The sequence below is a fragment of the Acetobacter sacchari genome, assembly GCF_017377715.1.
GTDB lineage: Bacteria > Pseudomonadota > Alphaproteobacteria > Acetobacterales > Acetobacteraceae > Acetobacter > Acetobacter sacchari.
In genome coordinates this window covers 1-45629 of the sequence record NZ_JAFVMF010000026.1, presented here as the reverse complement: position 1 = coordinate 45629, position 45629 = coordinate 1, and the positions used below count along the sequence as shown (strand labels likewise).

Here is a 45629-nt window from a genome sequence, read left to right as displayed (position 1 = left end):
CGCCAATCTCATGCGCAGAAATGCTCACCCGTGATTTTCCAAACAGGCTCTTAGAAAGCAAAGAAGATATCGTCTTATTGTGATCCGACTTACATCCGCGCCAATATTATCTGGCGCGTTTTTGACTCCCGCAAAAGCGCCTACCGCGACCTGAATCGATTGAAAAATTCGGCGGATATTTCTCTGTCCGACAATAGCGTGACATGCAATAAATATCTATCCGTCACGAGAGTGACCGAACGAACCACAGAATTTAATGTTATTTGCGCGACACTTGCTTCCCCGAAGCACACTATATCGATGTGCGGCGACTACACTCCTTCACCGAAGCTGAACTATCGTTCAAGAACTTTGAATATGATGTTTTTGCGCCGACGCGGTGGATGACGGGAGCAACGTCAGGTTACACTCACCATCCCGCAGACAACCCAACGAAAGTTGCCCAGCGTATACCCTTCCGAGAGCGCCCGCCCTGCCCGAAGTCTCAATTCTTTCTTTTTCAGCAAATACACACAGCGCAGAAAACCGAAATCAGCTTTCTCCACGATCGTCCAGTGACCACTCGTCATCGCCATTGATCTTTGATGCGTTGGTAATCGCGAAACAAAACCATAATAAATAAAACAATATTCAGATCGCAACATGGAAATATATAAATTACATGTCTTTCAAATTATATATTTTACATTAAAATTACAATTTTTATGTAGATAATACGAATTAAAATACAAAACAGTATCGTTTATATTTGTGATAATTATAAAATTTCGAATAAATTCGATACTTCAAAAATAAGACAAAAAAAATGTAATTAATTCAAATTTTAGACACATTTTCCAATCTATACCCTTTTTGACTTTGCGCACGAGGTTCATCGTATGTTCCAAATATTTATCAAATTTTGACACACGACTGCGGTTCATGTCGTTGAGTCTCAAAAATATGAATGTTACAATATCACAGCGTCCCGGGCCGCTATATCTTTGAGCGTGAATCCGTCCGCTATACGGTTTCTCCCGCAACGGGTAAGTCGCCTGCAGTTTCTTACGTTGTGCGCCACGATGGCGGCTGCCTGCCTTTCATGCATTGCCACGTCCGCCGTTACGAAGGGGGTATGTTTTGAGCTGTGACAAAGACCGTGCGATTTTTTTTACGACCGATCGTGGGTTTCTTGTCCCTACCCTCGTCGCAGCAACACAGATTCTCGATCAGCCAGATGTTCGTGCGATTGCCGACATTTTCGTGTTTCTGATTGGGTTTTCTGAGCTGGAAGCAGACAAAATACGGCGAGAGTTCCGTGACCGGCCGATAATCTTCCAGACAAGTTCCCCATCGCGTTACTCAATGCCGGACGACGCTGTGTTCCGCAAAACGCACGTACCGCCGAGCGCCCTTGCCCGCCTCACGGTAGGTCAAAATATCCCGGAACGTTACAAGCATCTGACCTATTTTGACGGCGATATCCAGATCGTCGGCCCGATCCTTGACCTTATAAGCTTCGACGTCCCCGAGGGCTTGATCCTCGGCGCAACGGACCGTCCCTATGTCAAAATTCCCGAAAACGACACCAGCGCCAGAACAACCCGCGAGTATCTCCAAAGCATCGGGATCAAGGATCCTCGAGACTATTTTAATTCAGGCGTGCTCTCCGCAACCAGAGACACCTGGATCTCAATGAGCGACAGGGCGCTGAGATATTTCCTGCAACATTCGGACCGCTGCCGCTTTCATGACCAGAGCGCACTGAACGCAATCTCAGTTGGCCACCGCCTCGCCCTCTCCCCCCGCTATAACTACGTTTCAACCTATGCCGAGTGCGAGGCCGAAGACATGATCTCGCCTGCGGTGATCCATTTCACGGGGGCGCAAAAACCATGGTTCGCGGACTCGCGCCCATGGCGGGGACGCTTCAAAGAATCTTACGCAGCCATATTACGAGCCCATCCCATGCTGAAAGATTTCCCCTTCATGCCGGACGCAGAGCATATGGAACGTACTGATCGGGATGGAGAGCGAGCGTGGAGGCTTCTGCGCCTCATCACACCTTGGCGCGTGCCGCTAAGGCGCAGACGAATCCGCCGCTATCTGCACGACACCCAATTCGCAGTCTGACGCAAAACTCCCAGAAGAGAATTCCGCCTTCAATCAGCCACCACCTACGCCTGTCGCCAACCGCTTAAGGCGCATCATCCTCACGCGCATATCGAACAGACGCCGCGCTTTGACGTAAAGCGCCCTGTCAACCGCCGTCAGCGCGTCCAGCCGCGCCATAAGCCCTGCGGTCACAGGTTCCTCCTCACGAACGACGAAACTTTCCCTATTAGTGACCAAGTCGGTCAAAACCTGTTTCGGCGCGACCCGAGGCATTTGCAGACCAAGCGCGTCGTTCAACACGTGGCGCGTATCCTCCATGCGCTCGACGAGCCCGAACGCAGCCATGCCTTTAAGCGTTTTCCAAGCTTTTTTCAGCGCCTGGCCGGGGTCCGTGCGAAGAATATGGCCCGCCCCGATCTCACCTTTCTCGCCTTCACGAATCAATTGCCCCACGATAGCGTCCCGTATGCCTGCACATCGATCAACCAGAGGGTCGTTGAAGAACTCCTCCGCAGACATTTTACGGGTCAGCGAAATCAGTGGATGAGAATCAACCTCGGGTGACGGCTTGTGTGCGCGCCAGAATCTGTAAACCGACAGCAATCTTTCACGCGGATCACGCAGCACAGTGATGAGCCGAACGGTTCCCGGAATCGAGCGACAATATGCCGCATCAAAATGACCAGAAAACAAGTCAAAACGCGATAATTCGTTAATCGTCCAGCTTCCCAGGCCATCAAATCGCTCCGGGCAGATACGGTTTGCAGGAAACTGAGTCGTCAACATTTCATGCAGCGTCGTGCCGCCGCATTTTTCTATATGCACGAACGCGAGTCTGTTTCCGCTTAGAACCGTGTCATAGACTTCGCCATTCAAAAAACGAAAATGCCTTACGCGAGCCAGCCCTTCCTCCGATAACGCCAGGCGCTGACACCTGGTCGTTACGCCTGCAGAGCCAAGCCTCAGTTCCGAAGCTATCTCGCTCTCCGAAGGTTGGCGTCCAAGCAAGTGCAGCCACGCTTCACGAATGGCGCTTTCCTCTGTCGTTCGACGAGAAGAAATTACGTCGCCGCCCAAGCTGTCGTTATCGAGACCTGAATCATTCATCATATTCACGCTAATGCACGCATTTTTCCGCCGCAACGTGGATGACGACGCTTAACCCGACAAAAAACGAGATAGCACCATCAGCAGCGATTTCCTTCGGGGCTAGTCTTGCTGCCTAGGCGGGCGATGACGGCTCCTGTCAAGTCCAAAAATTCCGGTCGAAAACGGCCGTCGAGCCTCTACGGAATGACCGCAGTCACTCTAACCACTGGAAGCAAAGCACGTAATCCACATAAAAAAAGCCGACCCCTGAGGGTCGGCTTTTCAACGTCATCGCACCTGTTGGATCAGGCCGACTTCGCCACGATCTCTTCCGCAACGTTACGCGGCACCGGATCATAGTGATGGAACTGCATCGTGAAGGATGCGCGGCCCTTCGTCATCGAACGCAGGTGCGAAATGTAGCCGAACATTTCCTTCAACGGCACCTGAGCACGGACCATAACGGTCGAACCGGCCGTTTCCTGATTCTGGATCATACCGCGACGACGGTTGAGGTCGCCCACCACGTCACCGACGTGATCATTCGGGGTCGTGATTTCGACGTCCATGATCGGCTCGAGGATCACCGGACCGGCGTTCTTCATGCCCTCGCGGAAGCAGGCCTTGGCGGCGATTTCGAAGGCCAGAGCCGACGAGTCGACGTCATGGTACTTGCCGTCAAGCAGTGTGAACTTGAAGTCCACGGTCGGGAAGCCGGCGAGAACGCCGCTGCTCGACTGCATGCGGATGCCTTTTTCGACCGCCGGGATGTATTCCTTCGGAACCGTTCCACCGACGACCTTGTTCTCGAAGGCGATGCCTTCGTTCCGGTCCTGCGGAGCGAACTCGATCTTCACTTCGGCGAACTGACCAGAACCACCCGACTGCTTCTTGTGCGTGTAGGTCTCGATATGCGGGCGCGAGATCGTCTCGCGATAGGCGACCTGCGGCGCGCCGACATTGGCGTCCACGCCGTATTCGCGACGCAGACGATCAATGATGATGTCGAGATGCAGCTCGCCCATGCCGGAAAGAATGGTCTGGCCGGTTTCCTGATCCGTCTTCAGACGTAGCGAAGGATCCTCGCCAGCCAGCTTCTGCAGGGCCAGTGTCATCTTCTCGACGCCGTCCTTCGTCTTCGGCTCGACGGAAAGGTCGATAACCGGGATCGGGAAGGACATACGCTCCAGAACCACCGGATCAGCAGCGTCAGCGAGCGTATCACCCGTCTGCGAGTCTTTCAGGCCGACGAAGGCCGCGATGTCGCCTGCGTGCACTTCAGAGAGCTCTTCGCGCTTGTCAGCATGCATCTGATAGATGCGGCCGATACGCTCCTTGTGGCCCTTCGTCGTGTTCAGAACGGTGTCGCCGGTCTTCAGCACGCCGCGATACACGCGGACGAACGTCAGTGTGCCGTATTTGTCGTTGATGATCTTGAACGCGAGGCCCGCAAACTTGCCGTTCGGGTCGACCGGAATGATCGGCAGCTTCTTTTCGTCGAGATCGTCGTCCGCGTCTTCCGGCGGCGCGCAGCGAATGCCTTCGACGTCGTCAGGCGCCGGCAGGTAATCGATAACCGCGTCGAGCAGGGGCTGAACGCCCTTGTTCTTGAACGCCGTGCCGCAGAGGACCGGGCGGAATTCACCGGAGATCGCACCCTTCTTGATGCACTTCTTCAGTGTTTCGACCGAGACTTCACCCTTTTCGAAGTACTCTTCCATCGCTTCGGTATCGACCGCCAGAGCGGTGTCGAGCAGGTTCTGCCGAGCCTCCTCAGCCTTCTCCTTCAGGTCGGCCGGGATTTCTTCGTCATGGAATTTCGCGCCGAGCTCGCCGCCTTCCCAGATGATCGCCTTCATCTCGACCAGATCGACGACGCCGAGGAAGTTCTCTTCCGCGCCGATCGGCAGCTGAAGCGGGATAGCAACGATGTCCAGCTTCTCTTTCAACGTGTCGAACGCGCGGTAGAAGTCAGCGCCTGTGCGGTCGAGCTTGTTGATGAAGATGATGCGGGGGACGTTATAGCGATCAGCCAGACGCCAGTTGGTCTCGGACTGCGGCTGAACGCCGGCGACGCCTTCAATGATGAAGATCGCGCCGTCGAGCACGCGCAGCGAGCGATTCACTTCGATGTTGAAGTCAATGTGGCCCGGGGTGTCGATGATGTTGATGCGGTGATCTTTCCACTCGCACGTCACGGCGGCGGACGTGATCGTGATGCCGCGCTCACGCTCCTGCGCCATGTAGTCGGTGGTGGTGTTGCCCTCGTGGACCTCACCGATCTTGTGCGAGACGCCCGTGTAATACAGGATTCGTTCGGTCGTGGTGGTCTTGCCCGCGTCGATGTGCGCGGTGATCCCGATGTTGCGGATCTTCGAGAGTTCGGACTTGGCGGACAAGGCACTTCTCCGGGAAACGGGCTGAGCCGATAGACTGGGCCGATAATACAGATGGGGCGCGACAGGAGACCTGCTCCGCGCGCCCCCGCCCGCCGCCTCCGCATCCCCGCAGCGTTAGCCGTCATGGAGAAGCGGCCTCAGTCGGGCCACAAGAGTAAGACGTCCCGTCAATGCAGGACGTTCAAGCAGGTCTGGCGCGACCGAAGTCGCGCCTCCTGCCTCAGGCGCTGGCCTGCTTCTTGATCTGCGCGCGCTGAATGCGGCGCTTGATCACCTGCGCTTCCGTGGTCAGGTCACGATTCGGCGTGCCGAGCAGGAAGGCGTCGAGGCCGCCATTGTGCTCGATGGTGCGCAGGCCGCGCGTGGTCACGCGCATCGAAACCGGCGCGCCGAGCACGTCGGACAGGACGGACACGTCCTGCAGGTTCGGCAGGAAGCGGCGACGGCTTTTGTTGTTGGCGTGGCTGACATTGTTGCCGGTCAGCACGCCCTTGCCGGTAATCTCACAACGGCGGGACATAGAAATCATCCTCGGTCAAGAATTCAGGCCGAGGCGACGCCCGGCTTATCGTCATCAGGATCAGGCGCGGCTTATGACGGAGGTACCCCGCACAGTCAAGCGAAGTGTGGCCTTCAACGTCCGCAGCGTGACGAAAATCACCCGTGTGGCGACACTGGACCACACGAGTGAACTCAAACTCAGGAGTCGTGGCCTCGACGGGCGTGCTCGGCGTCCTGCAATTCGCCCGACCGGACGCTCTGCACCGCGCTGTCGAGAATCTTCAGGATCGTGTCCTTGTCCATCGTACGGGCGAGCAGGCCGAGCGAGCCGCCAAGCAGCGCCGACGCGACGGCCAGCGGCGCATGATTTTCTTCCAGCAGATGCTCGATCGCATGTTCGATCACCATCGCGCACTTGGTCAGTTCTTCCGAAACCTCGACCTGCTGCGCGCCGCCTTCGGGCGCCTGAGCGTTGTCCGTCATATCGTCTCCTGTCGCCCGGCCGGGCTTACTCCGCCGGGAGTTACACTGTCAGGCCCCGTCAGGACAACACGACCGAGGGTTCGCCCGGCATGACGCTGCCGCCCGCCGCATCCGCCTCGTCCTGCGTTTCTTCCTGAGCGCCGTCCTGCGCCGCCCACATAGCGGCGTAGAGGCCATTATGGCTCATCAGTTCCGCGTGACGGCCCCTCTCCTGCACCCGACCGTCGCCAAGAACCAGAATTTCGTCCGCATCGACGATTGTGGATAGACGGTGAGCGATCACAACCGTCGTGCGCTCGGCCGCGACTGCGCGCAGGGCCGCCTGGATTTCGCGTTCCGTATGAGTATCCAGCGCGCTGGTCGCTTCATCGAGAATCAGCAGACGCGGATCCTTAAGAATCGTGCGTGCGATAGCCACGCGCTGCTTCTCGCCGCCGGACAGCTTCAACCCGCGCTCTCCGACACGCGTCTCGTAGCCATCGGGAAGCGAAACAATGAAATCATGAATCTGCGCCAGACGGGCCGCATGTTCGATCTCATCGCTGGTGGCGCCAAGACGCCCGTAAGCGATGTTGTAGCCAATTGTGTCGTTGAACAGGACCGTATCCTGCGGCACGACGCCAATGGCCGCGCGTAGATCGCTCTGGTTATAGTCCCGCACGTCCCGCCCATCGACGCGCACGTGCCCCGACGACACGTCGTAAAAACGGAACAGCAGGCGGCTGATGGTCGATTTCCCCGCCCCCGTCGGCCCTACAATAGCGATGAATGATCCCGGCGGGGCCGAAAAGCTGACGCCATGCAGGATTTCCCGATCAGGCCGATATCCGAACCGCACGTCCTCGAACGTCACGGAGGCCGGCGGAGCATCCCGCAGGCGCGCCGCGATCGGGGACGGATTCGGCGGATCGTCAACCTCCACCGTCTCTTCCAGAAGACCGAACATATGTTCCAGATCCACGAGCGACGTACGGATCGAAGAATAGATCGAGCCCAGAAAATTCAGCGGTGCATAGAGCTGAAGCAGATACGTGTTGACCAGCACGAACTGCCCCACAGTGATGCGCCCCTGCGAGACGTCCGCCCCGGCCAGCAGCATCGCGAGGGTCATGGCGACGCCGATGATCGCCGCCTGTCCGAAATTGAGCATTCCAAGAGAATACTGGGTGTGCAGCGCCGCGCGCGCGTAGCGGGTCTGGGCGTCGCCGTAACGCGTCGCCTCGTGCGTTTCGTTGCCGAAATACTTCACGGTCTCGTAGTTCAGCAGACTGTCCAGCGCCTTGCCCGTGGCCTCGCTGTTGATGTCGTTCATCCGTCGGCGAATGCCGATGCGCCAGCCGGTGAAGCCGAAGGTGAACGCCACGTAGGCGACGACGGCGAGAAAGATCAGCGCCGCGTAGCGCCAGTCGAACATCCCCCAGATCAGCCCGATCACCATCAACGCCTCAAGAAGCGTCGGAGCGATCACCAGCGCCGTCCGCAAAAGCGTCTCTACGGCCTCCGTCCCGCGTTCGATGGCGCGGGTGACGCCGCCGGTTCGCCGATCCAGATGGAAGCGCAACGAAAGCCGGTGCATGTGCTCGAAGCTCCGCAACGCCGCATCACGCGCGACGCGAAAGCGCACTGGCGCGAACAGGGCGTCACGCAGTTCGTTGAACGCCGACGACGCCAGACGAACGAGGCCATAGCCGACGATCACGGCTATCGGCGTCGCCGCGACCGACCCGGGATGCGACAGCCGGTCGACGACGGCGCTGTATACGTACGGAACGAAAACGGCCGCCACCTTGGCCAGAACGAGAAGCGCCAGCACGCCGACCACGCGCAGCTTCAACGAAGGGTCGTTACGCGGCCAGAGATAGGGGAGAAGGCGGGCGAGGGTTACGCCGGTGGGGCTCACGGGGCGGGCGGGCGTCGGGGCGGCAGGCGCCGCCGACATGCGTAAAGAGGGGCTCATCGGGTCTGGATGTGGCCCGTTCCTCCTGTTTTACAAGGCCCGGCGCCCCAGGAATCGGCACGCAATCGTATCATCTCGCACCGGCTTGACTGACACGCGCCGCCGGGTTGTATCGGAGCGTAAAGGCCTGAGCATCGGTCATGCGCGGATCAGGATACAGCGCATGACCGATGCTCAGGGCCGCCATGGAAGGCTGACGCCGCCGCCTCCCATCTCTCCGTAAACGCCCGGCGCAGGCGCGGAACAGTCCTCATGACGCCCTTTCCCCTCACCTCCCCCTTAAGTGACGCTACAGCCGACCCGGACGATGGCTTCATGCGCCATATTCGCGCGTGCAACGCGCGGCGACCTGACGTCGAGAGGCATCCTTTTCGTCTCGGAGGACACGTGGCGGGGTGGGTTGAGCCGACGGTCGCCGCAGCGTTGCGTAAAGAGGGGCTGAACACCGGCGACGGATTCGCCCTCCCCGACGCCTCCGGGCTTGAGGCGCTCGGGCGACGCCTCGCTGCACTGGAGTTGTACCGGCCACATGATGAACTGTTCGACGTGCGGGCGACGCCCGGCGGCCCGGCGCTGGGGCGAATCGATCGGGGCGCCCTCCCCCTGTTCGGGTTCTTTGCGACCGGCGTGCATATGAACGGCCTCGTGCAGCGTTCGGACGGCTTGCACCTCTGGGTGGGACGGCGCGCCCGCGACAAGCGCCTCGACCCCGCAAAGCTCGACCACCTCGTGGCCGGTGGCGTGCCCGCCGGATACACGCCGGACGAGGCGCTTCTCAAGGAGGCCGAGGAAGAGGCGAGCCTGCCGCCGGATGTGACGCGGCAGGCCCGGGGCGTGGGCGTGATCCGCTACGCGATGGATCGTCCCGAGGGGCTGCGGCGCGACGCGCTGCATTGTTACGATCTTCTTTTGCCGGAGACGTTCGTGCCGCGCCCGGCCGACGGAGAGGTCGAGGAATTTCTCCTTCTGCCTCTTTCGGAGGTATTCGTGCTTGTCCGCGATACGGACGAGTTCAAGTTCAACGTCAATCTGGTGCTGATCGATCTGTTTTTGCGCTTCGGGATGATCGACCCTGAATCGACGGAAGGACGGGTCCTGCGCGCCGGGTTGAACGGCCCTGTGTTCGACGACGAAGGCGCCGCAACATGATCGCCCCGCACCGGATCGCTGTCATAACCGTGCTTTTGGCGTTCGCAGGGTGCAAAAACGCTCCACCACAAGGCGCCCAGCCCCCGGCGACAGATATCACGACGCCAACCCCGGCGACGGCGACGTCCAACGTCGACGCACAGGCGTCTCTTTCCGGCGTCTGCGCACGACTTGGCGCCGAACCGGGTCTGCAGATCACGCTCATGTTCGGCATGACCCGCCCGCGGGGCGGCGTCATCACGGACGCGCAATGGCGCGACTTTCTCGCAGCCGAAATCACGCCGCGCTTCCCGGACGGGCTGACCGTTCAGAGCGGCTACGGGCAGTGGCGCGATCGCGAAACCAACCACATCGGCTCCGAACCGTCTCGACTTGTCTGGATCGTTTCTCCAGACGCACCGGACCTACGCGCACGGCTGGACGCGATCCGGACTCGTTACCGGGCGCTATTTCAGCAGCAATCCGTCGGCATGACCGTGGTCAGGAACTGCTCGTCGTTCTGACGCGCAGGTCCCGTCTTGGATCTCCCGTCCGGCGTTAGCGCGCCGGGTAGTGGAGAACTATGAAACGCCCGATCCGGTAGCGCGTCTCGGGCTGACCAAAGCTGCGCACCACATCCGCTTCGTCATATGTCTCGGCGGGAAGCGGAACGAGCACGAAGAACGCCTCCCCGCGCAGCGCGTCGAATGAAAACGTCCGATGAATATGCTGAAAAGGCTGGATTCGCCCTTCAGGATCCCGAATTCCCGGCAACACGACGACACGTCCCAGAGACGCGACCTCCAGATTGAGGGACGACCACCAAGTGCCGACGCCCAGCGGCGGTTCACGTCGCAGCAGCGTCGCCAGCAATGCGTTGTCCTCGCTGGACAGGACGCCCGTCGAACGCCGCGATAGCGCGCCAATGTCGGATGCCGCCGTCGCCACGAAGGCCAGCGCGGCCAAAAGAACCGGCAGTCTGGCGCGGGCGCACAGCAGGGCCGCCACCACGCTCATGTTCAGCCAGAGAGGAAAGAGATACCGGACGGCGGCTATGGAGCGTTGTTCGACCGCCAGCCGGTCGCTGAAGACCAGACTCAAAAGATCCAGCGCGCTGGCGAGCAGGAGCAGTGGCAGGAAAGGCCCCGCGGCTTCGGACTCGTCCGTCCGACCAGAAACGACGCTGGCGGCGCCACGACCGATTGGTTCGACCCGAAGACGGCCCACGCACACCCACCACACGCATCCGGCCAGCAGCAGTAATCTGGTCAATTCCGGAGCCACGTTCGTAACCACCCGCCCGAACGGATCAGCCCCGAAAGCGAGAAGCACGCAGTGCGCGGTTACGCCTATATTGGCTGCAATGTCGTTCCAGTCTGCGAAACGAGGCGCCAGGCGATCCGCCATGAAGCCGCCGGTCTCGGCATTGAGCGCGAGGATCGCCGGGGCCAACACCGCCGCCGTAACAGTCACGACCGCGACGCGCGTCCTGCTCTTTTGTGACCCGGCTCCGAGCCAGGACCAGAGCAAAGCGGGCGCGACCCCCACGACCTGCATCAGCGGATCGCCAAGGACACCCAGAAAGAGCAGTCCCCCGATCGCCGCGAGACGCTTGCCTGACGGGCGCGCCATGAAGACGTCGATGCAGTGAAACGCCCATATCGCGTAGAGAATTGTGCCGATATGGATAGCGGAAAGCGTGATAAAGTAAGCCGTTTCGCTCCGCATCAGCGGCACGGCCAGCAACGCTGCGAGCAGCAGCCCACCGCCGAATCGCGCCCGCCCCTGCGGTAGGCGGCGGAGAGCGAGCCACAACGCCGAAGCGACCACAGCCGTCCACAGTATGGCGGGCTGCAACATCAGGAGCAGAGGGCTTGCGGCAGGGCGCCCGACGCAACGCCAGATACCCGATAGAACTGCCGTCAGGGCGATGTCCGACGTCCAGAAATCAGGCGCTGTCAGACGCCACCCGTGCAGACGCCAATCGCCAGAAGCGGCCTCGACGCCCGCAAGAAAATAGCCAGTCTGATCCGAGGTCTTGGGCCACAGCGACGACGCGTGAAGAGCGATCGCAGCATAAACGAGAGCTGCTGCAGCCCAGAGCGCTGGCGTGAAACAGCGGCGGACGATGGAGCGTTCGGCCGTCACCACGCGCATTGAGACGTGGTTCCGCCGACGCTCATCCCTATCAGGGAACCAGAACGGTGGCGCTCGCGGCGCAGGCGATGCCTTCCTCGCGGCCTGTGAAGCCAAGGCGTTCGGACGTGGTCGCTTTCACGGAAATCCGGTCGATATCGACCTGCAACAGCGAGGCCAGACGCTCGCGCATCGCAGTGGCGTGCGGGCCGATCTTCGGGCGTTCGCAGATCAGCGTGACGTCCGCGTTGATCAGCATGCCGCCCTTTTTACGAATCAGTTCGCCCGCATGGACGAGGAAGCGCGCGCTGTCAGCGTCCTTCCATTCGTTGTCGCTCGGCGGAAAGTGCCGCCCGATATCGCCTTCAGCCAGTGCCCCGTAAATGGCGTCGCACAAAGCGTGGATGCCGACATCGGCGTCAGAGTGCCCGGCGAGGCCGCGCGTATGCGGCACGTCAATGCCACAGATGATCAGGGGACGGTTCTCCGCGAATGCGTGAACGTCGTAGCCGAAGCCGGTGCGCGGCAGCAGGGCCGGGCCGATCAGGCGTTCCAGGCGCACCAGATCCTCCTCATAAGTCAGCTTGATATTGTCTTCGGAACCGGGCGTCAGCGCCACGCTGAACCCCGCGCCCTCCAGCAGCAGCGCGTCGTCCGTCGCCGTCGCCGCCTGCGCCGAACGGTGCAGGTCGCGCAGCAGGGGAAAACGGAATCCCTGCGGCGTCTGGGCGCGGAACAGATTATCGCGCGACACGGTGGCGTCGATAACGCCACCTTTCCCACGCTTCAGCGTATCGGCGACGGGCACCGCCGGAATGGCGCCGGGGTGTTCGCCGAGGGCCGCGATGACCGCCTCGACAAGCCGCGCCGGGACGTAGGGACGCGCGCCGTCGTGCACCAGCACGAGGTCCGGGCGTTCGCCTTCGGGCAAAGCGTCCAGCGCCTCCAATCCTGCACGGACACTGTCCTGACGCTCCTGCCCGCCGACGACGGGCGGCAACGCGTCCAACCCTTTCAGCGCTTCCGCCAGCATGAGCGGATCGCCTACCGGCTGAAGCAACGACACATGGGGCGCCAGCGCCTCTGCGGCATGGCGAATGACAGGGCGACCGGCAAGCGTCACAAACTGCTTGGCGGTGGTGGATCCTGTGGCCGCCGCATAGCGGCTTCCGGACCCGGCGGCGAGGAGTATGGCGGCGACACGCATGATGGCGGAGCAATGCGGCGGGATGAGCTTTCCGTCAAGCATTGCGCGATCCGGGCGGGCGTTCCCACAGTATAATAGGGTTCGCGGTTGTTCCGGCGAGAACGAGAGCGACCAAGCTGATCGCGGAAGTTCGAGCATACGGCCATCACCGCCGCATGGACGTCAGGTTTGTCTACGCCAGGCTGAGAAATCGGCAATTGAGGCGACCAACCGATCCGTCGAGATTAAAGTTCAGGCGTAGTTTTCGCGGGGCGACGCCTCGCTCCGAAATAACCTCACCCAACCGGAGTGTCCTAAGCACCTCACCTTCTTCGTCACCAGCGCCTTGCCCAACACCGTAGCGACGGTCCGACCGGCAACCTGAGCGATCGTTTACTACCGCACTGACGCTGCGAGCGCACTCTCACGGCACGCCTTCCATTCTCGCTAAATCATTCGAACTTCGTTCGCGACGATAATTAATTAAACATATAGATTATTGCAGAATAAATATCATATAAAATAAACGCATTACTATAACACCGAGCGCGAAACAATTGAACTGACTGCATCCACTACATTTCGCAATCTCTTTAAATTCTTCAAATCCCTATGATAGCCAATCCACAATTTTTGATTTGGTATCAATATTCCATCAACATGCAGAAGATTCATTCTTTCGGCCACGATTTTTGGCAAAATGCACAAACCCAGTCCTCTACCGCATGCAAGCGCCTGCATTTCCGTTGTATCGAATCGCAGAGAAATAGGATTTTCCGGAAGAAATTCACGAGCCAAACCGAAACAAGTTGGAGCAGCGTGTTCAAAAGTCATGCCGATCACGGGCATGTCTCCAGACTCAAATATGGAGTTTTTGCCCTCGACTGCAAAACTCTGTGACGCATATACGCCGTATCGAACGGAAACCAATCCCTTCTGTAGAACATGGACCTCTTCGAATGGCTCATGCCTAATCAATATTGTCGTCTGGCAACTATCTATCTCACCTTGAGATATATCACTGGATAGTTCGAGGTCGTTAAATTCTTGCGGAGATTTTTTATTGAACAGCCGATCTATCACTACGTGAGAGATAAACCAGTCCGGCGCAACAATCCGGACGGAACCCACTACGGCCTGAGGCCCACAGCCATATGACTTCTCGAGTATACGCGCCTGTTTGGACATTTCGTCTACGTATCTCAGGACGTTCCTTCCATCCTCAGTCAACGCATAACCGCGGCCGACGCGCTGCACGAGCGGAACGCCCATTTTCTTTTGCAGGACCGCCAGTCGCCGACCCGCCGTCGGTTGACTGATGCCCAGACTGGCTGCCGCCGCGCCTAGCGTTCGGTCCTGGGCAATTGTGGAAAACAGCTTCAGGTCATCCCAACACAGGTCATGTACGCTCATCAAAATCCCCCTCAAACGGCCGGACAGACGCAGCCAATCCTAATTCCATTCCATGCACCAGTGAATGATTTGTATGCATTTCGCTACTGGATTGAAGACGACATCGTCGCGTAAGAATATTGCATACCGATAGCGTATCAACTCACACCACGCACAACACAAAGCAGAGGAGCAAACGCAGGAAAACATACAAATTATATTAAATTATATTATATTATATTATATTATATTATATTATAATATAATATACTTACACATCATCGCACGCATAGTGGTTTATTTGATTATTTGTATTTATGAATACAATCCACATCGGAACGCTGCGTGTGTGGGTTTTCACGCCTTTACTTTCCTTAACGCGAATATGTAGCGAATGAATGATTCCAGACTAAATGGGTTGTACGGTTAAAAATTCGTCGTTCACCTCTGCGTCGACAAAATTTCACCGTTGTTAAGAAGTCTCAGGACTAAAGACGTCAAAGTTAATGTTCACCGTTATCTTTATACATATACGCACTGACGCGGATCAACCAACTGCGAGAAAATCGTTTCATTGTGAACAATGGCTGCCCACGCGCCACACCCAATAATCAATAGCGAGCATATGTCGCCGCTGTAGTCAGGTCGAGTGGTTCAAAAGCATACTTAACCTCAACGTCTATAGTTTTTTCCGAAAGGATACCGTTATGAGTAAGATTCCAGCAATAGCGTTCGGACTTGCCTTCTCCCTGTCCGCCGCAGCATTCGCGTTCGACGCCAACGCCGACACCGTGCAAACAGGCAAGAGAGAGATTCTGCTCGAGGCTACAAAATCATGGAACGGGAAGCCTTACACGCATTTTACGGCGGGTCCTGCTGAACTGGTCACTATTCGCCTTACGATTGCGCCTCATACCGTCCTTCCCTGGCACAGCCACCCATTTCCTAACGCCGGATACGTGCTCTCTGGCACTTTGACCCTGCATGATCGCGCAAGCGGCGATTCGCATACATTTCATGCCGGAGAAGCCTTTGCCGAGTCAGTGGATGACGTGCATAGAGGCGAATCCGGGGATGAGCCAACTGTGCTGCTGATTACTTATGCAGCAACGCCGGGCACTCCCACATCCGTTTCGGCGAAAGGCGAAAAACCTGAATATTGAGCTAATTAGTTTATACATTCTGTAATAACATATTTAAAGTGACGTCCGGAAGAAAGGATGAATAGAGATGATCATACGCCGCCGAAGCATTGCTTCTCTATTCGGTCTATCTTTCCTTTTCCTCCTCCGGACTCCGTCCGCTTCATCGAAGGATCGTGAGCAATTGCCCAGATATTACAAAGTAGTGCAATATTTCGCCACAGCCGAGTCATTTAATCCATTTCTCGACGCTTGCCGAGAAAATGCGGACGCCTCAAGCAAGGAGCACGGCATTCTGGGATTTTCGTTCTTTGCCGCGCCTGCAACCCCCTTTTCGCTTACGGTCATAGAGACCTACAAGGATCAATTATCGAGCAAAGAGCATATGAATACAGAACATTTTAAAAAATTTATCGAAAATCTCAAACGACTTCAGATTAAACGAACCGTTATAGAAGGCAGTGATTTCCATCTGATTGATGATAAATCAACAAATTGAAAAATTCCTTAACATAAAACATGATTTGTTATTTGGTTATGGTTCCGCGCCTACTGCGCACACATGCAGGGGCATGGCTCCATTTGATATGCGTCGAATCACAGGATGATCTCTCCGACTCAGCCTGTTCGCATGATCAACAACGCGAGCGCCGATCGCGTCGGTCGTAGGCGCTTCACCAAAAGCGCTTCAACAGCGGCCACAACTTCACCCACGACGCCTTCATATCCCGACATAACAGGATCGGCGCTCCATCGTACGCGGGCAGGGCGTAACGCCCGTGAAGTCTCCCCAGAACTTCGACGGATCCGCATTCCCCCCGCGCCGCAAGCATTCCTCCAACATCAATTATCGCATCTAAGGAAGCCTCGCCCGGTCCCCATATCCAATAGGCGTTGTGCCCGCTGATGACGTCTGGAACAAAACCATCTGGACTCAAAACTAATATAGCGGAAGCCAGACCGTAATCGCTGGCGAACACTGCGGCCGTCACCGGAACAGAAGGTATCGTACGCCGAATATCCGCGATCTGTCCGGCCAGTTCCCGCCATCCATGCATATCCGCATACTCTGCGCCGAGCGGCGCCGCACGCCCTCTCTCCGCCTCCGAAAAGTGGACGCCGTGCGCCTGTAGCCACCCGCGATACGCCAGAAGCCGCGCTTCTGACAGCACCGGCGCAGTCAGCGGCAGCAAAACGAAACCGCTGACCAGAACACAAGCCAGCACCGCCGCCCGTAACGCCACATGACGGCGCAGCGCGCACTCGAACGCAACGCCTCCCGCCGCGAACATCGTCGCATCAATGGGAGCGAGATAATACGCCTTGCCGTGGAGCGCGATCATCGTCGCGAGAAGCAGCAGATAGGCGATGCCGATCCAGCGTTGCTCCCTGTTCAACAAACACCAGCATAAACCTGCGACCAGGATCGGCGCGGCGACAGGATTCGCCTGCTGCACCTGCTGCCCGATGAACGCCAATGGCGTGAGCAACACGTTCTTCGCCGCACGACCATTCCGAAGCAGTTCCAGCATCGGCCAATCGTGACGCCATTGCCACAACGCGTTTGGCAGGGCGATCAGGATCGCGAGCGCGACGCCGCCGAGAAACCATCGAGAGGCGAGCGCGCGGCCTCGTCCCGCAAGAATCAACGCGGCGGGCGCCGCGAGCGCCATGAACAGGGCGCTGTCCTTGGCCTCCATCGCCACGCCGAACGTCACCCCCGCCGCAAGCCAGTATCGAGGACGCCCGGCGAGCGCCCGCGATACAAGGAGAGTCGCCAGAGTCCACAACGCCATCTGGACGGTGTCAGGGCTAAGCGTCGTCCCAAACGCTGACAGCACGGGTGCCAGCGCCACACTTGCCGCCGCCATGGCTTGTCCCCACCGGCCGGCTCCCATCTCCCCGGACAAGACAATGGCGGCCCAGACCGTCACGGCGGCGAATACCGCCGGGATAGCGCGAAGCGCTACGAGCGAGACACCAAACGCCTGCGACGCCGCAGCGAGAAACGGGACCAGGACGGGCTGATCGACATAGCCGGCAGCGATTCGGCGGCCGCAGACGATGAAATACAACTCGTCTCGGAAGAAGCCATAATGAGGATTCACGATGAGACGCGTGATGAGCACGAGCACGGGCAGCCCGTAGACAATCCATCTGTCGTCGCGGCGGACTATCCCAGAGGCTGCTGCGGGAGCCTGCGTCACGAATCCAGCCGAGCCGGCAGACGCCAGGATGCGCGGACGCCTCTTTCGGAGCGTCCGCTCGTCGTCATGCGAGCGTAAGGCCGTAGCGTATCAGGCCGCCCGGCGCGCCGCTCAGGCGACGCAGGTCCGGTCGAGAAGACGCCAGCGCTTCGGCTGAAGTCGGCAAATCCACTGTGACGATTGTCGGCGCCGCAGGTTTGGCGAAACGCCAGACCGGGGCGGAAGGAGGATCGACGCGTTTCCTGTCCGCGACGAAGCGCAAGACCGCGTCGCGGTTGCCGTCAGGCGCATTGAGGACGATTTTTTTCTGCCCCGTGCCAGGGAAACTGCCGCCGCCGCCAGCGCGATAGTTATTTGTCACCACGACGAAAACGTCATCGGCCCTGACCGGCCGCCCTGCATAGCGGAGGTCGTTAATTCTGTGGCTCGTCGCGTTGATTACTTCCCCGGACTGATCATATCGGGGGGGGCGCGTGACATCGATCTCGTATGTCAGCCCGGCGATCACGTCGAAATTATATGTCTGCCGGTCCGCCGCCAACAGCGCTTGAGGCGCCTTTTCGCCAGCCGTTATCGTGTTGAACGCGATCGCCGAACGCTCCAGCCATTCACGCACCTCTGCGCCGGTGCAGCGCACGACGCTGATCGTGTTCGCAAAGACGTAGATACTGGCGATGTCCTTCATCGTCAGTGGCCCCGTCGGGATATCGACGAAGGCGCCGGAGCCCATGCCGCCCGCGCTGAAGGGGGCGGCGGCGGAGAGCAGCGGAAGCTTTGCCGCTTCGGTGCCTGCGAGGAGCGGGCGCGTGTACCAGAGTTGCGCCTCGTTCACGAGCGAGATGGACGGATCAGGCCCAACGAACGCGAAATAGGTGTCGATGGGGACTGCGGTCATTCCGACTGGCTTGGCCATCCACGCGATCGTAGCCTTGTGTTCCGGCTCGACGACTTCGCAGATCGCCATGTCGTCTTGTGTGAGCGGTATGACCTTCCCGTCGCGTCGTTGGGAGATCGGCCGCACCTCCGTGTGAAACGAATCGACGCGCCACCCATCGGCGCTGCGTTTCAGCACGAGATCGACAACGCCCAGGTGGCTCCCCCAGAAGCCGGGCATGATCGCCGGCTTCCCAGCCAGCGTCCCCGCCACGGCGTCAACGCCTTTCAGGCCGCTATAATCCGGCCCGGGAAAGACCCGATGAGCGTGACCAGTGAAAATAACGTCGACGCCGGGCACGCCCGCGACATACAGCGCTGCGTTCTCGTCCCCGCCGACACGCGGTTCGGCGGAAATTCCCGAGTGGCACAGAACCACCAGCAGGTCGCAACGCGCCCGCAACTCAGGGATGTAACGCCGTGCGGAGTCGACGATATCCTGCGCCCGAAGCTTCCCGTTCAGACGCAACGCGTCCCAGACCATGATCTGCGGAGGCGTAAAGCCTATGACGCCGATCTTCAGCGTATGCGCCACTCCGGCTTCGTCCGTGAACGTGCGGTCCAAAACCGTGAATCGCGGAATGAACGGCGAGCCATCCACATGTTCGACGTTCGCACAGACGAACGGGAACCGGGCGCCCTTTATTGACGCTTCGAGGAACGGCAGGCCGTAGTTGAATTCATGGTTGCCCAGAGTCGCGGCGTCATAGCCAAGGTGATTCATGGCCCGGAAGATTGGATGTCCCTGCGCCGGGTCGAGGTGGCCGGGTTGGGCGACATAATCGCCCAGCGGGTTGCCCTGAATGATGTCGCCATTGTCGAACAGCATCGCGTTGGCGACTTCCGCCCGAGCGGCCCGCGTCAGCGTCGCCACACGGGCAAGGCCGACATTGTCGTCGACGCGGCTGCGATAATAATCATAGGCGTCGATGTACATATGGAGATCCGAGGTCTCCAGCAGGCGCAGCTTGAGGACCGGCGACGCACCGTGCCCACCCGGATCCGATCCGGCGGCCTGTTGCGAATGCCCGGCCGCGAGCGCGGAGACGGGCATCATGGCCGCTGCGGCGCTCCCGGCGATAAGCGTCCGCCGCGGAACCGGGCGCGGCATCAGACCTCGCCTTCGAGAAGAATACGTGACACGTCGCCCGCCCACGGACCGGAATAGCGCTCCAGCCAATGCTCCGCCTGCGTCGGACCGCCAGCCGCCAGCGATTCGAGCGGCGCCAGATACACGCTCTCGTCGCGCCCCTGCTCGTCACGAAGACCGCGCGCGCGCAGACCGTCGGCGGCGATCGCCACCATGCGCGCAAGCACGTCTCGGGCCGTTCCTGTTCCGAGCGGCGCATGGAGCGCCTGCGCGGGAACCGCCGCCCGCAAGTCGCGATAGACCGTCCAGTCGTGTTCGCCCACCAGCGCTTCGGCAGCGGCGAGCGCGGCGTCATCATAAAGCAGCCCGACCCACAGGGCGGACTGGGCGAGCATCATCTCCGGCGAACCGGCGTCCGCGCCGCGCATTTCCAGGAAGCGCTTGAGACGCACGTCCGGGAAGACCGTTGTCAGATGATCCTCGAAGTCACCGATCGTCGGCGTCAGCCCGTCTACGCCGTCCTGACGCTCTCCGGCCAGCCACGCACGGAACGACCTGCCGGACACGTCGAGAATCGCGCCGTCGCGAACGATAAAATACATCGGTACATCCAGCGCCCACTGGACATAATCCTCGAACCCGAAATCCGGCGCGAAGCAGGCCTCCGGCATACCAGCGCGCGCATTGTCCGTGTCAGTCCAGATTCGGGCGCGATTCGAGAGGAACCCATTGGGGCGTCCCTCGAAAAACGGTGAGTTTGCAAAGGCCGCCGTGGCGACGGGCTGCAGCGCCAGCGAGACCTTCATCTTGCGCGCCATGTCGGTTTCGGACGCAAAATCAAGATTCACCTGCACCGTGCAGGTGCGCTGCATCATGTCCAGGCCAAGGGCCCCGACCTTGGGCATATAGCCTCGCATGATCGCATATCGGCTTTTGGGCATCCAAGGCAGCTCGTCGCGCGATGCCAACGGATGAAAACCCAGCGAAGCGAAACCCAGCCCCAGATCGCGAGCCGGCCCCCGTAGATTCGTGAAGTGGCGTTCGAATTCAGCCTTGGTCTCATGCAGATTGGCTAGCGGCGCCCCGGAAAGCTCGAATTGCCCGGCGGGCTCTAGCGAGATCGCGCCTCCCTTTTCTTTCCCTTCACCCTTGAGGCCGATTACGGCCCCTCGGTCGAGGATCGGCGACCAGCCGCCCTGGGCGTGAACAGCCTCCAGCAGCGCCTCAATCCCTGTCGGCGCATAGGGAGGCGCAGAAAAGGCCGCGCGGTCGGCAGTCGCCGCTTCCGGGCGAACAAAGCCGAATTTTTCGTGCTCAGTCCCGATGCGCCAGGCGTCTTTGGGTTTCGAGCCTGACGCCAGAACCTCCACGAGGTCCTCGATGGACGAAATGGCGCGGGCGTCCTGATCGGAGGGATTCGACATTGTTGGGCGCGAGCTTTCCGTGGAAAATGAAATCAGGACTAACGGCGCAGCGGACTCGCCACTCCGTTCATGCGTTTCCGAGACTGGCGTCGAACAGCGCTGCCGCCGCAGCCACCGCCGTATCGGCGCGCAGCACTCTCTCACCCAGTGTTAGAGCCGTAACAAAGGGGCGGGCAAGCACCACGTCAAGTTCCCCGTCGCTGAATCCGCCTTCTGGCCCTATGAGAACCCCGTCGCCCGACCTCGCTCCGGAGAACGGACGGGACGGCCGCGCACGCTCCAAGCTGGCGGAACCGGCCCGGGCGTCGAGCCTCTCCACCGCAGCGAACAAAGTTTTTTCGGCAGGCCAGGCGCCCAAAAAATCGGACAGACGTACCGGAGCGTCGATCACCGGGACCGTCAACCGTTCACATTGCTCTGCCGCTTCGATCGCGATGGCCGCGAGCCGCTCCTCGTTCACCCGCTGTCCGACGGTGCGCTCGGTGATCAGCGGCGCGAACCGCGCGACGCCCAGCTCGGCGCCCATGCGGATGGCCAGATCCGTGGCGTCGCGCTTGAGCAGGGCGAACGCCATCACGCAGCCCGGCTCTCCATCGAGCGGCGCAGGACGAAGCTGCTCCTGCAACACAAAGGAGCCACGTTCCTTACGCAGGCCGGAAATCGTTGCGCGCCATTCGCCGATCCGCGCGTTGAATATCCGCGCGACGTCGCCGTCGCCGCGCCGCATCACCGCCCCCAGATAACGAGCCTGCCCCGGCTCCATCGCGCAGGTCGCTCCGGCGGACGCGGCGTCCAGTTTATCCGACGCGACGTACAGGCGCGGAAGGGTGTGGGCGCTCGACATGACGCTCTATCCAATACGGTTCGCAGTTACGTACTTCGCGACGGCCATTGACCGTCGCCGCACGTGACCGCATCAATCGGCGCGATTTCAGCGGGATCGGCGCGCTGGTCAAGCTTCTCGACCTGTCGGGAAGGGCGATGCGCCTCTTGCTCCAAGGAGACGTCGTGGCGCCGGTCCAAACTCCCCCCCACACTGACATACGCCTGACAGGCTGGATCTCACGCCTGCCGGCCGCGGTTCGTCCATACGCGCTGCTGGCTCGGCTGGACCGGCCCATCGGCACATGGTTGTTGTTTCTCCCCGGCGTGTGGGGGATTCTGCTGCCCGCGACGGCTGACAACGGACCGATCCAGCCTCTCGAGCGCCTGCGCCTCCTGATCCTGTTCGGCGTCGGCAGCGTCGTAATGCGCTCGGCCGGGTGCGTCGTGAACGACATGTGGGACCGCGACATCGACCGGCAGGTCAGCCGGACGGCGGGGCGCCCCCTCGCCTCCGGCCTGCTGCGCATGCGTCACGCTGTCATGTTTCTGGCCGGTCTTTTGTTCATCGGTCTGATGATTCTCCTGCAATTGAACCCGCTCTCACAGGCTTTGGGGGCGGCGTCGCTGGTTCTTGTCGGCCTTTATCCGCTAGCCAAACGCTTCACCTGGTGGCCACAACTGGTCATGGGCTTCACCTTCGGATTCGGGGCGCCGTTAGGATACGCCGCCGCCGCCGACAAAATTGATTTTGCACAGGCGGCCCTCTATGCAGCGACCGTTTTCTGGCAACTTGGGTTCGACACGATCTACGGATTTCAAGATATGGAGGACGACGCACGGATTGGCGTGAAGTCGACGTCCCGCCTGATGGCCGGGCGGGCGCGCAGTTTTGTCGGGGCGTGTTATGGGCTTGCCGGACTGTCTCTGATTGTGTCTGGCAGCCTGGCGCATATCGGCTGGGGCTTCTTTCCAGCAATCATGATCTGCATCGGGGCGATGCTTTTGCAGGCGTCGCGCATCGACACAACGAATCCGTCTCTCTGCCTCGCGCAATTCAAGGCTAACCGCGCCATTGGCCTTGGAATCGCGGCAGCGTTTCTGGCTGGCCGCCTGCTCTGAGCACACGTCTCGCACCGACCTGACGCAGTTCCGGATACCAGATGGCATAACCTGAGTCATAATTTCGCCAGAAACGTGTGAATCGGCGTCAAAACGCCATTGTTGGTCCCAGCATGTGAGGCGCCAGAAAATCGCAGCGGCGTTCACGCTGCAGCCGTTTTACAGGCGCACTGGGCTGGCGGCCACGCGCCACAGATGTGCCGACGCGGAAGACGATTATATAACAGTGTATTAACAGGAATTTTAACGAAATACATACCAAAGAGCCGTGATAATCTGGCGTCATAAATTCTCCAATGCGACCGCAGTTTCCCCTCTGGACCGGCGCCGGCGGTAGTCAGACGTAGCACGCGAATCGCAATCAAACGTCACAAGCAAACACACTGTGGCAAAACAAACTTTCCATATAGAAAAACAAAAAAGATTTTTATTATACAAAAAAAATTATAATTCTAAAAAAGAAACTTAAGTTCATTATTTATATAAAATATAATAATATAGATGAATATTTTTTATAAAAATAAAATAAATTGATTTAAAGTATTTATATATATGTATAGTATTTTTTTATATACTCAGTATATTTTTTTCATCATTAATATCACCACAGATTCAATACCGTTAAAGAACCGTCAATTTGCCTCTTCGTTTTCTTCTGGGGCTAGGAATAATAGTGATTGTTCGCCCATCATTTAAATGAAGAGAGAGTATCCATGCCACGAGCCCTGACTTGGTCCGCGGAACTGGATGAAAAACTGAACCATCTAGTAAATAATAAAAAAATGACTATCATAAATGCCGCAAAATTTCTTGGAGTAAGCCGCAGTTTTATTCACAGACGATGTCAAATGCTACAACGGGAAACAAACTTCAGATCATGTAGCGTTGAGCGTGAACGTGCCGGCTTTGAGCCTCTCGCCACCGGACACCCGATCAGTTGGCTAGCCATCCAGATTCAAAGACCCGTCCACTTGCCACCAAACGAGAACAGCTATCACGCGCAAGCCGCCTAAAAGGCATCTGCTCGGATGGACGCATCCGAGCAGGCGACAGCGCCGCTGTTGCTCGCACTCGAACAACAGCCCTCCCCCGACCCGCGACCAATAGCCTCACCAGGGCGAACGCGCCTTCTCAGGCGCGTGGTTTGATTCCGCATGGACTCAGGTTGCTCTATAAGGAGGGTCTGATTCGCTTTTGGACGGGTTCATGCCTTCGCAGACTTCCACCTCCCCAACGAATGCGCCGTCGCCAGGAAAAAGCGATATGGCCACACTGGGTTTAGCCCCCCGTTTGACGGCCATGGCCCTTCAGGCGGGGCTAGACGCTCCTACGCCCATTCAATCCCGCGCTATACCGGTGATTTTGGATGGCGGTGACGCTGAGATTATCGCACCAACCGGGGCTGGAAAAACCGCCTGCTATCTCCTGCCGTTGATGCATCTCCTGTTGGCTAGGCGAGCCGCAAGAGTGCTTGTTGTCGCGCCGACACGCGAACTTGCGCGCCAGATCGCCGCGATGGGACGTCAGTTGGCGCCGACTCCCGAATTGCGTCCCTTCGCGGTCTATGGCGGCGCTCACGAAGAGGCCGAGGCGCCGGAAGGCGCACAGGACGACACTCCCGAGCGCGCGCGTATCATCGTCGGAACACCTGGACGCCTGCTCGACCTCACGCGGCGGGACCAGATCGACCTCGCCTCCTGCCGCCACGTCGTGCTCGATGAAGGCGACAGATTGATGTCGCCGGAATTTCGGGATGAGATGCACGACCTACTCCCTCTGTTGGCCCCACAGCGGCAAACGATTCTTGTTTCAGCCACCCTGCCGCCTGCGGCGCGGGAGGCCTCCCGGCGCTTCCTCTACAAACCTCAGACCATTGCCCCCGAAACAGGGAAAACGAGCATCCGGCAGGCGATCATGTTCGTTGAAGCTGCGCAGAAGCCTCTGGCCGCAGAAGCGGTTTTGCGTCGTCACCCGGACCGTAACGCCATCGTCTTCGTCGCCAGCCGGGATGAGGCTGGCGCTCTCGCCAAGCAATTGCGTAAGCGGGGCCTGAAAGCTGCGGTCCTGCACGGCGGCCTCACCCAGCCAGATCGTAATCGCGCCATGCAGGAATTTGCTTCCGGGCGCGCGTCGGTTCTTGTCGCGACGGATCTCGCAGCCCGCGGACTGGACATCGAGCAGGTTGGCCAGGTCATTAATATGACGCCCCCCGAACAGCCGGAGACTTACGTCCATCGCATTGGCCGCACAGGTCGGGCCGGGCGCGTGGGTTGGGCTATCACCTTATGCGCAATGAACGAACGCAGCGCGATGCGTAAAATTGAAACCGCTCTGTCCATAAAGCTGACAGTCTTACCTACGGAAATTTCCACGCCGGAAAGAGCCACACCGCGCGTTGAACCTACGACTTCTCTGGCAAGAAAACGGGGCCGTTCCGAGGGCGGGCGGAGTAAATCACCCAAAACGGCATAGCCTCGCCGAGAGCGAACTTTCCGTCGAACCCTCGTCCAGAGCCACATGAAGGTATGCGCCACTTGTCTGGAGCCTAGGCAATCGACCCTGCGTACCCACGGCGCAACCGATTCAGCCTGTCGACCCGCAGCCCCATCCGCGGAATTATAATATTTTTCTGATCGCCAGCGCAGAGATAGTGGCTCGCAACGAGTTAGCCGCACGAAGAGGTTTATACAAAACAAAAAATATATAGTAAAATAAAAGGAAAATATGAAATTAATGACGATGTATCGTTAAACTTGAAAGCAATGTGCAACCTCGTTCGATGAGACGATCATCGCCTCCTCTCCGGTTAATTTCACATTAATCCCGTGTCCCTGTGCAGGAAATTCAGTAACGAAAAATCGCTTCTTATATATGTGAACATTCATCTTTCATGTTCCCTGATAAGGAAATTTTACGACAAAAAAATCGTCTGAAGGCAACGCCACAGGCGGGGGGGGGTGAATTTTCACATCACATCAGAAGAAAAAATAGAAACATCAAGTGTAAAACTACCATCGTTCTCAATCTCCAGAATACGCGCCACGTCCTCCGGCGCAACCTCCTGAAGGGATCTGATCGCTGCGATCCTTTCCTGCGGCGTTTGTGTCCGCGCGACCCAACTCCCGAATTCCATGCGCAAACGATCCGTCGAAACTTCCTTGAGAACGAACCCGGCGTCACCGAGCAGCTTGCGCCACTCGGCGACGGAATAATTTCTTACGTGCGAGACGTCCCGCAGGAGTTCCAATGTCTGCAACCAACTGTCGGCCACCGCGACGGTCGGCGCCGTCACATCGATGAACATGGCCTCCCCATGCCGCGCCAGAACACGCCGCGCCTCGCGCAATCCCGCTGCAGCATCGTTCCAGTGGTGCATGGTGAATCGGCAAAAGACGGCGTCGAAGGCGCCATCCTCGAATGGAAGCCTTTCCGCCGGAGCCTGTATCGTCCTGATATTCGTCAAGCCACGGCAGATCGCCTCCGCGTCTACAGCGCGCAGCATCTGATCGGTGACGTCGCACGCTATTACTTCCGCCGCATGCGCGGCCAGGCGATAGGCGACATGCCCGCCACCGCATCCTAGATCCAGGACGCGACGCCATTGCTTCCCTTGCGCCGCCCGCTCGATCGCGTCGAGATCGCCACCCTGACTGTGCACCGTGCTGGCAACATAATCCTGAGCGCGAGCGCCGTAATGATGCGCCGCGTATGACTCCGTCATGGTCGAGTTCCTACTCTGTGCGTGTGTAATCACGGCGACACTGCCGCGCCTATAAAGCGAGTATAAGGTCCAATTTTATCATGGTATAAAAACTCCCATCATGACCGTTCGCTCCAGTACAGCTACAGCCATCGGCGCGTTTTTGCGGGCGCGTCGGGACGCGCTCTCCCCACTCGAAGTCGGTCTCCATCCAACGCCGGGACGCCGACGCGCAAGCGGATTACGGCGCGAAGAAGCCGCGCATATCTGCGGAATCAGCACCACATGGTACACTTGGCTGGAACAGGGGCGCGACGTCTCGTGCTCAGCCGCAACGCTGGGGCGCATCGCGAGCGCCTTGCAGCTCACGGCAGCCGAACGCGTCTATCTGTTCGAGCTGGCCCGACTGAAGGACCCGCAAACGCCACGAAGGCTCCATGACCGCATTCCAGCACCGGTATTGACCATGCCTGAGCAGGTGAAAGGCCCCTGCTACGTTTTGGACCGGCTCTGGAACATCTGCGCGGCGAACGCGACTGCCCGTCTTCTCTTTGGCGAGTGGCTGAGCGGTGATGATCCAAACTTACTACGGTACGTATTCCTGTCCTCTGAGGCGAAGAATTTTCTGAGTGACTGGGAACACAGCGCACGTCGCGTTCTCGCAGAATTTCGCGCGGACAGCATTCATGGTGAAAAAGAACAGGTCGAAAGCTTGATCGAGACGTTGCGTGCCGGAAGCTCCGAGTTCGACCGACTGTGGCATGATCAGGCTGTTCTCGCGCGTGAAGGTGGAGCACGGAGGTTTCGTCATACGACTGACGGCGTACTGAATTTTGAGCAGACTACATTGATTTTCGCGACATGGCCGCAATACAAGCTGGTGACGCTAACACCTGCCCCGCCAGCTTCCAGCACGTCGGATATTTGAGCGCCGATCCACATACCGTCACTTTACAGGCCAGAGCGGCAACAAACGCGACGCCTCAGCGACGGTCTCCGGCGTCGGCTGCTCGAACGGCGGAATTTCCGCAAGCACGGCCACATGCCCGTGACGTTCGATCGCAGCGCGATTGCCCGGCGACAACGGCCCGTTCATCACCACCCCTGCAATCGCGACGCCCCGCGCCCGCATCGCTTCGATGCTCAACAATGTGTGGTTGATGGTCCCCAGACCGCTTCTTGCGACCAGCACCACCGGCAAGCCGATGCGTTCGATCAGATCAAGAATCATCGCGCCCGCCTCGCCCGTCTCGGAGGATGGCGCGGTCAGCGGCACGAGAACTCCGCCTGCACCTTCCACGACCAACGGTCGGTCCGGTTGCGCCATCGGCGTAACCAGCAGATCCAGATCGACGCGCCGCCCCTCTGCAGCGGCGGCGTCTTCGGGCGATAACGGAGCCAGAAATCCCTCTGCGCCAGGCACGACCCTGTCGGGCGTCGCTGCGTCAAGAGACACGATTGTCGCTGCATCCCCATCTTCCTCCGCGAGACCGGTCTGCAGCGGCTTCCAGTAAAGGGCGTCCCACGCACGGGTCAGGCACGCCGAAACGAAGGTCTTGCCAATGCCCGTGTCGGTTCCTGTCACAAATACGCCCGCACGAGGCGGAGTGCGGAACAGGCCATAAGCGACCCGCCACGTTACCTCTCCACCCGCCGCGTCAAAACCCGCGACAACTCGGCGCATCGCTCCGGGCGACAGGCTGACCGTATCCGGAGCGGCCTCAGTCGCTCCAATGGCGCGCAAGCCGCGCATGAAAGCCAGGCCGCCTCCGGTCTGCTCCACCAGAGTCTCGACGTCCCATCGACCGCTGGCCTCCGGCATCCGCCACGGCGTCGCCGCGCGATGTGGCCAACCGTTCTGCAAGGCGAACTCGGCGGGATATTCGCGCATGCTGCACGCAAAGCCCTGCCCGGCGTGCGCGGAGCGCCATTCGGCGAAACTTCCTTCTGCGAGCGTCGTCGCAGCCAGAACTCCGCCAGGACGTAGCATACGCGCCAAGCCCGCGAGCGCCTCGTCTCGCGGCTCAATCCATTGCAGCGCCAGATTGCCGCACACGAGATCAAACTGCCCGGACAGGTCGTCCGGCAATTCGGGCTGGGCCGCGTCCATTGTCGCGAAATCCGCCTTAGGGCATCGGACGCGCGCACGCTCAACCATCGCCGCAGATATGTCAGTCGCCACGATCTGCGCATCCGGCCACATTTCTCGCAACAACCCGGTCAGAAATCCCGAACCACATCCAAACTCCAGCACGCGACCCGGCGCACGCCCAGCGAAAGCCGACCGCAGGCGCGCCGCCAGCCTCCGCGCAGTCGTACGTTGAACCGACGCCGCGGAATCATATGCTGCTGCGCTGTCGAAGCGCGCGGCGATACGCAGGCGTTCTTCACGCAAGACTTTCGCCGACCGATTGTCGAACGGGGTGGAGCGCATTGGCGTCATCCAATCTCTTTTTGCTGCGCGATAGTCTGGCGAATGAAATCCGCGCATAGATCCGGTCGCGTGAGCGGCAGGAGATGACCTCCGTTATCCGCCCACTGGATACGCTGCGCAGGAAACGACGCGCGGGTCATCGGTTCGGTGACGAGCACGTCGTCCCGACTGCCGAGCGCCGCCATGACCCGCCCTGCCCTTCCGCTGACGTCGCCGTCGCGTAAACGCATCAGATCCTGACGTAATCTGTTCGTGTCGAGCGTGCCAGAAACCTGAGCGAAGTCGCGGTCCTTTTCCGCCGAAAGTCCACACCGCTCATGGAATGCGTTGACAACGCCTTGCGCGTCATGATCAAGGCCTGCGAGCATACGGTCGATCAGTCGCTGTGGCACACCATCCGGGAAGTCCGCCGCACGACTGAAGCGCGTAAAGGCGTTGATTCCCAGAATCACGCTCTCTGCGTGCAATGAAGCCTGAGACAGCAACCAGAGCAGGCCGAAGGAATGTCCTACGGCGACGACAGGTTCATCCAGAAGGAAGCATAATTCGGAAGAACCGAAATACCCAAAGTCGAGAACATGAATTTCGTCGTCGACAACTCCCCCCCGCAACCTGTCGCGCACAGCGCCCCACACCCGCCCATCGAATCCCCACCCATGCGCAAGAACGATATGCATCACACAGGCCGGTGGAGACGTATTATGGCGTCAGCCAACCGCTCGACCATCTGCTCCGAATGCGCGGCGGACAACGCGACGCGCAGACGGCTCTGCCCATCGGGAACAGTAGGCGGACGAATCGCGACAGCCAGCAGACCCTCCGCCTCCAGCGTCTGCGCCACGCTCAAGGCGTCGGCGGCGGAGCCGATCATCACGGGCACGATCTGGGTCGATGACTCTCCGGTCGAAAAACCCGCCCTGATGAGCCTGTCCCGCAACAGCACACCATGATCAGCCACCCGTCGACGCTGATCGTCCAGAGACGGCAACAGCTCCAGGGCAGCGTCCGCGGCGCCCAGAACGGCAGGCGGCATGGCGGTGGAATAGATAAAACCTGATGCGCTGTTGAGCAGCCAGTCACACAATGCACGCGATCCGGCGATATAGGCGCCCATACCGCCCAGAGCCTTGCTGAAAGTGCCCATGATCAAATGCACGCCGCCCGGCGCGAGCGAAGACAAGCCTGCCCCGCCTGGTCCAAGCACTCCGGTTGCGTGCGCCTCGTCCAGACAGAGAAATGCCCCGAACCGCTCCGCCAAAGCCGCTAACGCAGGCACGTCCGCGCGATCTCCGTCCATACTGAAGACGCTCTCAGTCAGGATAATCCGAAGACCAGACGCTTCCCGCCGGGCCTCGAGCAGCGTCTCAAGATGGCCGAGGTCGTTATGCCTGAAGCGAATTTGACGCACGCCAGCCGCAGCACACCCCTGATGCAGGCTGGCGTGGTTCAGACGATCGGTAAAAACCAGCGGCGGCGCGCCGACTTGCTCCACCGACAGTCTGGCGAGCGCCGGAACGAGCGAGGCGTTCGCCTGCCAGCCGCTGGCGAAGAGCAACGCCGCCTCTGCGCCCTTGAGGGCCGCGACACGAGCTTCAACCTGCTCGTGCAGAAACATCGTGCCTGTCACAAGGCGAGAGGCTCCTGTTCCAGCGCCATAGCGAGCCGCCCATTCGCACGCACGCTCGACGAGCGCAGGGTGCGAGGCCAGCCCGAGGTAGTCATTGGAAGAGAAGTCAACCACTTGTTGTTTGGCCGCATTAAAGCGAACGCCCGCAGATACGGGCGAGAAGGCGCGCAAGCGTCGGCGTCGGCTTTCGCCGTCCAGCCTCGCCAGCGCGTCCAGGAAAAGGGGATCGAACCGCGTCATAGGGTGGGTCTCGTGCCGGAGACCGGGGCCATGGTCAACTACTCGTCTGGAAAAGCCCTTTCGCCCGCGCAGACGCAGCCGATGTCAGAAAGACTGCCCGTCCATATGTCTCTCCCAGATCATTCGTTACGGGAACCGCAAAATCACGCTCCCGATTACGATTGGACTTAGATTGGATGTTAACTTCAGCAAGCCGGATTAGATTATAGCGCAAAACGCAAATATTGATGTATTTTTCCGAAAATAATTCTAAAATTAATAATGTAAAATTTTTATTTATTAAATAAATAAATCTATTATTTAAAAATACGGCCGAATTTTTTATGTTTATTTCGATAAAACTCACTCATTTAGGTCAAATATTCGTGCGAAAAATATGTTACGAAACAATATCAATTACGTCAGGATGTTGACGTTAAAATTGCATAAAGATTCATTTTGTTTCATTTAACGCTTGTTTTATCTATTTTTGGACGCTTAGCTGTTTTTGGGAATAACCCCACACCTTCGATGAAGCTTGTGCTGCGCTCTACATTGTCTGTGTGCATTGAACGATCAATTCCAAGGAACATCTCGATGCGTGATTTGTCTGATCTTGAAGTAAGCACCATATCCGGCGGCGGATCCCTGCTGATTTCGCCCACTGCCGGAGGGCTAAACGCTCTGCTTGGCAACGCGCTCATTGGCGCCGCCAACACGGTCAATGCGTTTCAGGACGCAATCAGCCCTATCGGCGTCGCTCTGACCGCCGTCAGCGGTCCGATCACCGGCGCGCTCCATCAGTTCAACGACTACGCCATCTATCAGGCGTCTCAAGTCGTCGACACTATCGGAAAAGCTCTGGGCGGCACGATCACGCCTGAATATCATTATGTAAACGAGTGGATCAAAGGCATCGACTGATCTTTAGTCGCACATGACTTACCGACCGACGGCGCGCCGTCGGTCGGCGCTCCACGTTCCACATTCAATCAAATGACGACCTGAACGTATTCCGCGCCAGGCGCGCGCCCTCTTCAGGGGAAGAGCGCGCAAGCCACGCCTTGAAGATTGCGGCGGACCGTCGCCCTGCGCGGAGTGACAATCCAGAGGGCGTCGCCATCGCAATTGCAGGAAAACATGCAGGAATCAACGTCCACTACAGGCCCCCTGAAACTTACAACTTCACAATTGGCGCAGCTTAGCGCCGACACGGACGGCGGCACGGCGAACGCCCTGCTTGGCTATGAGGACATGCTTTCATTCCTCAATACAGCCATTGCCGATGGAACCAACACACTCGACTCACAAAGTACCTTCTGGTACGAGCAAGCCATCACCGTTAACGGCAACGATCCGACAAGCTTTGGCAATATCTTCATCCACGCCGCGACCGATTATGGTCTTGCGTGGGATGACAAGTCTGTGGTTTTCCAAAATCTCTCGGATAAAATCGGACTGGCCGTCATTTCCGGGACACTCCAGACCGGAAGCCTTCAAACGATCAACTCAATGCTTGAAGACGATATTGGAACGTCCCTTCAATACGGCGGAATGACTGTCGGAGGATGGGGGGGATCGTTCTACTACTGGGACACACCGTTTCAGGGGACAGAGACCGTCGGAGACGCCATCATGGCCGATCCCGCGCAATACGATAAATTCGTAGCGACCACAGCCAACGCTATAGTCGTCGCTGGAAACTCTGCGATTGAACAGCTTGGCCTTACGTTCAGCACCGGATCTGTGGCGAACGAAGTTAACGAGTTTCTCAATATTCTCAATGTCGGCGTTCCGACTATCGTCGATTCAGCCGTCCAGACTGACGTGAAGGCCGAAGTCATCGCAAGGGCGTTCGAAGAGGACGTTCTCGGACAAAGCGCCGCCGGAGACCCCAATTATATCAACGGATATCTCTACCTGGGCAACAACTGGTTCGGCGGCAGCCAGTGGATTGCGACGGGCGCCGCCAGTTCAAGCGCCGTCAAGGTAACCGATAATGCCGAACTGGACGCCCTTCGCACTACACGCATCAGCGAGCAGGATACGAAATCCGGTGATGCGGCTACGAACATCTATTCCGCAATCGGCGTAGCCGCGACTGCGGCAGCCACCGGACAACTGACTTTGCCATCGGAACTACAAAAAGCTCCGGGCGCGACCATCAGCGCGAGCCAGACCACTTCATCCGTGTCGCTCAATCTCCCGAGCGTTCCGCAGAACCTTTTCAACGCCACGTTGCAGGATATTCTTGCAGATATCTCTCACGGGCTCACGTCAGACTTTCTATCGCCTATCGTAAACGTGGTCAGCACAGGTTTGACGGATGTTGTCAACATCGCGGGCAGCGTTCTCAATGCACTTACAGCCGGATCCAGTTCGACGGCGTCAGTAGCCACGACGTCAAACCACGTCAGTTCCGGCAGTCACAATCTGCTCGCCGATCTTTTCAAGTAAGGTCGCCCTCGCAAACGGATGCGGGCTCACCATCTACCTGCCATACAGTGATGAGTCGACGCCCGCATCCGTAGCACCATGAAACGTGGGCGCGCGACAGGCATACATTTCGTACGGAATAATATAGAGCGATTACAAAAAATCTTTTTTATGACGGAGTCTTTTACCCTCCCTGCACGCGGATGACGCCTCCCTCACTTAAAGCCACTCTTCCGACGCCAGCCCCTAGAGGAATCCGAAGAGACCACCTGTGCATAGAATGATTTCAACCGCTGTTGATAAGTCTCCATATCAAACTTAGCCGCCTGCCTCGGGCCTGCCTCTCTCAACGTGCGACAAAGAGCGTCATCGTCATCCAAACGTCGAATTCCCAGAGCGATATCCGCCACGTCGTAGGCTTCCACCAGACAAGCCGCGTCGCCTGTGACCTCGGGCAACGAAGCCTCCCGCGACGTGAGCACCGGCGTACTCATCGCCATAGCTTCCACAACGGGCAAACCAAACCCCTCGGACAGGGATGGAAAGACGACCGCTCTGGCGCCGCGCACAAGCAGCATCAGATCGGCTTCAGGCAGATATTCCAGCTGGATGATGCGTCCAGCCTTCACTCCGCTCTTCAGGAGCCGCAGTTCGCCCTCGGATTTCCACGCCATCGCGCCGACAATGACCAGGGGGCGCGTGGTCTGCGCGGAAAGGACCGCTTCAATCAGACGCCCGATATTTTTCTTGGGTTCGATAGAGCCGTAATAAAGGAAATAGCCATCGGGACTTAGGCCATAGAGCTGCTGAAGGACGCGCTGAAGCGTCTCCCCCGAAACATCTATACCTGCGTCCGGGCGGCGAACGGCCTGATAGGTGTTATGAAGAATCTCATCAGAGGCCGGTGCGAATGCTAAAATATCTCGACGAGACGCCTCTGACACTGTGCATATCGCGTCAGCGTGTCGGACAATGTCATTGATCAGACGGAAATGAAACCCCTTGTCGTCCAGCGTAGTGTGCGGCAACCGAAGCGGGACCAGATCGTGAATCGTATAAACATTCTTGGCGCCCAGCACGCGGATCGGCAACGGGTATGTCCAGTGCATAATATCTGGCGCATTCGGGATCTCCACCGCCATAAAACGGCGCGTCCGCCGATAATGACGCGTCGCCGTGACGAAAAGATCGCGCGCGTTCAGGATCCGGTTGAAGGCTGGAAGACGATCACGAAAGGACCGAATGTCGACGTGCCCGTCAATTGGAATTTCGACAGCGCGCTGGCCGAACAGGACGGCTCGCTGTTGCGCTTTCCAACGCGCCGTGAGGAAGCGACCATTCTGGCGCTTCTCCTCCTCGCCAAGGCGATCAAAAAACAACACTTCACGCAGCACAGCTTTGGCGTGAGCGGGGATGTTGAGACCATAAAGGACGTCAACATGGCACGACATCTCCCGCAGCGCATGGCTGAGCGTGCGGGCGTAGGTCGCAACACCTGTGCCACGCGGGAGAGCGAGATTGAATCCATCGATGGCGACATGCAGACGTGAAGAAGACAACAGAGAGTTTCCTTGTCAGGCTGGGATACGGTCAGTCACAGGCGTTTGCGTTACGACGTTCAACCGTTACTCATGATTTGCGCGTACAAATCGGCCACACGGCGCTCATAGTGCGCAGGGTCGAACACGACCGCGCGGGCGTATCCAGCCGATGTCAATCGCTCGCAAAGCGCGTCATCAGCGGAAAGCCTCTCCAGCCCATACGCTATCGAATCTACTGATTCGGGATTGACAAACCAGGCGGCGTCACCCGCGATCTCGCCTGTCGCTCCTCCCTGCGTTGTAAGAACGGGAGTTCCAACCAGCATGGACTCGACGATGGGCAAACCAAATCCCTCCGCGAGCGATGGAAAGGCGAGCGCGCGCGCAGTCGATATTGCTCTGATAAGTTGCGGACGCTCTATCCATGGCAGACGCATGACGCGATCGGGATGCGGATGCCTGCCAATGGCCGACATCTCCTCCTGAGCCTGATAACCGTCTGGCCCGATCAGAACGAGCATGCGCGTTGTTTGACTTCGACCGTGGGCTTCGATCAGGCGGCCGACATTCTTCCGTTTCTCTATGCTGCCGACGTAAATAAAACTGCCAGCGGGACAGACGTCGCCTGCTTTCTCGGCCGCCTTCCGCAATTCAGTCGAAATACCCACGCCTTGATGGAGTGTATGGATACGCTCCGGGCCGATCGGGAAGGTCGTTAGAATGTCCTGCCGGACAGAATCAGAAATAACTATTATTTCGCCCGCATTACTCATCACTGAGCGTAACATCCTCCTCATGTGATGAGGAGAAACGTCGCATAGATCAGGACGCAAGACTGGGATGAGGTCATGAATCGTGACGATGTTTTTGCAGCCCTCCATTCGAACAGGTAGTGGACAGGTCCAGTGCATCACATCAGGAGGATTATCCGTTCTGACCGGGAGCAACTTGCCAAAAATCTTAAAGTGCACGTGAGCAATGCGGAAAATATCGTCGGAAAGCATATCGTTCCTGGCGCCCGTCCGGACCGCTACGGACGAACGACCAAGGAGCGCCGACGCAAAGCGCACTGCTTTGGCGCTTGCTGTGTGGCGAGACGCCATCGCCTGCGGCGAGGCGTCTTCTCGCAACCAGGCGACTTGAGCTCCGCCCCTTTCAGCAGCGTCGGCAAGCGCCCGTGCGTAACTTGCGACGCCTGTCCCATTCGGGCGATCAATGTTACGCGCGTCCAGAGCAATCTGCATGAACCGGTCGATCAACGGGTCCGGATGTACGTGCGGAACAGGCGATCGATCAGTGGAACTGTGGTCGCATAGTTTCCGTCACGTCGGGCGTGGTGATGAAGCATGTGATGACGCCGCAACCTGCGGATCAGACGTCCCCGAGAGCGACTCTGATGGCAGGCCCAATGCACAAAATCGTAAGACATGTAGCCTGCGACGAAGCCGGCGCACACCGCCTCTCCCTTGCCCCCCCCGAATGTATGGCAAGCGGACCAGATCAGCAGGGCAAGAGGAATAGTAACGGTCAGCGGCATAATACTCCGGAGGGGATCCCCCGGATCCGCATGGTGGTTGCCATGCGTCATGAAAATCATCTGCCGTCCCAGACGCGATCGCAAACGCAGATGGAAAATATATCGATGGATCAGATACTCGCAGCTGGCCCATACAATCGCCCCGGTGATAAGCCCCCCCAATGCCAGCAGGGGCGGATTCTTCACAAACGCCATCACCATCAGCAGTGTCGACGTCGGCAACCATACCGCCAGAAACACAGGTAACGGCGTCAGCGTCGTCAGCTCAAGCCACTGGCTCCGGAACAAACGGATACGGCTGGGGTGTGCACGTACAACACGAAACATCGCTTCGCACCTACTCACAGGCGATGTAGCCAAATCGCGCCCATACCGAAAGGACGAAATTCAGCCGGGGAACGATGCAGATTCAGGACCCCGGCCCACTCCACATCACACTCAGGTTCTAACCCACCTGCAGGCTTTTTCATCCCTGCAAATGCGACTGTCGAGGTAAGGCCTGCCCCCTTCGCAGCAGGAAAATGTGGCGAATTCCGGGCACGACAAAACCGACGGGCATACGGACTAACGTTATAATAGCGTATGTGTTGCCTTGTCTCGCGGTTTGAGGCAAGCGTGAAGGATGAATAGGACATCCCTCAGTTTGCGACGTAATTATACGGAAGGCGCGACGGATCAGTCCGGCCGAATAAACGCCTCGCTTGCCTGGGTAAGACGCCACGCGGTGTTTCTTGGGGTAGTCGTGCTACCGACAGCCGCAGCGACTGTTTATTACGGCCTCGTCGCATCTCCACAATACATTTCAGAAGCGGAATTCGTTGTTCGCGGCCAAACATCTCAGACACCCAGTGTATTGGCTGGCTTACTGTCGTCGGGTAGTTCAAGCGGAACCGAGGACACCTACGCCGTTCAGGATTACGTGACGTCGCGTGACGCCGCACATCTTCTGCTGCAGACTCAGGATCTCGCGCACGTCTACGACACTCCCCACGCAGATTCGATCGCGCGTTTTCCAAATTTTTATTCAGGAACGACGTTCGAGCATTTTTTCTCCTATTATCAACGCCATGTTAAGGCTGAACTCGATACGACAACCGGTCTTTCAACACTTAGAGTCCGAACATTCAGTGCCGCTGATTCGCAGAGGGTTGCTAAAGCGTTGCTGGCCGCCTCTGAAAATCTCATTAATGAGATGAACGCTCGACAACGCGAAAATACGATTGCCGCGTCGCGTCGGGAACGTGACGCAGCAATCGAACGCTTGCGGACAGTCAGCAGTAAAATTGACGCTTACCGCAACCAGACCGCCATGATCGATCCGCAGCGGCAATCTCAGCCTCTACTGAAAGACATCGCGAGTCTGGAAACGATGAGGATGACGACTCGTATACAACTGGAGCAATTGCTCCGTTCAACCCCAAACAGCCCGTTGATCGACGTTCTCAAACGCAGAATGACGGCACTCGATCAGGAGATCACGCAGTCGTCCACCAAGGTGACGGGCGATGACCGTTCCTTCGTGCCCAAGATAAGCGGCTACGACGACCTGATCTTTCAGCGAGAATTGCTGGAGCGGGAAGTCAGCGCGGCCGACGCGGCTCTTGATTCAGCCCGTATTCAGGCCGATCGACAGCAACTGTATCTTGACGAAGTGACGCAGCCCAATCTGCCAGATTATGCGGCTTATCCTCGGAGCCTTGCTGACATAGCGATTGTGTTCGCCACCATGTTGGCCCTGTACTTCATGGGGTCATTACTGCTTGCTGGCGCCCGCGAGCATAGGAGCGTTTGATAATTCATGCTTCGCTGTATTGACGTCACAAAAGTATACCCGTCACACGGAGGCGACCGCCTTGTACTCGACAACGTGTCCCTCACCCTCAATCGGGGCGAAAAACTGGGGATTCTAGGACGTAACGGCGCTGGAAAATCCACACTCATTCGCCTGATCGGCGGCGTCGAGCACGCGACTTCCGGACGGATCGAACGCTCTATGAGCGTATCGTGGCCGTTAGCGTTTGGAGGTGCCTTTCAGGGAAGCCTGAGCGGGCTCGACAACCTCAAATTTATTTGCCGCGTCTATGGCCTCGATTATCCCAGCACTCGAGTTTTTGTAGACGACTTTGCGGAATTGGGTCGACAGCTCATCGAGCCCGTCAAAACGTACTCGTCCGGCATGCGCGCTCGCCTGGCGTTCGCTCTATCCATCGTAATAGAGTTCGATTGCTATCTGATCGACGAAGTCATTATGGTTGGCGACGCGCGTTTTCACAAACGTTGCCAAGAAGAACTGTTTAATAAACGTAGCAATCGCGCAATGATTGTCGTGTCACATGATATGGGTTTCATGCGAGACACATGCGACCGAGTATCCTTGCTAGACGGCGGTCACCTGAAACCCTACCAGTCTCTGGACGAAGCCATAGAAGCTTATCAAGCGTTGTAAATCTCTACGACAAAAGCGCGTCTCGGATCTGATGCCTCACTTAGCTACCCAGGCAGCAGTAATGGCGGGGCTGATCAAAGCGCCGATCAACTGATTGAACTTGTAGAAACGGTTGGTCTTGGCATTTGCAAGCAGCAATAAATCATGCCCCTTCAAAGGCACGCGCTGCGCCAAAAAATATGACGTGGGGCTCATCATGTCGAGTTGATAGACAATCGGTACCCCTTGTGGGGTTACGGGCGTGCTAACCCCCATACTCCGCGCAACTTCAGGTGTCTCGAATCGAAATAGGAATACTGCATTTGGATCAGCGCGACTATCAGCAGGTCCGCCAGAGCGCGCCAAAGCCTCAGCCAAGGACACATGTGGGGATTTGAAGGGGGTTTCCGTCGCCTCCTTCCCAGCCGCCCCGAAGACCGTGTAACTTCGAGGTTGATATATGACGTGTATTCTATCCCCTGGGCGAGCACGAATATCTTCCCGCGGATAGGTTTCCAACGTACCCAAATCCGTCGCAGCAGTCCGATCACGCCGAACAAGCTGAACATGCGTGTCCTCTGGGGGGTAGATCGCTCCCCCTGCGATAGCCACAAGATCTGAGAGGCGCTCCTGAGCAGTACTAAGCATAACCCGCCCTGGTTTATGAACTTCGCCAGAAACGATCACCGTATTAGAAACATCACTCGCGATTCGCACCATCACCTGAGCATTTTGCGATTTACTCCCCAAACGGGCCTGAATCAAAGCAGCCAAAGTCTGCGGTGTCATGCCCGCAGCCTGGATACGTCCAACATAAGGCACAGCAATAGAGCCGTCAGTCTCAACTTCCGTCGGCGGCAGTGTTTGATTTGTCACACCGGTAGTACCACCTGACGCCGCGTTGAGCTCGCTGGATTGCGCCGCTGATGCAGTGCTTCCAGAGGAAAACAAACCGCTACCAAGCTCAAAAACGGTGATAGCAAGCACGTCCCCCGCGCCGATGCGATCATTATGAGTCGGCGTAATGTCAGTCGTATCAAGCGACGACACCAGTGGAGGGACCTCTGCTGCCAAGGTCGCCGCTACGGAAGGCGTTATCGGCAGCACAGCAAAACCGAGTGGATTGCTCTTTAGATCCTTCGCCGCATGAAGAACTACGCTTTCAGTCGGGCCACTGTCAGGTAAGGTGCTACAGGCCGCAACCGCAAGAAGAGCAGCTGGTGACAATCTCAGCAACCCACGACGCGCCCTACCGGGGTTTGGTGACGAACGGGAGCACTTGACGATCATGCTATATTTATTTTCCACAAAAAGCCGCTGTAGAAGTCTGTTGGCACAGTGTGATCACAGCGTCCATACTACCAGTGGCATTCTGGTGTCACATCACCTCCGGAACCAACGGTCATTGGCGGAAAATCAGAACAAAAGATAACGACCATCTGAATCCCAAAATCAATCCGCACCTATTTGAATTCTACGCCCTGTTCGGCCTATAATTCAACGCTTCACCGTCCCACGCGCTCAATCGCGTCGACGTTACAAAATATTCGTATAATTCTTCATGAAGGCATTGATCAAAATCGTGAGCAACAGGTCTGTGCATCAACCGTCCATCAGATCCCTGTTCAAAATTCAAGGCAGAGTGATCGGCGCGCTCATGCTCCGTGAACTTCATACACGCTTCGGACGTGAGAACCTTGGATATCTTTGGATAATAGGGGAGCCAATTCTTTTTTGCCTTGGCGTCACCATCGCGTGGACCGCAATGCGTGCGCCGCACGAGCACGGCTTACCAATGACGGCAATTGTGCTAACCGGATATGTCCCTTTGACGATGTGGCGCCATAGCCTTGTTAGCGCCGTGCGTGCATTCGAAGCAAACGGAAGCTTGTTATTTCATCGCCAAGTTACACCGCTAGATATCATCACGGCGCGAGTCGCACTTGAGGTGATGGGCACCCTTATGGCTGGCCTCATTGTTGCAGTTGGGGCAGTGCTAATCGGATACATGAAACCTCCCGAAAATTACGGTTTACTCTATCTCGGCCTTGGATTTCATATTTTGTTTTGCTTCGCGACAGCCCTCCTCGTTGCCGCGCTCAGTGAGCGCTCAGAAATAATAGAAAAAACCGTAAGTATTTTTTCCTATTTGGCGTTGCCATTTTCAGGCGCATTCGTGATGGCGTCGTGGGTGACGCCCAAATTTCAGAGAATATTATTGTGGTCACCAAGCGCACAAAGCATCGAAATGATTCGCGGGGGGCAATTCGGCGCAACGGCACATGCCATGTACAGTATCACTTACGCACTTTGCATAAATTTTCTTTTAATTTTAGCCGGACTTTCCTTAACTCTTCGCGTTAGAAAATTTGTAAAGGTTCAATAGAAATTTCTAAGCGTAAGTTTAATGACGCACTGCCAATAAGCAACCACCAAGTATAGTTGGCTTACGTTTCTGCGAGCAAATTTGACTTAAGACCTCTCTGACGCTTCGTGTCTTCCCTAAACCGAGTCAATTCTCAGACAAACTGCACAACAATGCCTCGTTCAAAAAAACGTACTTTCTATGAGACCGTAGCTTTCAAAGGAACGTCGAAATTTCCACAACATTTACTCGTTAACTAATGGACGACGCAGATATTGTCTGGCAGCGAAGAGGGGAATCGGCTTCAGTAAGTCCCTTGAACGGAAAGAGTGTTACGTTTCATCCATTTGGCCATAAGCCTATCCCGCAAATGGCGCATTCTTTCTGCCTATACACCTGATGGACTAGGATAAACCGTACTTTCCTATAAACGCGCGTCAGTCTGTGAAGGGGCCGTCGACGCACCCCGATAGAGATGGTGTATATACTCTGTAAAAGCCCACATCAGATAACCGCCCTGAAAGCGCAAGACCACGAAGAAGCTCTACACAATCCTCTTGGCAGATAAAGTCGTATGAATTTTTAATGTCTTAGATCTATGCCGCTTCCATTTATCAACCCCACTTGACGACGCAGCCACGCTACACACCATTGACTCAAAGCCGTGACGAACGAAGAGACCACAGAATGAATATTTACTCCTTTATCTGGCTTTTCATCATCTTCATGAGCGTTGCAGCCCAGGCAAAGCCGCCCCATAGTCTCGCAGAATCATCGGGACAACTCACTGCACCAGACATTAGTGGCGCCTTTGTCAAAGCCAGTTCGGGAATAACGGCAAGACGTGAGGAAGAGCGGGCGTCCGACCAAACAAACGTTCTCGATTTTGGCGTCGTCCCATCACCCGATACGCATGATAACACCGGCGGACTTCAGGCCGCCATTAATGCGGCCTGCAACAAGGTTGCATCCACCGCGGGCCACCGCCCATACCCGAACGGGTCTTCAGCTGGGGGCGGAGACATTTTTATTCCGCAAGGAAAATATACTGTATCAGGCACAATATCGTGGACATGCCCCGTCCACGTGCACGGAGCGGGGCGCGGGACCACTACTTTAATCTGGATTGGATCCGGGACAGGAACCCTGTTCAACTTATCTGCACCTTTAACGGACGGACATCGATTTTGGAGGCATGGCGCCTTAAGCGACCTGGATATTGTCAATGCAGGATCACAGACAGGATCAGCGATCAGCGTATACAACTGCACTCAGTGTGATGTATATAATATAGGAACATACGGCATGTATAGATCCGTCGTATTTTTTGCGGGGCAGCATAATAATCTTCACGACTTTGACTTCATGCAGGGACACACGCAGCATGATAATGGAAAAAAAATGGGTAACGAATCATTCAGTACTGCAATAGAATTTTACGGATCAGATCACCATGGCGGCACAGGCTGCACTACATATGATAATGGTGACTGCTCAGGAAGGGCTGATATTTTGTCTATCTATAACGGCAGCATAGATGCCGCACTTGACGGGATACATGAACCGACGGATTGCATTTATATTCATGATTTTGCGGCTACAATTTGGGTTAAGAATCTAAATTGCAATCAAGTTAGAAACGGCGTTAACGTTCGATGTGACGACTCAACGTCAATAGGCAACTGCCCGCAATTTATTTCACTGGACAGAATAGAAGTTGAAACAAACAACACCACCAAAACAAATTCCAACTGGGCAATTACAGCAGATAATTTTGCACACATTGTTTGTATCGACTGCGAATTTTATGCATCGCAAGCTGGAATCAACAACATAATTCTTCAAAGTACGCGATTTCATTCTGGAAATTATCAGTCTTTTGGAGGAAAGATACAAAATTCTCTCGGACCATGCGTCGCCGTCCAGGCTGATGGCGCCCAGTTCCACGGCGGCGTCATCACATCGTGTGGCTCTGATGGCGACAGAGACAATCAATGGGGAATTTTGTTTCACAATGCTACGAATGGATCCGTGGACCATGTTCAGTTTTGCCATGACAATGTCGGAGGCAAGGACAACAAGATGAGGCCCGTATTAATTGACGAAAATACCACTTACACCCTCGTCGATGGCAACATCTTGCAAGATTGTGCAGGTCCATCCGCGAACAGAAATGCGAACGGTCATAATTTAATTACAAATGAAATAGGGGGGGAGCAATCTAAGTGAACCTTAGTCCACTACCGAAACGACATGAGCTAATCAGATCGATCTGTCCGTATTGAGTTTGACAGTTTAAAACTTTCGTATTCATATCAATACAACCGACAATCATAAATTCCACTGCTTATTAAAATCCAAATAACGCTCTCATGGCGTGTTATTCGTTGGCTCTAGAGTGCTACAGGGCATGTATTTCCATCTGGTTTGAAATTTTTTCCTGCATTTAGGCAACGTTAAATACTTCGATATGGTGTGAGCGGCAACCGTTGGGACCAGATAAAGGATATCTTCCGGGCCATGAAGGTCACGTCACTGGAACCGACGCCGATAACCTTCTGTACGGTGAAGCAATGCTGTCACCTTATCACGTGGAGGGTTCGAAAAACCTCATGGTATTGAGGTTTTTTCTATGATTCCATTTTTCCGGTTTTTATTGGAGGAATGGCGCTATGAAACAGCCGGGATTTTTTGACGTTGAAGAGGGGCTTGCTCGGCTGAGCGAGCTTGGCGATCAGCTCGAAGCTTTTTTCCGGACTGTAGATTTCGAAGCCTTTCGTCCTGACCTGGATAAAGCGCTGGCCTATGCGGACGGAAGAAAAGGCGGTCCTCCGGCGTTTGATCCAGCGCTGATGTCCAAGATCCTAGTGATCCAGACCCTGAACAATCTCTCCGACGAGCGGACGGAATACCTGATCAACGACCGTCTCTCCTTCATGCGCTTTTTAGGCTTTGGGTTGTCGGACCGTGTGCCTGATGCCAGAACGGTGCGGCTGTTTCGTGAGCGTCTGACCCAAGCTGGCGCGAGTGATGGCTTGTTCAATTGCTTTAACACAATCGTGCGGAACGCTGGTTATCTGCCGATGTCAGGCCAGATCCGGGATGCCACGCTGGTAGCGGCTCCGAAGCAGCGCAATACCAACGATGAGAAGACGGATCTGCGTGAAGGACGGATCCCACAGGACTGGCAGGACAATCCGTCAAAGCTGTCCCACAAGCACAGGCACGCGCGCTGGACCCTGAAGTTCATGAAAGCGAAGCGACAGGAGGACGGGGCCATGCCGACAACAGATCTGGCCATCCCGTTCTTTGGCTATAAATCGCACATCTCCATCAACCGGAAATTTCGGCTGATCCGCAAATGGAAGACGACAGATGCAGCCGCCAGTGATGGCGCGCGCTTGAGAGAGGGCCTGCTTGATAAAAGCAATACAGCCTCAACGGTCTGGCAGACACGGCCTACCGCTCAAAAGCCAATGAGGACTTCATGGAAAAGCAGGCCTTTGTCTCGAAGGTTCACAGGAAAAAGCCGCATCTCAAGCCTATGCCACGCCATATCCAGAAATCCAACGCCGGAAAGTCGGTGATCAGATCTCGCGTCGAGCATGTCTTTGCCGATCAGAAATTACAGACTGGGCTGTTCGTCCGAACCGTAGGCATAACGCGGGCCACCTTGAGGATCGGGCTGGCCAATATCGTCTATAATATGCGTCACTTTCTCCTCCTTGAGCGGATTAACGCCGCCGCGTGGCAACCCAGAGCATGAAACCGTCACTCTGCCCAAAACGCAGAGCGCAAATCAGACACAAGAACCATCAATCAACACGCTAAAAACCTGAAATCAGGCGCAAGAGCAGTCAATCAAAGGTTTTTCGAACACTCCACGTGACCACTCCTTGGCGTGGCCTACCGACCCGGTTCAAAGACAAGAGGAATATTCACGAGCGGCTGCGCCACCGGTACGAGACCGGTGTGACTGAACAGATTTTCCAGCATTTGACGACCGGTCAAACCAAAGAATACATGATGATCGACAGCTCAACTGTCTGTGCCCACCAGCCCAATGCTGGCACTCGTAAAAGGGGACGTGGGCACCTATCGGGCGATCCCATGACGAATTGCCCGCACCACTGACTACGCCATTGGAAAAGTCGTGGCTTTTGAGCAAAGGGTCGGCATCGCCGCTCTAAGAGCCTGTTTGGAAAATCGGTCTGATGTGATTCAAGCTCTGGATGTGGAC

34 protein-coding genes and 1 pseudogene are annotated in these 45629 nt (G+C 57.1%); 15 read left to right on the top strand and 20 right to left on the bottom strand.

From position 1 onward, the window contains the following. The first annotated feature begins 1119 nt into the window (after positions 1-1119). Complete coding sequence (locus J2D73_RS17820; protein ID WP_207883541.1) at positions 1120-2112, top strand: glycosyltransferase family 8 protein; 993 nt, start codon at positions 1120-1122, stop codon at positions 2110-2112. A gap of 33 nt (positions 2113-2145) precedes the next feature. On the opposite strand, the gene J2D73_RS17815 is transcribed toward J2D73_RS17820, so the two are convergent. From J2D73_RS17815 to J2D73_RS17795, 5 genes are all read right to left on the bottom strand, one after another. Then, a complete protein-coding gene (locus J2D73_RS17815; RefSeq protein WP_207883539.1) occupies positions 2146-3204 on the bottom strand; it encodes a sulfotransferase family protein in 1059 nt (352 codons plus the stop codon). Between the two features lie 284 nt (positions 3205-3488). After that, positions 3489-5582 carry an elongation factor G gene (fusA, locus tag J2D73_RS17810; protein WP_026399100.1) on the bottom strand — a complete coding sequence of 698 codons (2094 nt, stop codon included), beginning with the start codon at positions 5580-5582 and terminating at the stop codon, positions 3489-3491. Between the two features lie 220 nt (positions 5583-5802). Next, positions 5803-6102, bottom strand: coding sequence for a 50S ribosomal protein L28 (rpmB, locus tag J2D73_RS17805; protein ID WP_026399101.1), 300 nt, complete (start codon positions 6100-6102; stop codon positions 5803-5805). Between the two features lie 179 nt (positions 6103-6281). Continuing rightward, positions 6282-6566: a hypothetical protein gene (locus tag J2D73_RS17800; RefSeq protein WP_026399102.1), complete on the bottom strand. Its 285-nt coding sequence runs from the start codon at positions 6564-6566 to the stop codon at positions 6282-6284. Between the two features lie 58 nt (positions 6567-6624). Beyond that, positions 6625-8523, bottom strand: a complete 1899-nt coding sequence (locus J2D73_RS17795; protein ID WP_408736857.1) for an ABCB family ABC transporter ATP-binding protein/permease — start codon at positions 8521-8523, stop codon at positions 6625-6627. Between the two features lie 252 nt (positions 8524-8775). On the opposite strand from J2D73_RS17795, the gene J2D73_RS17790 reads away from it, so the two are divergent. Both J2D73_RS17790 and J2D73_RS17785 read left to right on the top strand, forming a co-directional pair. Beyond that, positions 8776-9672 carry an NUDIX hydrolase gene (locus J2D73_RS17790; RefSeq protein WP_207883537.1) on the top strand — a complete coding sequence of 299 codons (897 nt, stop codon included), beginning with the start codon at positions 8776-8778 and terminating at the stop codon, positions 9670-9672. After that, positions 9669-10175: a DUF3574 domain-containing protein gene (locus tag J2D73_RS17785; protein WP_207883535.1), complete on the top strand. Its 507-nt coding sequence runs from the start codon at positions 9669-9671 to the stop codon at positions 10173-10175. Before J2D73_RS17790 ends, J2D73_RS17785 begins: the two co-directional genes overlap by 4 nt. 34 nt (positions 10176-10209) lie before the next feature. Here J2D73_RS17785 and J2D73_RS17780 read toward each other — a convergent pair whose 3' ends face one another. The 3 genes from J2D73_RS17780 to J2D73_RS17770 all read right to left on the bottom strand — a co-directional run bounded on the left by J2D73_RS17780 (position 10210) and on the right by J2D73_RS17770 (position 14386). Continuing rightward, the gene (locus tag J2D73_RS17780; RefSeq protein WP_207883533.1) at positions 10210-11808 is read right to left on the bottom strand and encodes a hypothetical protein; all 1599 of its coding nucleotides are present in this window, start codon (positions 11806-11808) and stop codon (positions 10210-10212) included. 31 nt (positions 11809-11839) lie between these two features. Further along, a complete protein-coding gene (ispF, locus tag J2D73_RS17775; protein ID WP_207883550.1) occupies positions 11840-12994 on the bottom strand; it encodes a 2-C-methyl-D-erythritol 2,4-cyclodiphosphate synthase in 1155 nt (384 codons plus the stop codon). Between the two features lie 513 nt (positions 12995-13507). Beyond that, positions 13508-14386: a LysR family transcriptional regulator gene (locus tag J2D73_RS17770; RefSeq protein WP_207883531.1), complete on the bottom strand. Its 879-nt coding sequence runs from the start codon at positions 14384-14386 to the stop codon at positions 13508-13510. Between the two features lie 686 nt (positions 14387-15072). Here J2D73_RS17770 and J2D73_RS17765 point away from each other — a divergent pair. Together J2D73_RS17765 and J2D73_RS17760 are read left to right on the top strand one after the other, a co-directional pair. Further along, the gene (locus J2D73_RS17765) at positions 15073-15528 is read left to right on the top strand and encodes a cupin domain-containing protein (protein ID WP_207883529.1); all 456 of its coding nucleotides are present in this window, start codon (positions 15073-15075) and stop codon (positions 15526-15528) included. Positions 15529-15595: 67 nt separating this feature from the next. Beyond that, the gene (locus J2D73_RS17760) at positions 15596-16006 is read left to right on the top strand and encodes a putative quinol monooxygenase (protein ID WP_207883527.1); all 411 of its coding nucleotides are present in this window, start codon (positions 15596-15598) and stop codon (positions 16004-16006) included. A 175-nt stretch (positions 16007-16181) separates the two neighbouring features. Here the strand turns inward: J2D73_RS17760 and J2D73_RS17755 are convergent, their stop codons facing one another. The 4 genes from J2D73_RS17755 to J2D73_RS17740 form a co-directional block, all read right to left on the bottom strand. Next, entirely contained in the window at positions 16182-17714 is a 1533-nt protein-coding gene (locus tag J2D73_RS17755) for a glycosyltransferase family 39 protein (protein ID WP_207883525.1), read from the bottom strand. Positions 17715-17778: 64 nt separating this feature from the next. Then, the gene (locus J2D73_RS17750) at positions 17779-19758 is read right to left on the bottom strand and encodes a bifunctional 2',3'-cyclic-nucleotide 2'-phosphodiesterase/3'-nucleotidase (protein ID WP_207883523.1); all 1980 of its coding nucleotides are present in this window, start codon (positions 19756-19758) and stop codon (positions 17779-17781) included. Continuing rightward, on the bottom strand, positions 19758-21161 hold the full coding sequence (locus tag J2D73_RS17745) for a glutamate--cysteine ligase (protein WP_207883521.1): 1404 nt from the start codon (positions 21159-21161) through the stop codon (positions 19758-19760). Before J2D73_RS17745 ends, J2D73_RS17750 begins: the two co-directional genes overlap by 1 nt. Positions 21162-21228: 67 nt before the next feature. Then, complete coding sequence (locus tag J2D73_RS17740) at positions 21229-22005, bottom strand: 16S rRNA (uracil(1498)-N(3))-methyltransferase (protein ID WP_207883520.1); 777 nt, start codon at positions 22003-22005, stop codon at positions 21229-21231. Positions 22006-22142: 137 nt separating this feature from the next. Between J2D73_RS17740 and ubiA the strand changes: the two genes are divergently transcribed. Beyond that, positions 22143-23105 (top strand): 4-hydroxybenzoate octaprenyltransferase, encoded by a 963-nt coding sequence (ubiA, locus tag J2D73_RS17735; RefSeq protein WP_207883548.1) that lies wholly within the window; start codon positions 22143-22145, stop codon positions 23103-23105. A gap of 1263 nt (positions 23106-24368) precedes the next feature. Continuing rightward, entirely contained in the window at positions 24369-25577 is a 1209-nt protein-coding gene (locus J2D73_RS17730) for a DEAD/DEAH box helicase (RefSeq protein ID WP_243430071.1), read from the top strand. Positions 25578-26070: 493 nt separating this feature from the next. Here the strand turns inward: J2D73_RS17730 and J2D73_RS17725 are convergent, their stop codons facing one another. After that, positions 26071-26826 (bottom strand): class I SAM-dependent methyltransferase, encoded by a 756-nt coding sequence (locus J2D73_RS17725; protein ID WP_207883516.1) that lies wholly within the window; start codon positions 26824-26826, stop codon positions 26071-26073. Positions 26827-26926: 100 nt separating this feature from the next. Here J2D73_RS17725 and J2D73_RS17720 point away from each other — a divergent pair, with 100 nt between their 5' ends. Beyond that, the gene (locus J2D73_RS17720) at positions 26927-27733 is read left to right on the top strand and encodes a helix-turn-helix transcriptional regulator (protein WP_207883514.1); all 807 of its coding nucleotides are present in this window, start codon (positions 26927-26929) and stop codon (positions 27731-27733) included. 18 nt (positions 27734-27751) lie between these two features. On the opposite strand, the gene bioD is transcribed toward J2D73_RS17720, so the two are convergent. Genes bioD through J2D73_RS17705 form a run of 3 tightly spaced genes read right to left on the bottom strand, consistent with a single transcriptional unit; the run spans position 27752 to position 31106 of the window. Beyond that, positions 27752-29248 carry a dethiobiotin synthase gene (bioD, locus tag J2D73_RS17715; RefSeq protein ID WP_243430070.1) on the bottom strand — a complete coding sequence of 499 codons (1497 nt, stop codon included), beginning with the start codon at positions 29246-29248 and terminating at the stop codon, positions 27752-27754. After that, positions 29245-29916 carry an alpha/beta fold hydrolase gene (locus tag J2D73_RS17710; RefSeq protein WP_207883512.1) on the bottom strand — a complete coding sequence of 224 codons (672 nt, stop codon included), beginning with the start codon at positions 29914-29916 and terminating at the stop codon, positions 29245-29247. Before J2D73_RS17710 ends, bioD begins: the two co-directional genes overlap by 4 nt. Next, positions 29916-31106 (bottom strand): aminotransferase class I/II-fold pyridoxal phosphate-dependent enzyme, encoded by a 1191-nt coding sequence (locus tag J2D73_RS17705; RefSeq protein ID WP_207883510.1) that lies wholly within the window; start codon positions 31104-31106, stop codon positions 29916-29918. Before J2D73_RS17705 ends, J2D73_RS17710 begins: the two co-directional genes overlap by 1 nt. A 576-nt stretch (positions 31107-31682) precedes the next feature. On the opposite strand from J2D73_RS17705, the gene J2D73_RS17700 reads away from it, so the two are divergent. Both J2D73_RS17700 and J2D73_RS17695 read left to right on the top strand, forming a co-directional pair. Beyond that, positions 31683-32009, top strand: coding sequence for a hypothetical protein (locus J2D73_RS17700; protein ID WP_207883508.1), 327 nt, complete (start codon positions 31683-31685; stop codon positions 32007-32009). A 216-nt stretch (positions 32010-32225) separates the two neighbouring features. Next, complete coding sequence (locus tag J2D73_RS17695) at positions 32226-33542, top strand: hypothetical protein (protein ID WP_207883506.1); 1317 nt, start codon at positions 32226-32228, stop codon at positions 33540-33542. 194 nt (positions 33543-33736) lie between these two features. On the opposite strand, the gene J2D73_RS17690 is transcribed toward J2D73_RS17695, so the two are convergent. Genes J2D73_RS17690 through J2D73_RS17680 form a run of 3 tightly spaced genes read right to left on the bottom strand, consistent with a single transcriptional unit; the run spans position 33737 to position 36926 of the window. Next, the gene (locus tag J2D73_RS17690; protein ID WP_243430069.1) at positions 33737-35080 is read right to left on the bottom strand and encodes a glycosyltransferase family 4 protein; all 1344 of its coding nucleotides are present in this window, start codon (positions 35078-35080) and stop codon (positions 33737-33739) included. Between the two features lie 59 nt (positions 35081-35139). Further along, a complete protein-coding gene (locus J2D73_RS17685) occupies positions 35140-36306 on the bottom strand; it encodes a glycosyltransferase family 4 protein (protein WP_207883504.1) in 1167 nt (388 codons plus the stop codon). 11 nt (positions 36307-36317) lie between these two features. Beyond that, positions 36318-36926: a sterol desaturase family protein gene (locus J2D73_RS17680; RefSeq protein WP_207883502.1), complete on the bottom strand. Its 609-nt coding sequence runs from the start codon at positions 36924-36926 to the stop codon at positions 36318-36320. A gap of 295 nt (positions 36927-37221) precedes the next feature. On the opposite strand from J2D73_RS17680, the gene J2D73_RS17675 reads away from it, so the two are divergent. Together J2D73_RS17675 and J2D73_RS17670 are read left to right on the top strand one after the other, a co-directional pair. Continuing rightward, a complete protein-coding gene (locus J2D73_RS17675) occupies positions 37222-38391 on the top strand; it encodes a capsule biosynthesis protein (RefSeq protein ID WP_207883499.1) in 1170 nt (389 codons plus the stop codon). Positions 38392-38397: 6 nt separating this feature from the next. Continuing rightward, positions 38398-39045: an ABC transporter ATP-binding protein gene (locus J2D73_RS17670; protein WP_207883497.1), complete on the top strand. Its 648-nt coding sequence runs from the start codon at positions 38398-38400 to the stop codon at positions 39043-39045. 36 nt (positions 39046-39081) lie between these two features. Here J2D73_RS17670 and J2D73_RS17665 read toward each other — a convergent pair whose 3' ends face one another. Continuing rightward, positions 39082-40260 (bottom strand): polysaccharide biosynthesis/export family protein, encoded by a 1179-nt coding sequence (locus J2D73_RS17665; protein ID WP_243430068.1) that lies wholly within the window; start codon positions 40258-40260, stop codon positions 39082-39084. A 325-nt stretch (positions 40261-40585) separates the two neighbouring features. Here J2D73_RS17665 and J2D73_RS17660 point away from each other — a divergent pair, with 325 nt between their 5' ends. The 3 genes and pseudogenes from J2D73_RS17660 to J2D73_RS17650 all read left to right on the top strand — a co-directional run bounded on the left by J2D73_RS17660 (position 40586) and on the right by J2D73_RS17650 (position 45155). Further along, a complete protein-coding gene (locus tag J2D73_RS17660; protein WP_207883495.1) occupies positions 40586-41410 on the top strand; it encodes an ABC transporter permease in 825 nt (274 codons plus the stop codon). 666 nt (positions 41411-42076) lie between these two features. Next, a complete protein-coding gene (locus tag J2D73_RS17655) occupies positions 42077-43618 on the top strand; it encodes a pectate lyase family protein (RefSeq protein WP_207883493.1) in 1542 nt (513 codons plus the stop codon). Between the two features lie 443 nt (positions 43619-44061). Beyond that, a pseudogene (locus J2D73_RS17650) lies at positions 44062-45155 on the top strand (IS5 family transposase). Positions 45156-45629 lie beyond the last annotated feature (474 nt).

What these genes read in the sequence shown, in the direction of transcription:
- ispF (WP_207883550.1), bottom strand. Translation starts at nt 12,994, where the DNA reads ATGCGTGTCGCCGCCATACTCCTCGCCGCCGGGTCCGGAAGCCGCTAT.
- J2D73_RS17730 (WP_243430071.1), top strand. Translation starts at nt 24,369, where the DNA reads ATGGCCACACTGGGTTTAGCCCCCCGTTTGACGGCCATGGCCCTTCAG.
- J2D73_RS17685 (WP_207883504.1), bottom strand. Translation starts at nt 36,306, where the DNA reads ATGCAGATTGCTCTGGACGCGCGTAACATTGATCGCCCGAATGGGACA.
- J2D73_RS17790 (WP_207883537.1), top strand. Translation starts at nt 8,776, where the DNA reads ATGACGCCCTTTCCCCTCACCTCCCCCTTAAGTGACGCTACAGCCGAC.
- ubiA (WP_207883548.1), top strand. Translation starts at nt 22,143, where the DNA reads ATGCGCCTCTTGCTCCAAGGAGACGTCGTGGCGCCGGTCCAAACTCCC.
- J2D73_RS17780 (WP_207883533.1), bottom strand. Translation starts at nt 11,808, where the DNA reads ATGCGCGTGGTGACGGCCGAACGCTCCATCGTCCGCCGCTGTTTCACG.
- J2D73_RS17785 (WP_207883535.1), top strand. Translation starts at nt 9,669, where the DNA reads ATGATCGCCCCGCACCGGATCGCTGTCATAACCGTGCTTTTGGCGTTC.
- J2D73_RS17795 (WP_408736857.1), bottom strand. Translation starts at nt 8,523, where the DNA reads ATGAGCCCCTCTTTACGCATGTCGGCGGCGCCTGCCGCCCCGACGCCC.
- J2D73_RS17675 (WP_207883499.1), top strand. Translation starts at nt 37,222, where the DNA reads ATGAATAGGACATCCCTCAGTTTGCGACGTAATTATACGGAAGGCGCG.
- J2D73_RS17710 (WP_207883512.1), bottom strand. Translation starts at nt 29,916, where the DNA reads ATGCATATCGTTCTTGCGCATGGGTGGGGATTCGATGGGCGGGTGTGG.
- J2D73_RS17680 (WP_207883502.1), bottom strand. Translation starts at nt 36,926, where the DNA reads ATGTTTCGTGTTGTACGTGCACACCCCAGCCGTATCCGTTTGTTCCGG.
- J2D73_RS17800 (WP_026399102.1), bottom strand. Translation starts at nt 6,566, where the DNA reads ATGACGGACAACGCTCAGGCGCCCGAAGGCGGCGCGCAGCAGGTCGAG.
- J2D73_RS17745 (WP_207883521.1), bottom strand. Translation starts at nt 21,161, where the DNA reads ATGTCGAATCCCTCCGATCAGGACGCCCGCGCCATTTCGTCCATCGAG.
- J2D73_RS17725 (WP_207883516.1), bottom strand. Translation starts at nt 26,826, where the DNA reads ATGACGGAGTCATACGCGGCGCATCATTACGGCGCTCGCGCTCAGGAT.
- J2D73_RS17670 (WP_207883497.1), top strand. Translation starts at nt 38,398, where the DNA reads ATGCTTCGCTGTATTGACGTCACAAAAGTATACCCGTCACACGGAGGC.
- J2D73_RS17760 (WP_207883527.1), top strand. Translation starts at nt 15,596, where the DNA reads ATGATCATACGCCGCCGAAGCATTGCTTCTCTATTCGGTCTATCTTTC.
- J2D73_RS17815 (WP_207883539.1), bottom strand. Translation starts at nt 3,204, where the DNA reads ATGATGAATGATTCAGGTCTCGATAACGACAGCTTGGGCGGCGACGTA.
- J2D73_RS17770 (WP_207883531.1), bottom strand. Translation starts at nt 14,386, where the DNA reads ATGAGCGTACATGACCTGTGTTGGGATGACCTGAAGCTGTTTTCCACA.
- J2D73_RS17740 (WP_207883520.1), bottom strand. Translation starts at nt 22,005, where the DNA reads ATGTCGAGCGCCCACACCCTTCCGCGCCTGTACGTCGCGTCGGATAAA.
- J2D73_RS17720 (WP_207883514.1), top strand. Translation starts at nt 26,927, where the DNA reads ATGACCGTTCGCTCCAGTACAGCTACAGCCATCGGCGCGTTTTTGCGG.
- bioD (WP_243430070.1), bottom strand. Translation starts at nt 29,248, where the DNA reads ATGACGCCAATGCGCTCCACCCCGTTCGACAATCGGTCGGCGAAAGTC.
- J2D73_RS17765 (WP_207883529.1), top strand. Translation starts at nt 15,073, where the DNA reads ATGAGTAAGATTCCAGCAATAGCGTTCGGACTTGCCTTCTCCCTGTCC.
- J2D73_RS17655 (WP_207883493.1), top strand. Translation starts at nt 42,077, where the DNA reads ATGAATATTTACTCCTTTATCTGGCTTTTCATCATCTTCATGAGCGTT.
- rpmB (WP_026399101.1), bottom strand. Translation starts at nt 6,102, where the DNA reads ATGTCCCGCCGTTGTGAGATTACCGGCAAGGGCGTGCTGACCGGCAAC.
- J2D73_RS17660 (WP_207883495.1), top strand. Translation starts at nt 40,586, where the DNA reads ATGAAGGCATTGATCAAAATCGTGAGCAACAGGTCTGTGCATCAACCG.
- J2D73_RS17750 (WP_207883523.1), bottom strand. Translation starts at nt 19,758, where the DNA reads ATGCCGCGCCCGGTTCCGCGGCGGACGCTTATCGCCGGGAGCGCCGCA.
- J2D73_RS17705 (WP_207883510.1), bottom strand. Translation starts at nt 31,106, where the DNA reads ATGACGCGGTTCGATCCCCTTTTCCTGGACGCGCTGGCGAGGCTGGAC.
- J2D73_RS17695 (WP_207883506.1), top strand. Translation starts at nt 32,226, where the DNA reads ATGCAGGAATCAACGTCCACTACAGGCCCCCTGAAACTTACAACTTCA.
- J2D73_RS17700 (WP_207883508.1), top strand. Translation starts at nt 31,683, where the DNA reads ATGCGTGATTTGTCTGATCTTGAAGTAAGCACCATATCCGGCGGCGGA.